This is a genomic window from Pirellulales bacterium (genome assembly GCA_019694435.1).
Taxonomy (GTDB): Bacteria; Planctomycetota; Planctomycetia; order Pirellulales; family JAEUIK01; genus JAIBBZ01.
Genome location: JAIBBZ010000036.1, coordinates 1 through 56,594, shown reverse-complemented (window position 1 = coordinate 56,594; position 56,594 = coordinate 1). Strand labels below are relative to the sequence as shown.

Here is a 56,594-nt window from a genome sequence, read left to right as displayed (position 1 = left end):
TCGGGGCGACAGGATTTGAACCTGCGACCTCTTGACCCCCAGTCAAGCGCGCTAGCCAGGCTGCGCCACGCCCCGATGTTCACGCGACGGCCACGCTAACAGGGGTGCTGCATGTGGCTCGTTGCGGTGAATCGGTTTGGTCGAGCGGGCCAGCCAGGTCCTGCACGCCGTCTCGCGACGTACGCGCGTGGCTGCTGGTGTTCGACTGCGACCAAGGAGGCAAATATCGCACAATAAGCGTCGCTTTGCAACGCGGGCGATCCGCCGGTAGGGGCGCATGATCGCGGCCCACCTGGACGGCGAACTTCGAGGCCGAAGGGAGTTTCACGGTGCCCCGGGTTGTTCGACAACCGGCGGACGCGCTTTTATGGACCCGACTCAGCCCACCGATTGGTGCTCGCGGCCTGCGTGCTCGCCCAGATCGTGCGAGCCGTTTCCGGCGCCTGCGGTCGCACCGTCTTTGACCCCGTTGCCGGCTAAGGCTGCGCCGTTCTCGGCCGCGGCTGCCTCGGCAGCACCTGGGGAATCTGCGGCCGCGCTACGCGACGGTTCGTGCTCGACTGAGAACCTCAGCCCGTGGCGATACGCGAAACGCACCAACCCGTCGAGCAGGTGATAGAACACGGGCGTGACGATCAATGCCAGCACCAGCGACAGGGACTGGCCGCCGATGATGACCTTGGCCATGCTTGCGCGGGCGCCGGCGCCCGGCCCCTGGCCGAGCGCGATGGGGATCATCGCCGCGACGAGCATCACGGTCGTCATCAAGATCGGCCGTAACCGGGTGTGATTGGCCTCGAGAATGGCCTCGAACAGATTGCGTCCCTGGGCGCGCAACTGGTTAGTGCAGTCGACCTGCAAGATGCCGTTCTTCTTGACGATGCCGATCAACATGAACAGCCCGAACATCGCGTAGATGTCCATCGGCGTGCGCGCCAGCACCAGCGACAGCAGCGCGAAAGGCAACGTCACGGGCAGGGCCATGAGGATGGCGACCGGCTGCGTCCAGCTTTCGAATTGGGCCGCGAGAATCAGGTACATGAAGACGATCGACATCAGCACGGCGATGCCGAGGAAATAAACGGTCTCGCCGAGCGTCTCGGCCTGCCCGCCGAAGCTGACCGAGTATTCTGGCGGCAGCTTCATGTCGGCCATGTATTTGCGCGCCCGCTCGACGCAATCGCCCAGTGCAATGCCCGATGGATTGCCCAACACGGTGACAATGCGCTGGCGATCCTTGCGCTCGATGACGCTTGGTCCGCGGCGCTCGACCACGTCGGCCAGATTCGAAACGGACACGGGCCCCACGGCGGGCGACGCCACTGTGAGACCGTACAGATCCTCGATCGACGAGCGGTCACGTGCCTGGGCGCGGAGCCAGATATCGTATTGCTGGCCCTGCTCACGGAAACTCGACACGATCATCCCGCCCACGAGCACGCGCAACGTGTCGGCCACCGCGCCGACCGAGATTCCCAAATCGCTGGCGGCCTCTCGATCGACGACCACCTGCAGCTCGGGATTGCGCAGCGACAGGGTCGTGTCGAGATCGCTGATGCCGCCGGCCTCGGCGAGCTTGCCCTTGAGCTCGGTGGCGTATTCGGCGAGCTTCTCCAGGTCGGGCCCGTTGAGCTCGACTTGAAAGACCTGGGCCCGGCCGCCGCCCTGGAATGGCGACACGTCGTTAACGCCCGCGCGCAGGTCGGGGTATTCGACCATCATGCGGCGCACTTCTTCCTGCACGACGAACTGCGAGTACTCACGGTCCTCGAGTTCCTTCATGCGCACGTACACGGTGCCAGTCGTCACGGCGCCTTGGCCCTTGCCGTTGCGGCCGAACGTACCGACCGAGCTGAACGTGTAAACGGTGCCGCGCACCTTGTGCAGCCGGTGCTCGAGTTCGGTCAGAATGGCCGCCGTGCGCTGCAGTGTGTAGCCTTCGGGCGTGGTGATGGCCACTTCGTATTCGCTTTGATCGTCGCGCGGAATCAGATTCAGGCCCATGATCCGGCCGATCGGCACCGTGCTAAAGAACGTGAGGATGGTCAAAGCGACAATCGCGAACCGATGGCGCAACGACCAGGCGAGCAAACGGCCGTACCATTTGTCGAGGTTGCGCCAGACGAAGCCCGACTTCGACTTCGCCTTGCCTGAGTGATCCGCTTCGAGCTTGAGGAACCGGCTGCAGAGCATCGGCGTGAGCGTGAACGACACGAACAGGCTCATCGTGATCGCGAAAGCCACGGTGAGGCCGAAGCTCGAGAAGAAGCGGCCGACGATCCCCCCCATGAAGGCGAGCGGCACGAAGATGATCACCAGCGATAGGCTGGTGGCCATAACCGGCAAGGCGATCTCGCGCGTGCCGCGCCGCGCGGCTTCCATGCCGTTGAGCCCGTCTTCTTCCATCAGCCGGAAGATGTTTTCATGCACGACTACCGCATCGTCGATCACGATGCCAATGGCCAAAATCAGGCCCAACATGGTGATATTGTTGAGCGTGAAGCCCATGTAGTACATGAAGGCGAACGTGGGCACGATCGACGTCGGGATGGCCAAGGTGGCGATCAGCGTCGTGCGCCAATCGCGGATGAAGAGCATGATCGTGGCCGACACCAGCACGCCGGCCAGCAACAGGTGAAACTGCACTTCCTCGATCGACTTGCGAACCCATCGCGATTGATCGCGGATGATTTCCATCTTGATGTCCGGCGGCAGCGCGCCCTTGACGCGATTGAGCCGCTTGTGGACCGCATCGGTCACGGTGACGACATTGGTGCCCGACTGCTTCTGCACGATCACGCTGACGGCGTCGCGGCCGTTGAGGCGCGATAGCGAGCGAGGCTCTTCCACGCCCTCGACCGCTTCCCCCACGTCGCGGACGCGCACCGGGTAACCGTCGCGATCGGTAATGATCAGATCGTTGAATTGCTCGGCCGTGTTCAATCGGCCCAGCGTCCGCACGACGAGTTCGCGGGCCCCTTCGTCGACCCGCCCGCCGGGCACCTCGAGATTCTGCCGCTGCAGCGCCAGCTTCACGTCTTCGATCGACAGGCCGTATGCAATCAAGCGGTCGGGATCGACCGTCACGTTGATGCTCCGTTGGCGGCCGCCGAGCAGCATGGCCGCGCCGACACCGCTGACCGTCTCGATCTGTTCCTTGACCTGGCGCCGTGCAATCTCGGTGATCTCGCGCAAGTCGCGATTTCCCGAGACGACCACGGTCATGATCGGCATCGCCTCGGTATCGAAGCGGTCGACCACCGGCGGATCGCTACCCTCGGGCAGCAGCGCGAGAATCGTGCCGATCTTGTCGCGCACCTCCTGCGCCCCGACGTCGCCGTTCTTGGTGAGAGCGAATTGCACGATCACCAGCGAGATGCCCTCGCCACTAGTCGACCGGATCGAATCGACGCCCGAAATCGTGTTCACCGCGTCTTCGATTACCTTGGTGACCGAGGTTTCCATCTCCTCGGCGCTGGCGCCGGGTAGGGTCGTGGTGACGACGCAGACCGGAAAGTCGACGTTCGGAAACAGATCGACGCCGAGGCGAAAATACGACAGAAGCCCTAGGACCACGGGCCACGACACCAGGACCCAGGCGAAGACCGGCCGGCGAATGCAGATTTCGGACAGATTCATGACAACTCTGCTCGCGGCTCAGGCATCGGGGGACGGTGCCGACTCGGCCGCCGCATCGTCCGCGACCTTCGACTGCGGATGCGGGGCGGTCGCCGTTTGCGCCGCGGCCGGCTGTTCGGGCGACGACGACGCACGCACGACGACTGCCGCGCCATCGGCCAACTGACTTTGGCCCGAGGTCACGACGACGTCGTCGGCATGCACCTCGCCCGCTACTTCCAGCCAGCCCTCGTGCAAGGGCCCGGTCGAAACCGGCACCTCGACCGCCTTTTGATCGCGAACCACGAACAGCTTGGTCACGCCGGCGAAGCGGACGACCGACTCGGCGGGCACAACCGTGCGCTCAGTGCGCTGCACCACGATGTCGAGCTTGGCAAAACTGCCCGGGCGCAGGGCGCGATCGGTGTTATGAATCAGCACCTCGACCACGAAGGTCCGCGACCGCTCGTCCACCGCTGGGTTCACCCACCGGATCGCGCCCTCGAAGACGCGGTCGGGATGCGAGGCCACGGTGAATTTCACGACTTGTCCGGCCGTCACATAGGGCGCATATCTCTCCGGCACATTGGCCCAAGCCCGGAGCGGATCTTCGATCACCAGATGCGCCACCGGATCGCCCGGCTGAATCATCTGCCCTTCGGTGGCGTTGCGCTTGGTAATGGCATAGACCAGCGGGCCACTGATTCCTTCGGGCACCAGCGAAGGCTCGGGCGCAGCGATGTCCATGTCACGACGAGCCTGGCTGGCAACCTGGACCTCGACATTGGCCGCCTGGGCCATCGCCAAAGTCGTGCGCGCGGCGAGCGTTGCCGTTTCGAGGGCTGCCTGAGCCTCGCGCATGCCGAATTCCGCGTCGAGAAAGACTTCGTCTGTGCTGACGTTTTGCTGTTTCAGTTTCTTTTGCCGATTCAGGCGGTCGACTGCCCGATCGTACGCCACCTGGGCCTGGATCACCTGGGGCACCGTCCGCACGTCGAAGTCTTCGCGCGGCGTTTCGTCGACGCCCAGCCGGGCCAACTCGGCCTGCAAGCGACGCTCGGCCTGCTGCAACATGAGGTCCGTGTCGACCGGGTCGAGCTGCACCAGTACCTCGGCGGGCTTGACCCGGTCGCCGACGTCGTGCGGCGTCTTCAGCACGTGCCCCGAGCGCTTGGCGCTGATCTCGACCTCTTCCCAGCCCTTGAGCGTGCCGACGACGCCGATCGACGTGTCGAGCATCCGGGCCTCGGCCTTGGCAACCGTGATGTTGACGGGCGGCTTCTCGGCGGTTTCCTCAAGCGAAGCCGCCTGGTGGCAGCCCGTAGCCGGCAGCAGCGATCCCGCGAGTGCGACAGCGAACAGGGAAGCAAATCGATGGCTCATGGCTTATGGGGACACTCCCGCGGAGCGATCGGGCACAAGCTCGACGCTTGCCGCGAATCCTCGAAACAGGTCGTCGACGATCTGGCCGGCGAGCTCGGGACCCAAGGGCCGATCACGGTAGAGGTGGTCCATCGTGGAAATCGCCACCGCTCCGCGTACCGCGGCGACGCAACGCTCGACACGGGCACCGTCGAGCGCCCCTTCGGCGACCGACTGCAAGACGGCGTGCTCGATGGCCTCGGCAATCTGCTGCCCGAACCCGGCCAGCTCTTGTGACATCTCGGTCCCCGCTGGACCGAAGAACAACGCATAGACAAAGCGAGCCCGATCCGGGTTCTCGCGGCAAAAGACAAACTGGGTCTCAACCATTCCGACGAGCTTGTCGCGTCCCGCTCGATCGTCCGCGAGAATCGTATGCAGGGCGTCGACCAATGCCGTCATGGGCACGGTGACGAGCGCTTGCGCGAGACCCTTCTTGCTCTTGAAGTAGTAGTACAGGGTCGGCTTGGTGACGTGACAGGCCTCGACGATGTCGCGCACCGAAGTGGCGTCATACCCCTTGGCGGCCATCAGTCGGGCGGCCGCCTGCGCAATCATTAGGGCGCTAGAGTTATTTGTGGTGCTTGTGGCCTCTGCCGACATGGCTACCTCAACCCAAACGTCCCAAACACCCAACAACAGGCACTTAGCGCAAACATTCACCCAAATGCATACCGACCGGTAGGTATCTTAGGTCGGCGATCTGAGCGGTTCAAGACACACTTTGTCGCAGCCACCGATATAGGGTGCGATGAACCGGTAGATTCCTGACGGCACAGATCGCCGTATCTATAATCCCAGATGGGAGTTGCGGCCTTACTCAGAGCCTCCGGCCCGCATCAGCTCGGCGATTGCGTCGGCACGGCCCAGCACAATCAGCCGGTCGTCGATTTGAATCTCGATTGAGCTGGGAGGCGGTAGCACCAAATTGCCGCTGCCCTGCCGGATGCCCACCACGATTACGCCCCGATTGCGCAGATCGGTTTCGGCGAGCCGCCGCCCGGCATAGACACTGTTCTGCGAGACGTGAATCTCGGCCAGGTCGAGTGCCGTTCCCTCGGTGCGGAAGATCTCGAAGAACTCCTCGACGTTGGGGTTGACGAGCAGATGTGCCATCCGTGCGGCACTCGTCTCGAACAGCGTCATCACGCGGTCGGCGCCCGCCTTCTTGAGCTTGGCGACACTCGAATCGTCCTCGGCCCGGGAAATGATCATCAGGTCTTTCGACAGCAGCCGCGCGGACAGCACGATGTACAGGTTGTCTGCATCGCTCGCCAGCACAGCCGCGAGTCCTCGCGCCCGTTCAATGCCCGCACTTTGCAAGACGTGATCGTCCGTGGCGTCGCCCGCCAAAGCCGGCCAGCCATCGGCGAGCGAGCTGCTCACAAGCGACTCGTCGCGGTCGATGACGACAAACGGCATGCGCTTGGCCGCCATTTGGCGGCACAACGCTTGTCCCATGCGGCCATAGCCGCAGACGATGAAATGCCCCTTGAGCGTGCGAATGGTCGAATCCATGCGGCGCTTCTCCAACCAGTGTGTCAATTCGATCCGGACGACCATCTCGCCCAGTTGCACAACGCCGAAAAAGAACACTCCCAACCCGACGATCAGGTAGGTCATCACAAAGATCCGCCCCGCCGTCGACAGCGGATGCACCTCCATGAAGCCGACCGTCGTGATCGTCGTGACGGACATGTACAGGCAGTCGAACCACGGCCAGCCCTCGATGATTCGAAAGCCGATCGTGCCGAACAGCGGCAACAACGCCAACAGCACCACGATGCGGGCAACACCGCCTAAGGGCATGTGCCAAGCCTCCTGGCCTCGTTGAGGGCAGCCACCCTCGACACAACCTGGCAAGCCGCACGACCGCTCGGCCGCCTCATTTCGTCCAGGAGGCGCCGGGCCGGTAGGTGCCGAAGTACCACTGATTGCCTTCCAGGTCGCCGCGCGAACCGTGGGCTTTGTTGCGTACGTCTTGCAGAATGGTCGCGCCGGCCGACCTGGCCTGGGAAAAGCGAGCGTCGGGATCGTCGATCGTCACCGACACCAGTTGACTCAAGGCCTGCAAATCGCGCGGGCTCACCCAGCCTCGGTCCGGCCTGGCGGAGCTCAGCATGATCACCGCAGGGCCCAGGCTTAGTTCGGTATGCGCCACCTGGCCGTCCGGGATCATTGTGGACATGTGTTTGGAAAAACCGAAGGCATTCACCAGCCATTCGATCGCCGCCGGCGCGTCGCTGTCGTCCAGACAAGGAAAGATGATTGGCACGGACATTTCGCTGGGTGCCCTGGCGAATTGCTCGGATCCGTTTCACTCACATCGGTCCCCTCGGGCTGCGGCTCGACACGATCTTACTCGCCTTTCTACAATGCCGCCACCAAACCTCCATCCCCAGTCGCAGAACACGATGTCGCCACTCACGCTCGCCATCGATCAGCTCATCGCAGCACGCGAATACACCAACATGACGATCGCCGACTTGCCGGACGAGCTGTGGTTTCGGCTGCCTGCCGCAGGCGTGACACACGTCGCCTGGCAAGCTGGGCACCTGGCCGTGGCCGAGTACGGGCTTGTCTTGAAACGCATCCGGGGTGAGCAGCCGGAAGATGAGGCATTGATCTCGACCGCATTTCGCCAGGCGTTCGGCCGCGGTTCACAACCTCAGGCCGACCCGCAGGCGAATCCCACGCCTGCGGAGATCCGCGCGGCGCTGCAGCGCGTGCACGTCGCCGCGCTCCGCTTACTGCCGACGCTCACCGACGCGGAACTGGACGAAAGTGCCGGCGATCCGCCGCACCCGTTGTTCATCACGAAGCTCGGCGCGATTCTCTGGTGTGCGCGCCACGAGATGGTGCACACTGGCCAGATCGCCCTCTTGCGGCGAATGTTCGGCAGCGCGCCGCGCTGGTAGCGGCGTGCCTCGACAAGCGCCGGCGGACAGGCGTCAGTCCTCTGCCTTGCTCCCGTCGTCGCTCATCTTGACGATTTTCGGCTGAAATTCGGCAACCACGTCGACCAGGTCGGACTGTTCGGCCATCACCTGGCGGATGTCCTTGTAGACGCCGGGAACCTCGTCGGCACCGGCCGACAAGACGCGAATCCCGCGGCGGGCCAGGTCGGCCTGTACAGCCTTGAAGCGATACTTATCGCGCGCGGCGGTGCGCGACATTCGCCGGCCAGCACCGTGCGAGGCCGACATCAAGCTCTCCGGATTGCCGCGCCCGCGAACGACGTAAGCCGGATCGGCCATGGAGCCGGGAATCACGCCCAGCTGACCCGGCGCGGCCGGCGTCGCGCCTTTGCGATGCACGATCAGCTCGCGGCCACCGTGGAGCTCTTTCCAGGCAAAGTTGTGGTGATTTTCGACCCCGGCCACGATCTGCGCGCCGAGCAGTTTGCTCACCTGCCGGTGGATCACGTCGTGATTCGCCGCTGCGTAGTCGCCCATCAGGTTCATCGCCGCCCAATAGGCCTGCCCCTCGTGCGTGTCGAGATCGAGCCAGGCCAACCGGCCGGCGTCTTCGTAGCGCTTGGGCAGCCGCACGCGCGCCAGGTTGCTGTACACCGAACACACCGCGGCGCCAGTCCCGCGGCTGCCGCTGTGGCTGAGCAGCGCGACGTACTCGCCGGCATCGAGGCGCAGCTCGGCGTCAGGCAGCTCGAGCTTGAGCACGCCGAACTCGACGAAGTGGTTCCCGGACCCCGAGGTGCCGAGCTGATGCCAGGCCTTGTCACGATTCTCGCGCGTGACTGGCGTGATGGACCAGTCGCGGTCCATGACTTCGTGATCGAACGGCTTGCGGTATTCGCCGCCCACGCCGAACCGGGTGCCGCCTTCGACCGCCTCTTTGTAAAGATTGAATTTGTCTTTGAGTGTCCAGACCGGCAGGTCGAGGACCGACAGCTTCATCCGGCAGGCGATATCAACGCCCACCGCATAGGGCGCCACGGCGTTCTCGAGCCCCAGCACACCGCCGATCGGCAATCCGTAACCGACGTGCGCATCCGGCATCAACGCTGCCGCGCGCGCCACGGGCAATTGACACGCCTGGCGCATCTGGGCATGCGACGCGTCGTCGATCTGCGTTCCCCAGGTGCGGTAAGCAATCGGCTCGGCAGGCGGCTGAGCAGGTCCGGCTTCGGCGAGCTCGCGCGCCAGCGGCCCGAACACCGCGTCCTCCGCATACTGCTGCGGCGCGGCGACGATGGCATGAATCGTCTCTTTCAGGTTCTTCCCGCGCAACTGGCCCGCGGCCGCGGCCTGCTGAATCGCGAGCAACGCGGTCTTGAACGCATAGCGTGGGACCCCGAGTTTTTCCAACTGTCGAGCGTTCATCGATCAATCATTCGCAAGCGTGCATTAGGCAACCCACAGACACGCAGCTGCGCAGCTTGGTTCGCCGGCACGAACGCCATAAATGCTACAGAAATAACTCGAGCCCGTAGCGAAGAGCGAGCGCTTGCAGCTTCTCGACTTCGGGCGGCCCGGTCGCGGGGAACTGAGATAGCTCGGCAAAGAAATGCTCGATCCCCGCCGGGCAGGCGATGACCAGCATCTTCCCGGGCGTGGCGGAATCGTTCTGAAATCGATGGGGCAGATCGCGTGGCGCATAGACGACAGCCCCCGGCCCAGCGCTGATCGTGCGGCCGGAAACCGAAAACTCGAATTGCCCTTCGACGACATAAAACGTTTCGTCTTCGCGGTGATGAACGTGCGGCGGCGGCCCTCCTTGCGGCGGTACGATCGTCTCGAACACGCTGAAAGCGCCACCCGTATCGCTGCCGACGAGCTTGCAATAGATGACATCGCCGCCGAGCACCCGGTAGAGCGCGCCTGCGCCTTTGTCGATATGCAACACGTCGCCTGGCATGTCGATCTCGTCCTTGCGTTGATGTTGATTCCGGCGAGCGCCGCCGATCAGCCGCGGATGCTGAGCCAAACAAACGACGCGATCAGCGATACGCCCACGACGGCCAGAATCATGCAGCCCAAGGTTTGCGTGCGCTGCTGCCGACGGACGACGTCCGACAAGCCGTGCTCGGCGGCCAGTCGTTCGACGGCTTCCTTGGCTTCCTTCAGACCAAGCCCGGTCTCGGCGCGGCAGGCCTTGATCGCATCGATCACGCGCCCCTGCTCGAACATCGTCAATGCGGTGGCCTGCCAGGCGGGCAGATCGGCCCGCGACGGCTTCGACGCCGGAACGTCCTCCTGAACATCGGGCTCCAACCGCGCGCCGCAGTGGCGACACATCGACGCGTCGGCCTTGTTCTCGCGATGACACTGGGGACAACGCATTGGCAATTGCGGCTGCGGCCTGGACTGGTGAAGAACGCCAAGCCATTCTCCGCAGGCAGACGCTACTCGACAATCTCAATTCGGTCGCCGCATCGAATGGTGCCGCCGCTGCAGCCAGGCGCCAGGCGCGTATTCACGGTCAGCCGGTAGAAATGGTCGAACCGATCGCGCGCCGCCCAGCCTGGCAAGGTGGCCTCGCGCTGCTCGGCAAAGCGGCGGGCAAAACCGCTTGTGATGATCCCCGTTTGGGGCTGCCGGCTCGGCACGACACAGCGCTGGCACGGATTCGTGCCTTCGAACTCGACCGCACCGATTCGAAACCGCACGGTCGCCACGCCTGGGCCGTACAGCCGGTCTTCCCAAAAGGGCTCATCGATCGCGAGCACCAGGTTGGGACGGAACCGCCGCGTCGCTTCCTCGGTCGCCCAACCCTCGAACCATTCGCCGACGCTTGCTAGCGTGCCCCGCGACACGATCGTCGGCCCCGAGGCTTCGGTATCGTCGGGCCAGCCTGTCGCAGCATTCTCGACGAGCCCGACTTCGCGGCCGAAGAACGCCGACAGCCAGGCCAGCGATTCCGGCGCATCAATCGTCCCTTGGAATTCCCGCCCGTCGCCCTGCAGACGAACCTTGCGGCAGTCGAGCTCGAACTGGGCGCGCAGGGCATGAATCCGCGCCGTTTGTTTCGCATTCACGAACGGCCGCGGTTCGGGCCCCGCGGCATCGACGAGCGCCCAGCGTCGGTCGTGGGCCAGTGCGCCGCTCGGCAAGACCGCGGCCGCGTCGACTCGCACACCGTCGAGCGACTTGATCGGATATATCCAAATCTGCTCGAGCACGCTCGGTGCCATGCGGGCCCTCGCGCCTAGCGGCCACTCCACGATTTCACAACGTCACGAAACACGCGGGCCCGATCGAAGGGCTGCGCCGGGTCTTCGTCGAAGATCAAGACGGCATAACGCAGAGAAAAAGCCTCACCGGAACGCACCACCACGCGGCTCGGTTCGCCGCCGGTAAACGCGGCCCGCCCAAAGGGGTTGGCGGCGATGAAGCCGTAATCGCGGGCATGGAACCACGAGCGCCGGAAATTGTTCGGATCAGGCATCAAGAGCACGCCGACGCGGCGCCCCTGGAACTCGCCGGAGTATTCACACCAATCGGCTTGCTTGCCCCACGCCTGCGCCTCGTTCTCCAGGCCGTCACTGTTGACGATCCGGCCACCTTGCTTGACGGCCAGCGGAGTTGCTAGTCGGACGCCGAGGCCGAGTTCCTCTTGATCGCCGAAAACGATTTCCGATCCGCGCGGCTTGAAGGTCGAATTCCACACGAGCAGCCAGCCCTCGGCCCGCACGCGAATCTCTCGGCGACATGCTTCCTCGGCGAGCACCTGGTCCCCGGCAGCGTTCCGATACTCCTGACGGACCTCAAACGCGCCGACGCCACTGTCTACCCGGGGCGGTTCGCTGATTTCAAGTTGGCGAATCGCGGCCTTGTTGCGCCACGAATCGGCGCCGCTCAAATCGCCGAACGCCAGCCAGATGCCCGGGTGAAACTTGTCGTGATCCGTGGGGTCCTGACCTGCTACCGGGGGGTGATTGCGCGTCACACGGAAACCGCCCGTGGTGTAGACATCACACAGGTATGGCCGCGAGATCTCCGGGTCCTGCCACCGATATTCGGCTACCTGTCGATCGCCAATTCGGATCGACAGGCGATCGTCGTGCTGATCAAACGACACGGCCGGCGACGTGGCGTCCGCGGCCCGCAAGGCGTTTGCGCCTGCCGCGAGCACGACGAGCGTCCATAACAGCACCCTGGCTTGCACCGTTCGTCGCATCGACCCGCCTTGTTCTATGCCCGACGCTGGACGCGAATCTGATCTTTGATGCTGTCCCCGGGATGCACGATCACGGTGTCGCCTTCGCGCAGGCCCTCGACCACCTCGGCCTGCAGGGCGTTGCGATGTCCAATTTTGACCACGCGAGTTTGCGCGCGTCCGTCTGCAACGCAAAAAACGGCCCATTCTTCGCCCTGGCGGAACAGCGCGCTGGTAGGCACCAGAAGCACCTGGGGCGACTCCCAGATGACGATGCGGGCTTCGACGCGAAACCCGTCCCCCAGGGCGCTGCGATCTTCCAGGGTGTCGTTCAGATCGCCCACGACGTACACGCGCTGTTCCTCGACTCCGAGCGCCGAGATCTTCGTGAAGGCCGAAGGTTCGATGCGTTTGACGGTGGCGTTCAGCGGATGGTCGCCGCCCCATTGTTCGAGGATGATCCGCGTGCCGACGCGCATCTTCACTGCATCGCTCGACAGCACGTCGATCTCGACCTCCAAGTCGGCCGGATCGCCCAACTCGACCAGCTCGGTGCCGGGCGTGACGATCCCAGCACTCTCCTGACGGACGCGCAGCACGCGACCGTTGATCGGCGAACGGATTTCAAAGTGATTGTCGCTGCCAGCCTCGGCTTCGGGTCGGGTGCGCAGCAGCGCCGCCTTGGCCTGCTCGAGTTCGAATTGCGCGATTTGCTGGCCCAGTTCGGCCGATCGCAATTCTTCGACGCGCGTACGGAGCAACAATTGCGTATTCTCGAAATCGACCAGCGGCGCCGTCTTCGTTTCGTACATCTGCTTGGCACGCTCGAACTCGTTGCGGGCAAAATCGAGCGCTGCCTTGGCACGCTCCAAGTTGGGCTGCGCCGCTTCGACACTGGCCTCGGCCGCTTTGACGCGGGCCTCGGCCTCGGCCCGCGCCCGAGGATCGAGCAGCGACGGGTCCGACGGCTCGATCACCGCCAGCAGCGTCTGTCCGGCGCCAACTTCGTCACCGGGGTCGAGCTCGATGCGCTGCATGCGGCCCATCAGCGGTGCCGAGACGATGTAGCGCTCGCGCACCCGGGTCTTGCCCTCTTCGTCGACCGTGACGACCAGCGGCCCGGTGACCACCTGTTCCATGTCGACCGGTTGCGCGCGGGGCAGCATGGCCACGACGATCGCCGCCACGACGGCCAGGCCCCCGGAAATCCCCGCGGTGCGGCGCAAGAGCTTGCCCCACTGACGCCGTTTTGTGCCGTCCGGGTTGCGCAACATGGTGCACTATTCGCGGGTTTTGAGGACGGCAATCAGGTCCAAATGATCGAGTCGCCGCCGGACGACCAGGCCCGAGAACAACGCTGCGATCAACACCACCAGCACGGCAAAGGCGTACGTCCCTCGCTGCACCACGACCGGCAGCGAGATGAATTCGCTGTTGGTCGAAGTCGTGGCGAACCAGCAGAGTATGTAGCCGATCGTCAACCCCACGGGCAGCGCGGCCAAGGTCAGCACGGCCAGTTCGCCTAGCAGGATATACGAGATTTCTCCACGCGTGAATCCGAGTACGCGCAAGCTCGCCAGCTCGCGCCCCCGCTCCGACAAGGCAATCCGAGCACTATTGTAAACCACGCCGAAAGCAATGATCGAGGCGAAACCAATGTTAAAGAGGCGCATCCGCAACAGGTTTTCGGCCACGGTATTGCGAAAACTCTCGACCACGGCCCCCTTGAGTGCCACGCTGGCCACCCCGGGGGTCTCTTTGAGTTGCTGGTAGAGATTGTCGTTGACCAGCGGATCGGTGAGCAGATAGGCGCCGGACACACTGGCCCCCTCGCGCATAAAGCGGTGCAAAGCGCCGATTTCCATGTAGGCGGCCGTACCGATGAACTGCGACGCGATCGCGCCCACGACGAGCGAACGAATCGGTCGTTCGCCCTCGAGGATCTCGACCGTGACGGGCTCGCCCACGTCGACACCCAATGCCTGCGCCAGGTTCGTCGACAATACGACGCCTTCGGGCGGCAACACCACGTTGCGCAAGTCGTCGTCGATCACCTGATTCAAACGGGGCCGTTGCGGCAGACCCACGATGCCGGAGAGCCGCGTGCGATGGCCCGCCCGGAACCGCACCGGCACTGCGCGGAACACTTCCGACTGGATGACGCCGGGCAGGTGTTCCGCCTCGAAGATGGCCCGCGCCGGGCGTGGTTCGACGAACGTCAAGCTGATGTCTTGGCGCTGCGCCAGGTCGAACTGCGCGGCAAAGATGTAATTGACCGCATCGAGACCGAAATTGCCCACGACGAGCACGGCCACGGCCATGGCGATCCCGAAGCTGGCCAAGGCAGCCTTGATCGGCTCGCGCTCCAGATGGCGCATGATCATCCGGGTCGGCTGGTCGAACAGCCGCTGCAGGCCCAGGCGCTCGAGCACGGTGGGCCGAAACTTCGCGGGCGGCTCGGGGCGCATCGCCTCGGCCGGCGGCAGGTTGATCGCCGCGCTGACCGCGCGCCAGGTGCCCAGCACCGCGGCCGCCACGGCGATCAGCCCGGAGAGCACGATGGTTTGCGCGCGCAACTGAAATTGCAGGTGCGGAAAGTGATAGAAGCGGGCGTACATCCGGCTGAGGTTCCAGCCCAGATAGGCCCCCATGGCCGTGCCCAGCAGCCCCCCGCAGAACACGATGAACAGCACGAGTTTGAGGTAATGCAGACCCACTTCCCAGTGCGTGTAGCCGAACGCCTTGATGGCGGCGATCTGCTCGCGCTGCGTACTGACCAGGCGCTTGAGCACGACGTTCAGCAGGAAAGCAGCCACGGAGAGAAAGATTGTCGGCACGACGATGGCCATCGACTGCAATTGATCGATTTCATTGCGGACGAACCGATACGACACTTGTTCCGAGCGATCGAACGCCCCCACGCCGCCGTAGGGCTCGGTCAACTGGTCGACGCGGCGCAGCACTTCCTTGACGCTCGCCCCGGGCATCAAGCTGATCGTCAGGTCGTTGAAGGCGCCGTCCATGTCGAAGACGGCCTCCATCGGACGCTGTCCCATCCAGATGACCCCAAACCGCTTGTCGTCGGGGAAGATGTCGCCGGGGCGGATCTGGTAGATGTACTCGGGCGAGAGGGCCACGCCGACGATCTCCAGTCGCTTGCGCCGGCCGTTGAGGATCGCCACCAGGCGATCGCCCGGATGCATTCGCTGCGCCAGCGCGAACGCCTCGCTGATGATCACTTCGTCGTCGCGTCCGGGCTCGATCCAGCGCCCCTCGCGCAGGTGCAGCGCGTTGAGGTGCGGCTGCCGCGTCTCGGGAATAGAAATCAACCGGCCGATGGCCGGCTCGGTCATCCCGGCGATATCGAGCGTGGCGTCGAAGGTGATCCGCGGTTCGGCGCGGGCCACACCAGGAATTGCACTCAATTGCTCGACCAGCGCCAGCGGCGCTCGCTTCATGTGCGCGAAGACGTGCCCCAGCCGGTACCGGTCGCAATAGGCCGAGAGCGTCATCTGGAGCGAGTCGAGCGCGGTCAGGGCCAGGATGAACATCGCCACGCCGCTGGCCAGCACCAGGCAGATCGCCAAGACCTGGCCCTTCATATGCCAGACGTCGCGAATCATCTTGCGATCGAGCGCAGCGAGCATCGCGTCACCACTCCAGCTCGCGCGGAGAGAGCTTCTGCTGGTTGTGCTCGACCGAATGCACCCGGCCGTCGGAGATCGAGATCACGCGATCGGCCATCCGGGCAATGCTCGCATTGTGCGTGATCACGGCCGTCGTGGTGCCCAGCTCGAGATTTACCCGTTGAATGGCTTCGAGCACGACAACGCCCGTGTGAAAGTCGAGTGCGCCGGTGGGCTCGTCGCACAACAACACGTCGGGGCGCTTGGCCACGGCTCGGGCGATCGCCACGCGCTGCTGTTCACCTCCGGAAAGCTGCGCGGGAAAGTGATCGATCCGGTGGCCCAATTGCACCAGCTCCAGCGCGTCTTGCGGCAACATCGGATCGCGAGCAATCTCCGTGACCAGCGCCACGTTCTCGCAGGCGGTCAGGCTGGGAATCAAGTTGTAGAACTGAAACACGAAGCCGACGTGGTCGCGCCGATAACGCGTCAACTGCCGGTCGTCGCTCGCCGTGAGATCCTGATCGCGGTAACGCACCTGGCCCGACGAGGGCACGTCGAGCCCCCCCAGGATATTCAGCAAGGTCGACTTGCCGCTGCCCGATGGCCCGAGCAAGACAACGAACTCGCCTTCGAACAGGTCAAGATCGACGCCGCGCAGCGCGTGCACGTCGACTTCGCCCATGTGATAGACCTTGGTGATCTCGCGCGCCGAAAACACGGCACGGCGCGAATCGGCCGAGGGCGGTTCGGAAGTCGCGGCGGAAGTCGACATCTGTGGCATTATACCCGCTGGCCCTGAACGCCCCGTCAGTGTTTGCAATCCGGTGGCTCAGACCATCGCCCCATCCGGCTGCGCGATCAAGATTTCGCCGCGGCCGAGGCCGAGGCGATCGCCGCTGAGAGAAACAAACCCCTGCGTAGACGGGGTGTCCTCGCAAGGAAAGCCCAGCGCCAACAACCGACGCCGCAGCAGGGCCCAAAATCCCGGCCAACTGGGGCCGTCTCGGCGAAAACTCGCGGGCACGCGTACGTCAGGCGCGAGGCAGACGATCGTGCCTCGTTGCATGCCCACACCGGGCAAGGGCGCCGCGCCCCCCAGCACGATCGTCCCTGCGCGCAGGTGATGGCCCGCGTAATCGTCGGCATCTCCCACCACGGCAATCAACCCGCGGCGTTGGCGCAGGCCCGCCTGTTTGCCTGTGTTGCCGGCGACGATGATCTCACCGCCTTGCATGCCGGACAGCGTGCCGGGCAGGGGGGCGCCAAGCTGGTCGCCGGCATTCCCCGCGATGCGCAAGATTCCGCCCTGCATGGTCGCCCCGGCCAGATCGCCGACGTCGCCCCGAACGGTCATCGTCCCGCCGCGCTGGCCGGCCGCTGCGAGCGTGCCTGCATGACCTTCGACGAACAGTTCGCCTGCCGTCATTCCGGCGGCCAGGCGGACGTAGCGCGGGCAACCTTCGAGTTCCAAGCGCGCGGTATCCGCGGTGGCGATGCGATCGATAACGAACAATTCGCCCAAGTCGTGCCATTCTCGGCCACACAAAATGCGTTGGCGCGCCATCTGGGTCGGGGAAAGTGTCGCCAGCCGATCGGGCCGCAGCAATGCCGCGTCGACGGGCCCCGGCGCCGGATTGCGCCATTGCATCCGGTAGCCGCTCATCGCAGCACCTCGTGCAGGCGGAAATGAAACTTGCCGAGATTGCCGCCGTAGTTCGCGGCACCGATCGTAATCACACCCGGCAGAGCCGCAGCGCGAATCGAAAGGGCCATCGCCTCGGCGATCGCGGCCTCGTCGATCCCGTCGATCACCAGCTCATACGCGCATACTGCGTCGGGATGCAGCAGCGTTTCCGCGCGGCTGCGCAGCGTCGGACAATAGGCCTCGTTCGTCGAGGCCACGACCCCGCGGTAGCGCGAGCCCACCTTGCTGCCGCTGCGAATCACGCCGCCGGGAAAGGGGGTGATCACGCCGGGCACGGGCGCCAGGATTCCGACCGACTTGCGCGCCGCATCGAGCGCGATCGCCGGATTGCGCGCCTGCAGGATCATGCTGCCGCCGCCGATGCCCTTGGCCGTGCCGGCGGTCGCTTCGACCAGGAACTCGCCATCGAAGACCGGCACGCGCCAGTAGCGCCGCCCTTCGATCACCTTGCTCTTCTGAAAGCCGTCGCCGAAAAACCGAATATGCTGTCCCAGCGGAATTCGGTTTTCCGCCGCCGGCAGCCCGTCGAACACGGCCGTCGTCGCACAGGTCATCAAGCACTGCCCGGCGCGGCGGGGCACGCTTTTGGCAAGCTTCTCGGCCGATACGCCAAACAGCAGCACCGCGGCCCCCGGTCGCGCGTCGGGCGTTTCGCTAGGCGAGAGATATTGCTCGATCCCCGCCTCAACGTCACAGCCGATCACCGAAGCCCCGTAGCCGGTGAACTCGGCCAGCGCCACGTTTAACCAGTAGTCGTCGGCCGCGGTGACGACGATCCGCGCGTAGTGCATCCGAAACGCTTCGGCATATGTGTCTTCAATCTGCGTTTCGCCGATGTTCATGTCGGTCCCTGCGCGAGCGTGGCCGTATGACCGCCGGCCAGGTCCTGAGGCAACGGCGACAATTGTTCGGCTGGCAGCGTCGAATGTTCGCACATCCAGGCATCGATCTGGGCAGTCGCGCCGCGGTCCACCTGGGGCGCGACGTGCCACGTCGAGCCCGCCGGTTGCGCGCAGAGCTCGCCGTCGCGGACGATGACTTCGCCGCCTTTGATCACCAGATACGGCCGGCGAAACATCTGCTCTCGATCGGCCGTGTCGTTGTAGATTGTCACGTCGGCGTCGGCGCCCACGCCGAGGTGCCCCTTGCTTTTCAGGCCCAACATGCGCGCCGGCGCTGCCCGGCTGACGATGCACAGGTCTTGGAGCGAGTACTCCCGGTCCAACTCCGCGAGCAGGGTGCGCTCCCGGGTCGTGGGTGCGGTCAGCTCCAAGGCGGCATCGCGCAGGCTGCGGTCGGCAAGCTGCGCCATCAGCGTCGGATAGGCCATGAACGACCCGCCGTTGGGATGATCGGTCGACAGCGCGATCTGCCAGGGGTCGTCGCATAGCAAGAACAGCTCGAGCCCGATGGCCCATTGCAGGCTGTGCAGCGCGCGGTCCCGGCGATACTCGAGCGGCACGATTCCGCAGCCCGTGGCCAGGTCGGTTTCCACGTCGACATACGGTCGCCCGGTGATCTGCCACAGGTAGTGCTCGAAATCCCGGTCGGCGCTGAGCGTGAGCGCCTCGCCGAACATGACTTGTCCCACGTCGAGCGTCATGCCGGGCGACTGCCGCAGGTGATCGATGAGCCGCGCCGAGCCCGACGCGAGCTGACCCTCGCCGTCGCGCCCGTAGGCATGAAACTGGGCGTGCGTCAGATGATGTCGGCGCCCGGCCAAGGCCCGCGAGGTGGCCAGCGTGACCTCGATGTTGCCCGGCACGCCGAGCTGATTCGCGTGTATATGCAGCGGGTGGGGCAATCGCCAGGCCTCGGCCGCGTCGCACAGGCCTGCGAGAATTGCCCGCGGCGTGAGCCGGGTGCCGGAAATTGCCTCGTCGAGTCGCCGCGGATCGGGCCCGGACGATTGCCAATGTGCCGTGCCGCCGGGATTCACGGCCTTGATGCCCCACGCGGCGCAGCGCGACAAGAGTGACCCGACCATTTCGACCGCCAACGCACGGTCGCGCGCACCCAGTGCCGCGAGCACCAGCGGGTTCTCAGCCAGCAGCAACAACAGCCCTCGGTCGACGACCGGCGTGTCGTGCAACTCGGCGTGTGCCTGACGCGCTCCGACCGGCGCCACCGCCGCCTCGATGGCCGTCGTATAGCCAAGCAGCGCATAGCGGTTGCCGGTTTGCCGGGTGCTCCCGGTCAACGGCCACGCCGGGGGCGAGTCGGCGGACGGATCGGGCACCAATTGGCGCGATTGGACGTCGCCGGCCAGTAACCGCCGGGCACGATTCACCGCGGGACCCGCGATGTGACAATGCATGTCGACGCCGCCCGGCATGATGATCCGCCCGCTGAGATCGATCGACGTGGCGGTCGCAGGCTCCGCCGGCTCAGCGACGATCTTGCCGCCTTCAATCCAGAGCGTACGAATCTCGCCGTTGATCTGATTGGCCGGGTCGTAAACGCGGCCGTTGCGCAGCGCGATCATGCAGCCCCCCCTGCGAATCGCGATTGCACGGCAAGACGTAGCTGCCGGAGCAGTTCGACCGCCGGATCGGGCTGTCCGTGTTCTGCGTTTCCGCACAACGTCAAGAATACCCCGTCGCCTCGAACAACCGTCGCGGCAAGCCTCGGATCAAGACCCGGGATGCGGATCGATATCTCGGCCGCGTCGTCGTGCTGATCGCCGATGACGATGCGCGGCGCTCCGATGGCTGCCGGCGCCGGCCCGGCGCCCGGAGCTGTGCGACCGATCTCCAGGCGCAGGTCTTCGTCGAGACCTGGGCCGCCTCGGCTCGACGGTAACCAAACTCGCGTCGCCGTCTCCGCCTCTGTGCTGCTCAGCAGCAACGAACTGCCGGGCGCACCCGTCAACCAGGTGAGCGCTTCGACGGCGCCGCGGGCATTGACTATCGCCTCGATCGTGGCAACCGACAGTTTCGGCGCCGGCCGCAGTCGGGCGGCACAGGCGCCTAGCACGTCGCGCAGTGCGTCGTCGCGGGCCGCTTCGCCCAGCAAGTAGACGTGCGCATGGCGCGCAGCCCGAATCGCACCGGCCACCTCCGCAACGTCGGTCGCTTCGCCCGCGGGGGGCTCTTTCCCCTCTTGCAGGGCGAGCGCCAGACGCAGGGCGAAATCCAGGTCCGCACGAGCAAGTCGAACAACGCGCCGGGCAAGGCCGTCGGGCATCCGATCTGCGGCGAACAATTCCCGGTGCCGCGGAAAGTGCTCGTCCGGGTCGGCGCCCCAGTAAATGACCAGATCGGCGGACGCCGCCGCGGCGCTCCAGGTGGCAGTGAGATCGGGCGCGTCGAGGCCCGCCCGGGCCCCTCCGCTCGAAGTGTCCAGGCGAATCGCGGCACCAATCCGCACGGCCAACAAGGCTGCCTCGCGCTGAGCCTCATTGGTCAAACCCACGAACCCACTCAGGACCGGAGCGGCACTGCCGTCGATGCGTCGAGCTGCTTCTTCGAGCGCCGCTTCGAGCGTCGATTGCCGGCCGGAACGCAGTGCTGTCACTTCGAGCGGCGGGAGGCCGCCAAGCCACTGGCGTCCCCAATCGCAAGCCTTTTGCCAGCCTGAATTTGCTCCTGAAGGCAGCTCGACGTCACAACAGCAGCACGAGCAGCGAGTGCAGACCATCGGCAAAGCCATGGGGTGGGCCACCGGTGCAGAAGCGGCCGAGGCTTGGGGGGCCTCAATCATGACAAGCCCGCGGCCGGCGTGCAAAGCGCGCCGCGCGAGGGGGGGCAACTGTGGCGCCCAACCCCTAGCCGCTGTAACCGTTCTCACGAGCACATTCGAACCTGGGCCGGCCGCCCCCCGGCGAGGCGGTTGGTTTATTCCGATGGCGTAATTGGCCCAAAATAGAAAAGACAAGAGAATGCAACAAACTTGCGACCTTATTCGTCGATGACTATAAAACGGACGTGCTAGCTCCGGCGGCTAGCCGCCCGCCCGAATCGCCGCGAAGCTCGACCGGTTGGCAGCCTTGCCGCCTGGTTCGCTTCGCCCCGCCCAACCTTCCGCCGGAGCCGCTCCCGCAGGTCCTCGACCGCACGGGAGCCGGAGCGAGCCGCCCGTGTGGAAGATCGCTCGACGCGACGCGTCCGATCGGAGTCTGCGTCCGTCACTGCGCGCCTCGAGCGGCGCCCGATCTGGCAAATTGCCGTTCTCGATCGGCGGTCGACTCGCAAGAATCTCTTACCGCCTAGAATCCCCTAGCAACCCGTCGGTCGCTGGAGAGAAACAGGCGTTGATTCGGCCGAAACCCGGTAACCGATGTGCAACGCATGGGCAGGCGCCGGTTGCGGGTGCAGGCGATTGTGCGGCAAGTGAGAAACTTGCGGACGAACCCAGCGCTTGCGGTTGTAGCAGCGCGGAACAGGGACCGGGCAATCAGTAAAAACCAGGGCGCGAAAATCGCGACCTTTTGGAAACGATGAACATCACCGAGAATTGGCCCGACGCCCAAAACGCGGCGTTTGTCGAAGAGCTCTTCCAGCAATACCTGGCCGACCCCCAAGCCGTGAGCGAGGCGTGGCGCGCCTACTTCGCGAACTGGCCGAAGGCGTCGGGAAATGGCAACGGGCACGCGGCTTCGTATGCCGCCACCACTGCCGTCCTGCCCGCTCCCTCCCGGACCGCCGAAACACCGGGGGCGAGCATTCCTGGCCCGTCTGCCAACGGCGATGCCAAGCTAGCGGCCGACTTGAGCATGGCCGTCCTGCAGGACCGCGTCGACCAGATGGTCCGCGCCTACCGCATTCGCGGGCACCTGAGCGCGAACATCGACCCCTTGGGTCTTGCCCGGGTCCCCCAATCGGAGCTCGACCCGGATTTCTACCAGTTCACCGAAGGTGATCTCGATCGGCAGTTTTCCACGCGGACCATCGAAGGGGCCAGCGTCCGCACGCTGCGTGGCATTGTCGAGCACCTGCGGCAGACCTATTGCCGTTCGATCGGCGTGCAGTTCATGCACATCGACGACTACCGGGTCCGGCACTGGCTGCAAATCCGCATGGAAGGCACCGCGAACCGCCTGCCGCTGTCGCGCGAAGATCAGCTCCGCGTGCTCAAGCGGCTGACGGATGCCGCCATCTTTGAAGAATTCATCCAGAAGAAGTACGTCGGTGCCAAGCGGTTCTCTCTCGAGGGCGCCGAGACGTTGATTCCCGCGCTCGACATGGCCATCGAGAGCGCCGGCGCCCAGGGGATCGAATCGGTCATCCTGGCGATGGCGCACCGCGGGCGCCTGAACGTGCTGGCGAACATCATGGGCAAGAGCCCCAACGCCATCTTCCGCGAATTCGACGACCCCGATCCCGAACTGCATCTTGGCCGGGGCGACGTCAAGTATCACCTCGGCTACAGCAACGACTGGGTGACGGCTTCCGGTCGGACGGTGCACCTGTCGCTGTGCTTCAACCCCAGCCACTTGGAATTCGTCAACCCGGTGGCCCTGGGCCGGATGCGGGCCAAGCAAGACCAGGTAGGCGATCCGAAATGTGAACGCGGCCTGACGATCCTGATCCACGGCGACGCCGCGTTCGCCGGCGAAGGGATCGTGGCCGAGACACTCAATCTCAGCCAGCTGCCCGGCTATTCGGCCGGCGGCGCGCTGCACATCATCCTGAACAACCAGATCGGGTTCACCACGACCCCGGCCGAAGCGCGGTCGAACACCTACTGCACCGACGTGGCAAAGATGCTGCAAATCCCCATCTTTCACGTCAACGGGGAAGACCCCGAAGCGGTGGCCCAGTGCGTGCAGTTGGCGCTCGACTTCCGCATGATGTTCCACCGCGACGTGGTCATCGACATGTACTGCTATCGCCGCTACGGCCACAACGAGGGCGACGAACCGGCCTTCACGCAGCCGATGCTCTACCGCGCGATCGAGAACCGCAAGTCGGTCCGCGAGGGGTATCTCGAGCACCTCCTGAGCCACGGCGAGGTCACGCGCGAAGAGGCCGACCAGATCGCCGAGCAGCAGCGATCGAACCTCGTGCGCGAGTTGTCCGTCGCCCGTAGCGAGAGTTACCTGCGCCGCCCGGAAATCCCCAGCGGCATCTGGAGCGAGTATCACGGCGGCCCGGATCATTTGTCCGAGGAAGTCACGACCGGCACCTCCCGACAACGGCTGGCCGGTCTGCTGCAGCGCCTGACCCAGCTGCCGGCCGATTTTCATCCGCATCCGAAGATCGTCCGCTGGCTCAAGGCCCGCGCCGACATGGCCGCCGATTTGCAGCCGCTCGATTGGTCGGCGGCCGAGGCCCTGGCCCTGGCGACGTTGCTGACCGAAGGGCATCGCGTGCGGCTCAGCGGGCAGGATTCGCAGCGCGGCACCTTCAGCCATCGGCACGCCGTGCTGCACGACGTGCAAGACGGGCACACGTACATGCCGCTGCGACACCTGGCTCCGGACCAGGCCCCCATTCAGATCTACAACAGCCCGTTGTCGGAAACCGCCGTGTTGGGCTTCGATTACGGCTACAGCCTGGATTGCCCTTCGGGGTTGGTGATGTGGGAGGCGCAGTTCGGCGACTTCTCCAACGTCGCCCAGGTGATCATCGACCAGTTCATCGCCAGTGCCGAGGACAAATGGCGCCGGCTAAGCGGGCTGGTGCTGTTGCTGCCGCACGGCTTCGAGGGGATGGGCCCCGAGCACTCGAGCGCCCGCATGGAGCGGTTCCTGGCGCTCGCTGCCGAGGACAACCTGCAGATTGTCAACTGCACGACGCCGGCCCAACTTTTCCACTGCCTGCGCCGGCAATTGCTCCGACCGTGGCGCAAGCCGCTGGTGCTGTTCACGCCCAAGAGCCTGTTGCGTCATCCGCAATGCATCTCGACGCTGGACGAGCTGGCCGCCGGCCACTTCCAGCGGATCATCCCAGACCTCACTGTTACGCCACAGAACGCGAGCCGCGTGCTGCTCTGCTCCGGCAAGGTGTTTTACGATCTACATGCGGCGCGCGATGCGCTGAAGCGCAACGACGATGTAGCGATCATCCGCGTCGAACAATTGTATCCGCTCCGGGAGGAGACCCTGTCCGAGGCGCTGCACGCCTACCCGGCCGGGACGCCCGTCTATTGGGTGCAGGAAGAGCCTGCCAACATGGGCGCGTGGCGGCACATGCGGGTACAATTCGGTGAAACGCTGATCGATCGCTTTCCCTTCGACGTCGTGGCCCGCAAGGCATCGGCCAGCCCGGCGACAGGCTCGGCGAACAGCCACAAGCTCGAACAGGAACAATTGCTGGCACGTGCGTTTGGCGTGAAGTCGCTGCGCAGCGACGCACCCGAACCGGTCACGGCCCGCGCGTAGTTTTGGCCCTTTCGTCCGCCACGCCATCCCTGCCCAAGTCCGGCCGTCACGGCCCTTGGGCTTTGAGCCCACAAGGAAGTCCCAGTCGTGCGCTTTGAACTCCAGGTTCCGACCGTCGGGGAATCGGTAACCGAGGCCATGATCGGCAAATGGCTCAAACAACCGGGCGAAGCAATTCGCCGCGATGAACCGCTGGTGGAAATCGAATCGGAGAAGGCGACAGTCGAAATCAACGCGCCGGCCGACGGCGTGCTCGCGGAGATCGTCAAGCAAACCGGCGAGATGGCCACGATCGGCGAGGTGGTCGGCTATATGGACGATGCCGCCGTGCCGCAGGCCGTGGCGTCGAGCGCCCCGGCCGCGGCCAGTACGGCTGGCAACGCCACGGCTGCTCCGCCGAAGCCGGCTGCGGCGGCGCCCGTCGCACCCGCGCCAACCGCAAGCGAGCCGCGCGTCATGCCGGCGGCCCGACGGGCCTTGGCCGAAAATCATCTCACGCCGGCCCAGGTCACGCCGACCGGGCCTGGCGGGCGGCTCTTGAAAGAAGACGTGCAGCGACAGGTGGCACAAGCGCCCGCAGCCCCGCCGGTCCCGGCCAAGGCGCCGCCCGCTCCCGTCGCCAAAGCGGCACCTGCCCCGGCGCCGGTCGTGAGCGACGGCGCCCAGCGCGGCGAGCGCGTCGTGCCGATGACGCCGATTCGCCGTTACATCGCCGGCCGGCTCGTCGAGGCGCAGCAGACGGCGGCGCTGCTGACCACCTTCAACGAAGTCGACATGACCGAGGTCATGGAGCTGCGGAAAAAATACCGCGACGGCTTCGAGCAGAAGCACGGCGTCAAGCTGGGCTTTATGTCGTTCTTCGTCAAGGCCGTGGTCGAGGCCTTGCGGGCCACGCCGCAGGTCAATGCCGAGGTGCGCGGCGACGCGATCGTGTACCACGACTATTACGACATCGGCATCGCCGTCGGCAGCGGCAAAGGGCTTGTCGTGCCGATCCTGCGCAGCGCCGAACACCTGGGGTTTGCCGAGATCGAAAAGAAGATCGCCGATTTCGGGGCCCGCGCCGCCAAGAACAAGATCGAGATGGAAGAGCTGCGCGGTGGCACGTTTACCATCAGCAACGGCGGCGTTTACGGGTCGCTGCTGTCGACGCCTATCGTCAATCCGCCGCAAAGCGGCATTCTCGGCTTGCACGCCATTCAAGAACGGCCCGTGGCCCGCGAGGGGCAGGTCGTGATTCGGCCGATGATGTACGTCGCGCTGACGTACGACCACCGGATCGTCGACGGCCGCGAGGCCGTGACGTTCCTCAAGCACATCAAGTCGCTGATGGAAGAGCCGTCGCGGCTGCTCTTGGAAATCTAATCGCGCGGCACGGCGCCGCCGTGCCCGCGCAACGTCAGCGAGACCCGGCATGGACGTGCGTGAATACGATTTGATCGTGATCGGCGGTGGGCCCGGCGGCTATACCGCGGCCATCCGCGGCGCGCAACTGGGGTTGCGCGTCGCGTGCATCGAGGCCGAGCGGTCGCTCGGCGGCACCTGCTTGCGCATCGGCTGCATCCCCAGCAAGGCGCTGCTCGAGTCGAGCGAGTTGTTCCGCGCGACGCGCGATGAATACGCCGCGCACGGCATCACCGCCGAGCACGTCCGGATCGACCTGGCCACGATGCTGGCCCGCAAGGACAAGACCGTTAAACAACTTGGTGGCGGGATCGACCACCTGTTCAAGAAGAACAAAGTCGATCGCCTGCTGGGGACGGGGCGGCTGGCCGGCGCCGGCCGCGTCAGCGTCGCCACGACCGAGGGCCCGATCGAGCTGGCCAGCTCGCGGATCCTGATCGCCACCGGCAGCGTACCCGCCACGCTCCCCGGCGTCGCCTTCGACGGCGATCGCATCGGCACGAGCACCGAGGCGCTGACCTATTCCGAGGTCCCGAAGCACCTCATCGTGATCGGCGCCGGCGCGATCGGCCTGGAATTGGGATCGGTCTGGCGGCGGTTGGGTGCCAAGGTCACGGTGCTCGAATACCTCGACCGCATCCTGCCGGAAATGGATGCCGAAATCGCCGCCGAGGCGCGCCGCATCTTTGCCCGCCAGGGGCTCGAATTCCAACTCGGCTGTCGCGTAACCGGTGCTCAAGTCGAGGGGCCAGAGGCCGTCGTCGCCGTCGAAGGCCGTGAACCCGTCCGCGGCGACCGGGTCCTCGTCGCCGTCGGTCGCAAGCCGTTCACCGGCGGGCTCGGGCTGGAGACCGTCGGCATCGCGCTCGATCCGCGTGGCCGAATCCCCGTCGACGAGCATTTTCAGACCACGGTCGCCGGCGTTTGGGCGATTGGTGACGTGATCCGCGGCCCGATGCTGGCCCACAAGGCAGAAGAAGAAGGGCTCGCCTGCGTCGAATCGATGGTCACGGGCTACGGGCACATCAATTACGACGCCATCCCGAGCATCGTCTACACCCAGCCCGAAGTGGCCGCCGTCGGGCGAAGTGAAGAGCAGCTCCAGAAAGACGGAGTCGCGTATAAGAAGGGGGCCTTTCCTTTCCTGGCCAATGGACGCGCGCTGGCGATCGGTCATGCCGAGGGGCGCGTCAAAGTGCTTGCCGACGCCCAAACCGATCGCATTCTCGGCGTGCACATCGTTGGCCCCCATGCCGGTGACCTGATCGCCGAAGCCGCCGTGGCGATCGAATTTGCCGCGACGAGCGAAGACCTGGCCCGCTCGACGCACGCCCATCCGACGCTCGCCGAATGCCTGAAAGAAGCGGCCGCGGCCGTCAGCGGCCGGGCCATTCATGCGTGAGGTCAGGCGGCCGCGATGAACACCGCAAACATCGCCAGCCAGACGACGTCGAGAAAGTGCCAGTACATCACGCAATGCTTAACGCCCAGGTGGGCCTCGTGATCGTACTGCCCCCGTAGCCCGCGCACGGTGACGACGGCCAACGGAATGATGCCCAGCATCACATGCGCCGCGTGAACCGCGATCAAAGCCCAGGCAATTCCATAAATGCCGTAGGTCTGTTTCAGCCCGGCCGCAGTGACGTGGCCTTCGAGCAGTTGCGGCAGGCTGATGGCCTGCGCGATCAGAAACCCCAGGGCGAGCACCCCGGTGGCGATCAAGGCTCCCTGGAAGCGCTGCTGGTTCTCGCGGCGGATGCTCCGCAGCGCGACGTGGAGCGTTCCGCTGCAGGCGAGCAGCAGGCCCGTGCTTACCCAGAGCCCCTTGGGAAAAGCAACGCTGCCGGGCGGTGGACTCGAGGGTCTCCCCCGGATGATCGCGTAGGCCACGATCGCTCCGAAGAAGAACATCGCCAGCGAAGCCAGCAGCAGCCACATGCCCATCGTTTGGGCCCGCGGCGGCAGCCATTGGCGTTGCTCGGGGTGTTCATAGCCGTAGCTGAGAAAGGCCATAGCAGACCGCAAATTCTTGAATTCGATCACCGGGAATGGAGCGGGTAAATCGTAGCCCAACGTGCTGCTGACGTTGAGGCCCCCGGCACCCCGGTCAAACTGTCGCGACACAATTCATGGTGCCCTGAATCCAGCGATCGTTAGGTGGCTATTCTTTCACGTCTTTCTCATTTGGCTACGACCATTTGAGGAAAGATTCAGCCTGCCCGATTGAACCAATTTGTGCCGAACGGCGTAAGATGCTTCGAAAGGTTTGTCGCCGGGGGGACACCTTTGCCGCGGCCGATTGCCAGGCGCTCTTGCCCGTGCTCGGTGCGGTTTCTCAACGTCGTGAGTAACTACGCTATGCGTCGTCCACGTCCGGAGGGCTACTTGCCCTCGCCTGAGGAAATTCGCGGAGCTTGCCGCCAAATTCGTGCATCGTGGAGCGAGAACGAGCGGCGTCGCCGCTCGGCGTGGAACGAACCCGCTGCTTGGCGGGTGCCCGTCGTGCATGTTCCATCGGCGCTGTCCACCGAGACGCGCGAGTCGTAACGGCTCGCGCTCGCTGCAATCACCCGTTCGCGCAGAGACGGCCGTGTCTAACATGTGCTGAGGCGGCTTGCGGATGCGTCTCGCCGGCCGCTCATGCCAGGGAATACCCGACACGGTATTCGGCTCGCAGCAACCGGTCGGCCTCGGGACAGTCTTTCACCTTTCCTGCCCCGGCGTCGTATTCGATGCCGCGGCCGAGGCGCAGGGCAACATTGCCCAGTAGCATGGCCTCGGTCAATCGGCCCGAGTAGCCGAAATGCGATTGGGTCGGCGGCCCGCCTTTGCAGGCCATCAACCACTCGAGGTGGTGCTCCTCGGTGCGTGGCAGCGTCGGCGCCGGCGGTTGATAGCCCTGAAATCGATCTTCGGGCAACAACTTCACTTCGACGCCGTAGGGATCGACCACCAACATCGTACCCAGCGAACCGATGATCAGCGTGCCGTTGTCGGCCAGCGAGGCTACGCCGGGCGCTAGTTCGACGGGCGGCTTTCTCTTGCCGTCGTACCAGGTAAACCGCACAGGCGGGGCGGGGCCCCTGGCCGGGAACTGGTAACGGATCACGCTCCATGACGGGGCCGTCTCGTCGTTCACCGGCGAACTCTCGGCCTCGACGGTCGTCGGCAGCTCCAGGTCGAGCGCCCAGTAGGCCATATCGAAGACGTGACAGGCCATGTCGCCCAGGGCCCCCGTGCCAAAGTCCCACCAGCCGCGCCAGCGGAACGGTGCGTAGCACTCGTGGTACGGCCGCGCGGGAGCAGGCCCCAGCCACAAGTCCCAGTTCAAATGAGCGGGCACGGGCTGCGACTCCGCCGGTCGGGCGATACCCTGCGGCCAGATGGGCCGATCCGTCCACGAATGCACTTCGGTCACGTCGCCCAAAACGCCCGAGCGAAGGATTTCGACCGATTGCCGGGCGCCGGACATGCCGTGCCCTTGGTTACCCATCTGGGTCGAGACTTTGGCAGCGGCCGCCTTCTGCTGGAGGTAGCGTGCCTCGTGAACGGTATGCGTTAGCGGCTTTTCGCAATAGACGTGCAGCCCTCGGTCGAGCGCCATCGCCGCGACGAGCGCATGCACGTGGTCGGGGGTGCTGATGACGACGCCGTCGAGCGATTTTTCCGCATCGAACAGCTTGCGGAAATCGGCATAGCGCGCTGCCTGAGGAAAACGTTCAAACGCAGCCGCGGCGCTCTTCGTATCGACGTCGCACAGGGCCACGATGTTCTCACTTTGCACGGCCTGCCAGTTCGAGGCCCCGCGCCCGCCGGCCCCCACGATGGCCAGGTTCAGCTTGTCGCTGGGCGATCGAGCCGCGGCGCGCTGGGCGCGACCGAGCGTCCACGCGGCCGTCCCGGCGGCCACCGATTGCGTCAGGAATTCGCGCCGGTCGAATCGCTTGCTCATCTTGCTTGGATTCCTTGTGGGACACTCGGCCGCAGCCCTTGCGCTGCCGCGCCATGATAACGACCCCTTGCGCCCGAAACTGCGCCCGCCTCTGCCGGCCGGCGCAGGCACCAACGGGACTGGTCGCTACGCCGCCCGTGGGGTACGGTGAGCGTTTCGTCGAGGACCGATTCACCCCAAGGGTTTCGTGGCCGCAATGAGCCGAATCCTGCTAGCCTTTCGAGCCTTTTTTGCCGTGCTGTTCGATGCCGGCGCGGCGCGGGCCGTGAGCGAAGCGCTCGCCCGTGGCGCCGTCTCAACGGCGGCGCCCCCCGCGGCCTCGCCCGAGCCGCCGCAGGCCCCGGCCGCCACGCGTCCTGCACCCAAGCCCGTTCGGAGTGACGCCTTGAGCCTGCTCGCTGCGCTGCAGCGCGAGGGCCGGCTGTTGGACTTCCTCAAGGAGCCCATCGCCGGGTACAGCGACGCCCAGATCGGCGCAGCGGTTCGCGAAGTGCACCGAGGCTGCGCCGGCGTCGTCGAGCGGTTTTTTGATCCGCGGCCGATCGTCGATCAGCCCGAGGGCGCGTCGATCAGCCTGCCTGCTCCACTCGATGCCGCGCGGTTTCATCTGGTGGGCAATGCCGCCGGACAGGCCAGCGGGGGCCTGCTGCGACATCACGGCTGGGAAGCCGCTCGCTGCGAGTTGCCCCAATGGACGGGCGCTGCCGACGCCGCCCGGCTGATTGCCCCGGCAGAAGTCGAATGCCGCTAGTCACGGACGATCTTACACGCTGAGCGCACGCGAACGATGACCGCCAAGTTTGTACTCGGCATCGACCTGGGCACCACGAACTCGGTGCTGGCCTACACGCCCCTGGACGAGGACAGCCCGGCTGCGCCACGGTTGTTTTCGGTCCCCCAATTGGTATCGGCCTCGACCGTCGAGTCGGCCACGTCGCTGGCGTCGTTCTTGTACCTGGCCACGGAAAGCGAAACAGCCGCCGGCGCATTCGACCTGCCTTGGGCGCGTGGCTGCCGGGAAGCAATCGGCGAAGTCGCCCGGCGCCAAGCTGCGGAGAATCCCACGCGCACGGTGGCCGCGGCGAAGAGCTGGCTGGCGCATGCCGCGGTCGATCGCCGCGCGGCGATCCTGCCTCCCGGCGCGCCGCCGGAAGTGACGAAGATCTCGCCGCTCGAGGCGTCGACGGCATACCTGGCCCATCTGGTCGCCGCCTGGAATCAGGCCCATCCCGATGCCCCCGCCGCCGATCAGCAGGTGGTGCTCACAGTGCCCGCCTCGTTCGACGCCAGCGCTCGCGAGCTGACTCGTGAAGCGGCGCTGGCCGCGGGTTTGCCGCAGGGCCTCGTGTTGCTCGAAGAACCGCAGGCCGCGGTTTACGCCTGGCTGGCCGCGCGCGGCGATGCCTGGCGCCGGCAGCTTCAGCCGGGCGATACGCTCCTGGTTTGCGACGTTGGCGGCGGCACGACCGACTTCACACTGATCGGCGCCAAAGATGTTGGCGGCGAGTTGCAGCTCGAGCGATTGGCCGTCGGCAACCATATCCTTGTCGGCGGCGACAACATGGACCTCACGCTCGCGCACCGGCTCGCCACCGCGTTTGGTGAGCGCGGCGTGCAGCTCGATCCCTGGCAATCGGTCGCGCTCTGGCATGCCTGCCGCACGGCCAAGGAGTCGCTCTTGGCTCCGGGCGGACCCGAGCAGCACCCGGTCAGCATCCTGGGACGGGGTAGCCGGCTGATCGGTGGGACGATCTCCGTCGACCTCCGACGTGAAGACGCTCTGGCCACTTTGCTCGATGGTTTCTTTCCTTCGTGTGCCGCCAGCGCGAAGCCCGCGCGGCGCGGCGCCTCGGGCTTTCGAGAGTTGGGGCTGCCCTATGAGGCCGACGTCGCCGTCACGCGCCATCTGGCCGCGTTCCTCGGCGCGCAAGGTTCGCCGGAACGCCCGCTCCAGCCGACCCACGTCCTATTCAACGGCGGCGTGTTCCGGGCCGAGGTCTTTCGGCAGCGGCTGCTCGATGTGTTGGGCGGCTGGTTCGGCGGTCAGCAGCCCGACGTGCTGGAAGGCAACGACGATTTCGATCATGCCGTAGCGCTCGGCGCCGCCTACTACGGTCTGGCCAAGCAAGGTCGCGGCGTGCGCATTCGTGGCGGCGCGCCGCGCTCGTATTACCTGGGCATGGAGTCCGCCGGATTGGCGATCCCCGGCGTGGCTCGTCCGCTGCGCGCCTTGTGCGTGGTGCCGTTCGGCATGGAAGAGGGGACCGAAGTCGATGTGCCCAGCGACGACATTGGCCTGGTCGTTGGCGAACCGGCCCATTTTCGGTTTTTCGCCTCGGCAACGCGCAAACACGATCGCCCCGGCGATGTCTTGGCGCGTTGGACCGAAGACGAGCTGCAAGAAACGGCCCCGCTCGAAACCAGCCTGGCTGCCACGCCCGCTGCGCCTCAAGGTTACGTGCCCGTGCGGTTTCAAGCGCGCCTGACCGAGTTGGGGGTGCTGGAGCTGTGGTGCGTGAGCACCACTTCGAGCGATCGCTGGAAGCTCGAATTCAGCGTCCGCGAGGATGGCGGAGCCGGCTGAGATGAGCGCCTCGACTGTAGCCCAGCCGGCCAGCCGTTATGTCGTCGGCATCGATCTGGGCACGACCAATTCGGCGGTCGGGTTCGTCGACACGCACGATTCGCCGTGGCGCGTGCAAACCTTGGCCGTCGAGCAACTGACGGCCTTCGGGCAGGTCGAGGCGCGCGAAACGCTCCCTTCGTTTCACTACGAAGCGACCGAGGCCGAATCGGCGGCCGACGCCTTTCGGTTGCCTTGGTCGGGTCCAGGGCGACGGTTCTCCGTCGGCACTCTGGCACGCGACCATGGCGCGAGCGCGCCCGGCCGCACGATTGCCTCGGCCAAGAGCTGGCTTTGCCACGGCGGAGTCGACCGCACCGCCGCGCTGTTGCCCTGGCATGCCGATCCCGACGTCCAGCGTCTGTCACCGCTCGAGGCCAGCAGCCGCTACCTGGGACATTTGCGCGACGCGTGGAACCATCGCCATCCTGATGATCCGCTCGAAGCGCAAGACGTCGTCGTCACGCTGCCGGCCTCGTTCGACGAAATCGCGCGCGAACTGACGGTCCGCGCCGCAAGGCAAGCCGGCTTGCCCCGGATCGTGCTGATCGAGGAGCCTCAGGCAGCGTTCTACGCCTGGATCGACACCCACGGCGCGACCTGGGACCATGTCGTCGCTCCCGGCCAGAAGATTTTGGTCTGCGACATCGGCGGCGGCACGACCGACTTCACGTTGATCCGCGTCCGCGCGGGCGACGAAGGCCGCGTCCGATTTCATCGCGTTGCCGTCGGCGAACATCTGCTCTTGGGCGGCGACAATTGCGACCTGGCCCTGGCGCACGCGATCGAGCCGCGCTTGACCGGCGGCGGACGACTCGAACCCCGGCATTGGGACGTCCTCGTGCGGACGTGCCGACACGTCAAAGAGACGCTCTTGACGGCCAATGCCCCCGAGTCGATGGGCGTACACCTGGCCGGCGGCGGCGCGCGCCTGATCGGCGGTGGGCTCCAGACCGAGATTCAACGCGCCGAGGTCGAAGAACTGCTCGTCCAGGGGTTCTTGCCGAATGTCGCATTGGATGATCGGCCGGTTCCGCGCCGCTCGGGCTTCCAGGAGCTAGGCCTGCCGTTTGCCGCCGATGCGGCCATCACTCGCTATCTGGCGGCCTTTCTGTCGACGCATCGTCACGCCGGCGACCTGCCGGACGATGCTCAGGCGGCGCACGACCCGGCCCGTCCCGATGCCGTGCTATTCAACGGCGGATTCTTCAACTCGCCGTTGCTCGCCGCACGTCTGCTCGCGGTGGTCGAGAGTTGGTTCAACTCGCCTGGCTCGGCCACATGGAAACCGCTGGTGCTGCGCAACGAGCGTCTCGATCTGGCCGTGGCGCACGGCGCGGCATATTACGGCATGGTCCGCCGCGGGGAAGGGGTGCGCGTCACCGCCGGATTGGCGCGGACCTATTACGTCGGCGTCGCCGTGCCCGACGGCGATACCGCGAAGGCCGTATGCCTGCTTCCAGCCGGGACGGAAGAGGGGCACGACGTGCATCTCGCCGGCCAGCGATTCCAGCTTGCGCTCCGCCAGCCGGTCGAGTTCCCGCTGTTCGTTTCGAGCACCCGGCTCACCGACCCCAGCGGGCAGTTGATCGCCGTCGATCCCGAGCAGATGTTTGCCTTGCCGCCCATCCGTACGGTATTACACGCCGCGCGCCGGACGGGAGAGGCCGAACAGGTGGCCGTCGAATTGCACGCCAGGCTCAGCGAAATCGGCACGCTCGAGCTGGGCTGTCGACAGGTCGATTCGCCGCAATCTTGGCGGCTGGAATTCGACGTCCGCGCCGCAACGCAGACCGACAGGGAAGGGCATCAAGGCGCAGCCGAGGCTGCCGGCATCGTCGACGAGACGGTCGTTGCCGCGGGCCGTGAGGTGATCCGGGTGACGTTTGCCCCCACGGCGCACCAATCCGGCCCCAAGCCCGATGGGCTGGTGAAATCGCTCGAGGCAGCGACGGGCCTGTCGCGCCGCGATTGGCCGCCGTCGTTGCTGCGCAGTTTTTGGGACACCCTCATGCAGGTCGAAGCCGGGCGCCGCCAGAGTGCGGTCCACGAGGCACGTTGGCTGAACCTGCTGGGTTTCAGCCTGCGCCCCGGCTACGGCCTGGCGGTCGACGATTGGCGCGTCGCCCAGACCTGGAAGCTGTTTCAAGGCAAAAAGCTCTGGCACCCCGTAGCGTCCTGCCAGGTCGAGTGGTTAGTGCTCTGGCGGCGGCTCGCTGGTGGGCTCTCGGCCGGACAACAACTCGCGCTTGCCGAACCGCTGCTCGCCACGGTGCGTGCGGCGCCCAAGAACAGCGGTTCGACGAAGCGCTACGATCGGCGCGCTGCAGTGGCGGACGATTTGGAATTGTGGCGGCTGCTGGGGTCGCTCGAGTTGCTGGCCGTGCCGCTCAAAATCGATTTGGGCCGGCTGGCCGTCGCGCGCTTGACTACAAATCCTGCCACCGCGCAGCGCGATGCCCTGGCCTGGGTGCTCGGCCGGCTCGGTTCGCGCGTGCCGGTTTATGGCCCGCTGAATACGGTTGTGCCCGTCGAGACGACGCGCGCGTGGATCGACAAGCTCTTGGCACAAGACACCAGCGCCAGGCCTGTCCAATTGGCGCTCGTCTTGCTTGCTCGCCGGACGGGCGATCGCTATCGCGACGTCGACGACGCGCTGCGGAAATCGGTGCTCAAGGCCTTGCAGGCCGCCGCAGCCAATGAACACTTTCTGACCCTGGTGCGCGAAGGAGGCGACCTTCAGGGCGAAGAACATGGGCTCGTCTTCGGCGAGAGCCTACCGGCCGGTCTGCGCATCGGCTGAAGTCGCTGCGCGGTGCGACTATGCTATGCTCGTTGTCCCGCCCTGAGATCGCCCACCTTCGGTTCAAACGGCCTCCCATGAAATTCGCCCTCGCCTGGTTTGCAATTGCCCTCTCCGTTTCGCTGGCACCGGCCGCGCCGGCCGACACCTACCTCGCATGGACGGTGGAACCGACCACGGCCAAGGCACCCGAGGGACAGGGCACCCGGCTCGCAGCCAGCGACTGGCAACCTTTGGCCGCAGCCGAACCGCTGGCACCCTATGCCGAAATGACGTCCGGCGTTCGTGCGGCCGACGGCAGCCTGTGGATCGGGACCCCGCGGGGGTTGATGTACCTGGCCGCGGGAGCGCCCCGCTGGCGGCTGTTCCATTCGCGCTGCTGGCTGCCGGACGATCGCATCGAGCGCGTGTCGGTCGTCGCGGGCTCGGCGACGATGCCCTGGGACCTCTACGTTCAGACGGCGCAGGGTGCCGTGCGCTTGGCGCAACGGCCGACTTCGCTGGCCGACAAGATGGCGCGGTATCTCGAACAGTTGCGCAAGCATCACGTGCGCGAAGGCTTGATCACCGAGATCGTGCTCAGCGAACCGGGCAATCTAGCCAGCAGCGCCGTGCAGCCCGACAACGACAACGACGGGCTCTGGACGAGTCTGTACGTCGCGGCCGAATCATATCGGTTTGCCACGACGGGCGATCCCGACGCACGCCGCAACGCGCAACAATCCCTCGCGGCGCTGATGCGGCTCGAATCGATCACCGGCATTCCAGGCTTTGCTGCCCGCAGCTTCGTGCCGATCTCGATCGACAAATCGCACGGCCCCGGCGAGTGGCATCGCTCGGCCGACGGGCACTATTGGTGGAAGGGCGACACGTCGAGCGACGAGCTGGACGGTCACTATTATGCCTATGCGATCTACCACGACCTCGTGGCCGACGCGCAGGAACGGCAGCAGATTGCCGGCGTCGTCGGACGCATCACCGATCACATCCTCGATCACGGCTACTACTACGTCGGCCCGCCCGGCAAGCCGACCACTTGGGGCGTCTGGGCGCCCGAGAAGTTGAACCGCGATCTGGAGTGGATCGGCGACCGCGGGCTCAATTCGCTGGAGATCCTGTCGCACTTGAAGGTGGCCGAGCACGTCACCGGCAAGGCACGCTACACTGACGCCGCGCGCGAGCTCGCCGAAAAACACGCCTACGACATCAACACGGTCGAGCAGAAGGTCATCTGGCCGCCGGAAGCCGTCAATCACAGCGACGACGAGCTGGCCTTTATCTCGTATCACCCGTTGCTGATGTACGAGCGCGACGAGCGGCTGCGGCACATCTATATGACCAGCCTCCGCCGCTCGTGGCAGATCGAGCGGCCCGAGGAAAGCCCGTTGTTCAACTACATCTATGCAGCGGCTCGACAAGCCAACCGCTGGACCGATCCGCTGAAGCGCCCGGACAAGGCCATCCTCGAACCGGCCGCCTACGACGGCGAAGCGTGCTTGCGCTGGTTCCAGGAGATTCCCGAAAACCTGTTCAACTGGTCGGTCGAGAACAGCCAGCGGCGCGACCTGGGCAACGTGGCCAGGAATCGATTCGACGAGCCGCGCAGCTTGCAGGTCTTGCCGATCAGCGAGCGGCGATTAATGCGTTGGAACGGCGATCCCTACAGCCTCGACAGCGGCGGCGACGGCCGCGTCCGCGAAGACGGCACCTTCATCCTCTTGCCCTACTGGATGGGGCGCTACCATCGATTCCTTGAGTAGCGTGTCCGAAACCCAGGTTCGCCAGGTCGATCCGATTGCTCCCGAGCCGGGGGAAATTGCGCAGGCGGCGGCGATCGTCGAACGTGGTGGACTCGTCGCATTTCCCACGGAAACGGTCTATGGACTGGGGGCCGACGCCACCGCGGCCGATGCCGTCGCGCGGATCTTTGCCGCCAAGGGACGTCCAGATGCGAACCCGTTGATCGTGCACGTGCTCGATGCGTCGGGCGCACGGCAGCTCGTCGCCGAATGGCCCTCGCGCGCCGAGCGATTGGCGCAGGCTTTCTGGCCGGGGCCGCTAACCCTGGTGCTGCCGAAGAACGATCGCATTCCCGCCGTGGTCACGGCCGGCGGTTCGACCGTCGGTCTTCGCTGCCCGACGCACCCGGTGGCTCGGGCACTGCTCGCGGCGGCGCGGTGCCCGATCGCCGCGCCGAGTGCGAATCTGTCGAATCGCTTGTCGGCCACGCGCGCCGAGCACGTACTCAACCAATTGGCCGGTCGCGTCGACCTGATTCTCGACGGCGGCGCTACGCCCGGCGGTCTCGAATCGACGGTCGTCGATCTGACCACCACGCCACCGCGCGTATTAAGGCCCGGATCGATCCTGGCCGAGGAGATTGCCGCGGTCTTGGGCGAACCGGTCGCAGCCGCCGGCGCGGCGCCAAACGTCTCCCAGCCACTGCGTTCGCCTGGGCAATTGGCGCGGCACTACGCGCCGCGCACTCCCCTGGTCTGCATCGCAGGGAGCGGCCAGTCGGCGGTGCATGCCGACAGCGCCGCCGGCCGACGCGTGGGTTGGCTCCCCTGGCAGGCCACGCCAGTCGAAGCGCCAGAGCATTGCGTTGTGCGCTCGTTGCCCACCGACCCGCGCGGCTATGCCGCGGGGCTCTATGCCGCGCTGCATGAGTTGGACGACGCCGAGGTATCGACCATTTACGTCGAGCTTCCGCCCGACGAGCCGGCGTGGGCCGCGGTCCGCGACCGATTGACGCGGGCCGCCGCCAAGCCCTAGCCATCTCGCCTGGGGCCGCGGTTCATGCCCCCCGATCGTCGAAGCCCTTTGGATGCGTGCGGTGCCAGTTCCAGGCCGTCGCGCAGATCGCCTCGAGATCGGTGTATTCCGGCTGCCAACCCAGCACGCACTGTGCGCGGCGAATATCCGCGTACAGCACCGGCGGATCGCCCTCGCGGCGCGGGCCGATTTCCTCGGCGATGGCTCGGCCGGTCGCGCGGCGGCACGCTTCGATCACTTCGCGCACGCTGTGGCCGCACCCCGACCCGAGATTGCACGCCTGGAAGTCCCCGGGCCGCAGCCGATCGAGGGCCGCGGCATGCGCCCGGGCCAGGTCGTCGACATGCACATAATCGCGCACGCAGGTCCCGTCGGGCGTGGGATAGTCGTCGCCAAATACCGTGATCCGCGGACGTTGGCCGAGGGCCACTTGCAAGACCAGCGGAATCAAATGCGTTTCCGGGTCGTGATCTTCGCCCAAGTCGCCGGCCGGCGTGGCGCCCGCGGCATTGAAATAGCGCAGCGCAAAGGCCGCCCAACCGTCGCGACGGCACCGCTCTTCGAGCAACCGTTCGACGGCCAGTTTCGTCGCGCCGTAAGGATTGATCGGCCGCTGCGGAGTGTCTTCGGAAATCGGCATCTGCTCCGGCGCGCCATAGGTGGCCGTGGTGCTCGAAAAGACGATCTGCCGCACACCGACCGACTCCATGGCCTCGAACATCACGGCCGAGGCATGCAGATTCTTGCGCTCGTAAAAATCGGGGCGCGCCATCGATTCGCCGACTAGCGCCACGCCGGCAAAATGCAGCACCGCGTCGATGCGGCGCTCGCGCAAAACGCGCTCGATCGACGCGCGGTCGCCGACCTCACCCTCGATCAGGCGTCCCCGCGGCACGGCCGCACGATGGCCGCGCAGGCAATCGTCGTAGATCCAGATCTCGTGTCCCCCGCGCGCGAGCAGGCGTACCGCATGGCTGCCAATGTATCCGCTGCCCCCGGTGACGAGAAGATTCACAACATCGCTCCCGGCTGGCGGCGCGAACAGGGCAGGGGCCTCAGTCGCACCCTGCAAAGGGCCGATTGGTCTGCAGGCACTCGCAGAGCTCACCATACACTGCTTGGAGCCGCGCGCGCGAAGGATTCGAACCGGTGGCAGCGAGGATGCGCCGCGCCAGGGGGCCTTGCTCGAGCAGGACCGACAAAGGCACATCCCAGGCCGCGTTCCAGCCGGGCTGCCGCCGCAACTGCTCGACGATTTTCCGCCAGGCATCGCCGGCCGTCATACCGCCGGCAGCGTGAATGCCCAGCGTTTCCAGGTAGTCGCCTTCGTCGATGATCGCTGCGTCGGCCTGTATGATCGTTGCGCCGAGCAACGCGGCGAGCGGCTCGTGCGACCAGGCCTGCTGGCGGGCCAAAGGGCTGTTCACCTCCTCGACCAGCAGCCGTACCAGCCCGGCCGCGGCCCCGACGATCGCCAGATCCATGCACGGCGCCTCCTGCGCGTCGATCACGCGAATCTCGATCGTGTTGCGCTCGAACCGGGCGATCGCGCCGCGGCTGTTGAGCCATTCGTGCTGCAGAGTGCCTGCCGCGTCGTGCGGGGCAATCTCGCGGTACATCGGCGCGAAGATCTCCGCTTCGTAATCGGCCTGGCTGAACACGGCCTCGGGCACGATCGCGCCGGCGATCGAGGGGATCTTGCGGGCGTTGCCGCGATAGACCTCGAGCCGCTCGTCCAGGCGACCGGTCGCCTGACCGGCGACCAGCGGACTCGACGCCGCCAGGGCCGGCAGCAGCGGCAGCACCAGCCGCACAGCCGCGTGCAGCCGCGCGAACTCCGCGTCGTCGGCGAATGGCAAGTTCAAATGCACGCTCTGTAGGTTGGCCCAGCCGTGCCCACGGCAGTCGAAGATCCGGTCAAATGCGGCGAAGACCTCGTTGTATTCGTGCGGCCAGAGCCGCATTTCGCGCCACGGATCCATCCACGGATGCATCGCCGTGGGCATCAAGCGCCCGCCGAGCGTGGCCAGATGCGCGTTGATGCGCCGGACATGCTCGTGAAAGACCTGATCGAGACCGACGAGCGACCGGGACGGTTCGCTCGTCTTGAGCTCGATTACGTGCAGCGCCAGCTCGTTCGACCAGGCCAGCGCTCCAGCGTCATGTTCGGAGGTAATCTCCCCGGCCTCGGCAGCGATGACCCGATCGGTCGCCGGCAACACGTCGAGCGTGCGCGCATCGACCAGCATGTATTCGATTTCGACGCCGTAGGCCTCGAACAAGCCCAGCGTGCGCGTGGTCATGATTGTTTCCCTGCTTTGCGTTGTTCGATCCGCTGCAGAAACACGCGCATGATCCGCTCGTACAGCTCCTGGCCCAGGATGCGGTCTTCGACGCCCGCGTCGATGTTTGGATTGTCGTTGACCTCGATGACGCAGGCGCGGCGGCCAAGTTGCTTGACGTCGACGCCGTAGAGGCCGCTGCCGATCAGGTTGGCGGCGCGTTGCGCTGCCCGCAGCACCTGCGGCGGTACCTCGTCGAGCGGAAGTGTCTCACACTTGCCATAGCGCCGCCGCGCGCCGTCCTGCTGGGTGATCTGCCAGTGCTTCGGCACCATGTGGTATTTGCAGGCGTAGAGCAGTTGCCGGTCGAACACACCGATGCGCCAATCGAACGTCGTCGGCAGGAATTCCTGTGCGATGATCAGCTCGGACCGGGCCAACAACCCTTCGACTTCCGCGGCGAATTCGTCGGCGTTTTCGACCTTGAGCACTCCCTGCGAAAACGCCGAGTCGGGCTGTTTGAGCACACAGGGGAACCCCAGCTCTCGTCCGACCGCCTCGAGGTTTTCTTTGTGCAGCAGCACGGTGCGCGGAATCGGCACCTTGTGCCGCGACAGCAGCTCGGCGAGGTAGACCTTGTTCGTACACTTGAGGATCGACTCCGGGTCGTCGACGACGACGAGCCCTTCGATCGCGGCGCGGCGGGCGAAGCGGTACGTGTGATGATTGACAGCCGTGGTCTCGCGAATAAACAGCGCGTCGAACTCGGCGATCCGGGCATAGTCGTCTTGCGTCACCCGCTCCGGGTTCAGGCCGAGCGTCTCGGCCGCCTTGGCGAACCGCGCGAGCGCCCGCTCGTTCGAGGGCGCCAGTTCCTCCTCGGGATTCGCCAAGATGGCCAGCTCGTATTTCACAGGCACCCGCTTGCGCGACGCGGTGCGGCGCCCGGCAAAATAGGCCGCGGCCGACTCCTCGACAAAGTCTCGATGCTGCGGCGGAATATCGCCCACCGGGATCGGCCCGATCTGGCGCAACTGCCACTTGCCGTTGCGCACGAATTGCGCCCGGAGCAACGGCGCCTGGAACAGGTTGAACAGCTCCAGGCTCAGGCGGTTATAGCGCCGAGCGACGTTGCGGCCAAAGTACACGCTCAGAGTGAACTGTTCCGAGTGGACCGGCGCAAGGGCCTGCTGGATCAGCGATTCCAGATCTTCGGACACGAATCGCACGACGGTCTGCGATTTCATGTCCTGGATCGTGGTGATGTTCGGAACCGGCTTATGTCCCCGGGCCGTGGCCAGCAGCGTCACGTAATAGCCGATGCTCTGGTAGCGGTACGAACGGCAAAGGTTGAACAGCTTCACGCCCTTCAACTCGCCGAAATCGGCCCGCGCCAGATAGCTCCGGGCATCGATCACGTCGACGCCGGGCATCTGCAGGGTCCACTCCTTGGGATTATTGACGACGATCAGCGGCGGCATGCTCGACCCCGGCCGCGGATCGGCGAGGCTCAATGATCAGGAAATTCGCGTCGTAGGTCACGATGCCCAGCAGAATGGCACCGATGACGCGCTCGATGCTGACATGATAAAGATGGGAATCGGAATGCGGTGTCAGTTGCAACGGGTCCGCCACGAGCACTTCCCGGGCGTCCTTGTCGTAGCCACACAGCACGACGAAGTGCCCCGTCGGCTCGCCGCGCACGTCGTCGGGAATGCCTTCGGGTCCGAACTCGCGCGGGCTGCGGTGCAGGAACGTCGCGCTCAGGCCCGTCAGGATCGGGATCGAACGCACGAGGTATTTGCGTAGCAGGGCCGGCGTCAGGTCCTCGAATTTCAGCCGCCCACCCCGGTCGATAAACTCCAAATAGGCGTCGGTCGCCATGTGGAATTTCTGACTCTGCTTGACTTCCTTTTGGGCCCGCAACCGCTGCGGCAGAGAAACCGGGCCCGCCTGAAACCATGTCGGGTCGAAGACCTGCAGGTCGTAGGTGTAGAGCGTGGCGCTATAGCCCCGAGCCAAGGCGTGACACCCCAGCAGCACGGCCAACGTCCCGCCCCCTTCGACGACCTGCACCTCGCCGATCACCTGCTGCAACTCGATCGATTCGCCGAAATAGCGATAGATCGCGTGCAAGCAGGTAGGCCCGCACGTGTAGTCATCGGGCTGTGGAAGAATTTCAACCGAGAGTCGCGTCTGCACGCTCAATCCGTTGTCGCAAGGCCCAGCAGAATCTCGCCGCGCTGGTGGCCACAGACACTCCGTGTCGCGCCGCCGGCGCCGTGCGCCCCCGCCGGCACACGGCCAGGGGAGGGGGCGCAGAACGTGACCAGATTATACCGCACGTCCCCAATCACGACGAGACGAGTTGCCCTGCCACGCAGAACCGCGCTGTTTACCTGCCTTCCAGCGGTTAGCTCACGGATCGGCGTCCGTTTCTTCTTCGCCGACCTGGTGGTCGCTGACCAGGTCCTGGAAGAAGGTGTAGAAGAACCAGTCCGAATCGGCCCCGCCGATCAGGCGATCGACGGCGCCGTCGCTGATGATGGTCTCGGTCGGCAACAGCGTGTCGAACAACAGCGATGCGATCCGGTCGTTGTACGCGCTGCCGTCGGTCCAGACGCCTTGCGTGCCGCCGACGTACCCGTAAAGGTCGTCGCCGAAGTTGTAATTGTCGGCGATCAGCAAGTCTTCGCCGCTGCCGCCGTCGAGCGTGTCGGCACCCTTGTAGCCGAACAGCACGTCGTGGCCGTCCTCGCCGAAGAGCCGGTCGCCCAGGTCGGTGCCCTGCGTGCCGCCGACCAAGAGGTCGTTGCCCTGGCCGCCGTAAAGCCAGTCGCCGCGATTGCCGCCATAGAGGGCGTCGTCGCCGTTGCCGCCGTATAGCTCCACCACTCGAATGCCAATGAACTCGGCGCTGATCACGTCGAGGCTGTCGTGGCCGTAGGCCTTGATCCGCCCTGTGATTCCCGGAATCACGGCGGTCGCATAGGCTAACACCGAGTTCTCGAATTGCGTCAAGATTGTGATCGAGCTGCCAGAACCGAAGAAGAACACAGCGTCGAAGCCCGGCGTGCCGCCCCAGAGAAGATCGGTGTTCGTTCCGTTGAATCGCGCGACATATTTCGAGACGTTAATGCCCGGGAGCGTGGCAGCGGCTCCCGTGCCGCCGTCGTCGTCGGTCGCCCGTACGGCAACCGTCCGCGCGCCCGTCGTGGGATAGCTGTGCGTAACCAGCGTGCCGCTGGGTCCAGAGACGCTCTGATCCCAGGTGCCGTTGTTGTCCCAGTCGATGTCCCAGGTGAAGCTGCCGGCCTGATCGGCGGCCGACGGATCGGCTGCCGTGAGCGTGTAGCTGACCGTTTCGCCGCGAAATTGAGCCAATACGGCCGCGCTGATCGCCGCCGTCGGGGAAAGGTTTTGAATCGTCAGCGTCGTCGGCGCCGAGGTCGTCATGCCGCCGTCGCCGTCGTCGACCCGCACGCGGACGTTGTACACCGCGCCCGGATTTCCGTCGGTGATGCCCAAAGCGACCAGCTGGCCCCAGGTCAGCGTCGGATTCACCCCGGTTGCGTCGCCATAGACCAGATCGCCGTTGACGTCCCAACTGTAGGTCAGCGTATCGGCCGCGCCGGCCGGATCGCTGGCCGATGCCAAGAGCGCCACACCGCTGCCTTCATTGGTCGCATACGGCCCGCCCGCCGAGGCGGTCGGCGGCGTGTTGACGATCGTCAGGATCGCCGCGACGCTTGTCGAAACATGGCCCAGCCCGTCATCGACGCGCAGCCGGATCGCATAGTCTCCCGGTCCGTCGGCAACACCCAGCGCGAGCAATTGTGCCCAGGCCACCGTCGGCGTCGCGCCCGTGGCATCGGTGAAGACATCGTCGCCGTTGATGTCCCAGGAGTAGGTCAAGGTCCCCGCACCCTGGGCCGAACCAGCCAGGTTCAGCACTGCGCCTTCGCCGATCGTGTAGGTCTCGCCCGGCTGCAGGTCGTAGGGCCCCAAAGCATAGATGACCTCGAGTGCCGGACGATCGGCCACGGTCGCGGCGTTGCTTGAATTGATCCGCCAGCCGTCAGTGCCCAGCGCCGGATAGATCACCCAGCCGCGCGTGCTGAGGCTATTGTCGTCGGACCAGACCTGCACGTCCGGGGTCACGTCGATCACGTTGGTCGCGCCCAGGCTGTTCGGACCCACGATAAAATTGGTCGGCGACGAGACGGCCTCGACGTCATCGATGGAGACGCCGCTGGTCAGGCTGTTCCAGGTCGACGCCTCGGTCCAGGTGGCGATCATCCGATGGAACGTGAACGTCGAGGCGCTGTTGTCATTGGCCGCCGATCCGGTCTTGAGGATCAGGCTCGCGTTGGCGATGTTCGCGCCGTCCGGAATCGGCCCGCCGCCGCGCGACACGCCGCCAGGCGTATCGAACGTGTTGTCGAAGCGAATCAACCCCATCACGCGCTGCGGCGGCGTCTCGGCCGTGCCGAGATCGTCGTCACCGTCCGACACGATCTTGGCGTTGCTCCCCTGGTTGGTGGCAGGGTCGTCCTCGTGCACGTACGTGTCTTTGGCGCCCGCATAGCTGTTTTCGCCTTGGCGGAACGTCACCTGGCTCGGCACCGTCGGATCGATCAACACCGACAGCGTCGTGAGCGCCATCACGTTGTTGTTCAGATCCTTGATTTGGCCGCTGGCATTCAGCTTGACCTGGTAGTTGCCCGTGCCAAAGCTGCCGCCGGTCGGCGTGAGCGTGATCGTGTTGTTGGCAGCGTTGTAACTGAAGGTGTAGTCGGTGGGCGAAACCAGGTTGGTCACATCGCGGCGAATCGTCAGTGCCGCCGCACTGACCGTGGCATCGTCGACGCCGGTCCCGACGTCGCTCAAGACGATTTGGAAGGTGCTCTGCGAAGCCTGCACGCGCACTTTGCCGTCGGCCGGGTCATAGTCGCTGGCGCCGTTGTCGAGAGGCACCGCGACCGTCGCCGATGGCGGTGTCACGTCGGGACCGCCGGTGATCGTAAACGTATCCAGCACCTGGCCCAGGGTGTTGATATAGCGATAGGTGAGTTGGTTGGGCGTGACGTCGATCTTCCCGAATCCGTACTGCAGCGGATTGGTCGTGTTGCTGTCGAGCGCCTTCGCCAGATGCGATCCCGCGAACGTCGCATCGTTGGCGCCGTATCCCAAGTCGACGCCGCCGGTGCCTTGTACGACCAGCGGCAGGCCGGCGCCCTTCGCATAGTCGTTGTCGCCATCCAAAACGTAGGTCGCCGCCGCGCCCACGTGGCCCGTCAGCGGGTAGCTGCGCTGATAGTTGTGCGAGTGCCCGAACAGCAGGAGATCGACCCCCACGCCGCTGGCCCCCAGGCGCGAGACCACCTGGTCGTAGTAATAGTCGTCGGGCGTGTGTTCCGTGTGACCGCCGAGCGAGACGATCGGATGGTGGCCGAAAACAATGATCCAGCGCGGCGGTACGGCCCGAGCCTTCGCCTCGGTGATGTCGTCGACGGCCCAATCGAGCTGCTTGTTGAGCGCCGTCGTATTGGTCCAGTTGTTCGTGTCGAACGTCAGAAAATGCACGTTGCCGTAGTCAAAGGAGTAGTTCTCCTCGGCTTCGACGTTGGCATCGAAGGTCAGCCCCGCGGGGCTGGTGACCCCTTCGACCGGGATCGGCATCGAGTAGTTCTCACGGGCTGCTTGACCACTGTTGTAACCGACGTCGTGATTGCCGAACCCGAAATAGTCGACGTGATTCTTGTTGTACGTGGTCAGCGCGGCGTTCTTCGAAGGGTCGAGCCGCAGGTCGTATTCGGCATGTGTACCCGAGCTGTAGACATTGTCGCCCAGGAGCAACGAGAACGACGGATCGATCTGGTTGATCCGGTTCTGGACGGCAATGAAGTTCGTCGGCGGGTCGCCCGACGCGGAATCGCCGTAGGTCACGAACGTGAAGTTGTCGTCCGTGTTGGTGTTCAACCGGGTATGGAACGTACTGGCGTAGACGGCAATCGGGCTGCCGTCGCGCAGATGCGTAATCTGATAGTCGTAGTCGCTGTCGAAACTCAGACCCGTGAACGTGGCCGAATGCACGATGCGCCCGCCCACGCCCGTGACGATCTGGGTGTTCAGCGCCGCGCCGTTCCAGGGCAGGGTGCCCGTGGCGCGATACTCGGCCGTAAAGGCGTCGGTGTCCTGCGTGCCGGTGGTCTGCCACAGGATCTCGGCTTGATCGAGCCCGGCGTTATAGCCCTCCAGAGGGGCATTGCCGAGCTGGATATAGGGCGTGTGATTGACCGTAAACGCCAACAGACGACGGTCTTCCAGCGGTTCCTGCAGCAGTCTTCGAGAGTAGCCCGCCGTCTGGTTTCCTCGCTGGGAACGCAACCGCACCGCTCGAGCTTTGCGCATCGCCAAACATCCGCCTGCGAGACATGCAGCACGCGATGCGCAGGCTGACGCATCGCGCAGCAACAGAACTGTCACTCCCCCGAGATGGTGCTAACGTAGGGCTAACTCCGCCCTAACGCCAGAGAATTTTCCACCAGCCGCCTGGGCCTTGCGAAGGGTCAGCCCCCGTCGCCGGCCTGCCCCCCACTTTTGGGCCGACTCGCGACCGGCATCTGCGGTTTGGGAGACAGCGAGCGCAGCCAGCCCTTCCGATAGAAGAAGTACATCATCGCCCCCGTCACGCCGAACATCAGCAACAGCGAGAAGGGGTAGCCGAGGTACCAGTTCAACTCGGGCATGTTCCAGGGAGAGGCCTGCGTGTTGAAGTTCATGCCGTAGATGCCGGCGACAAACGTGAGCGGCATGAACACCGTGGCGATGATCGTCAGCACGCGCATCACTTCGTTCATGCGATTGCTGACGGTCGAGAGGTACACGTCCATCAGGTCCGAGGCGAGTTCCCGCCCGGTGTCGATCAGGTCGAGGATCTGAAACGTGTGATCGTGCAGGTCGCGTAGATAGGGGTGCGTGTCCGCAGCAAAAAACTCGCTATGGTCGCGGAGCAGGCAATTGACCGCTTCGCGCAAGGGCCAAATCGCGCGCCGCATCCCCAGCAACTCGCTTTTGATCGAATGGATGCTCGTAATTGCCGATTCCCAGGCGTGCGACAGCAAGTCGGTCTCGATCGCATCGAGCCGTTCGCCGCAGCGCTCCAGCAAGGGAAAATAGGCGTCGACCACCGCGTCGAGCAACGCGTGGGCGAATTGTCCCGGGCTGCTGGTGCTCAGACGGCCATGATTGCGCCGCAGACGTTCGCGAACCGGGTCGAACGGATCGCCCGGCCGCTCCTCTTGCAAGGTCAGCACGAACCGCTCGCCGAGAAACATGCTCAACTGCTCGGTCTCGAAAGGCTCGGACTGCGCGACCATCCGCGCCACGATGAACAGATGGTCGCCGTAGACCTCGACCTTGGCCCGCTGGTGCACGTTGACGACGTCTTCCAGGGCCAGGTGGTGCAGGTTCAGCAATTCGCCGAGGCGGAGGATCAAGTCAGCGTCGCCCAGGCCCTCGACGTCGATCCAGACGACCGGCCACTCGTTGAGCAGCGGCCGAATTTCGTCGATCTTGTTGATCCGCAGTTCGCGGCAGCCCGCCGGGCCAAAGGCCATCACCTGGACCAGTGGCGCCTGCGACTCGGGATTCACCACTACGCTGCCCGGCGCGGCCCCGGGGCGCGTGCGGCGGGCAAAACCAAACTTGCGACGCGTGCGGCGATGATGCGAGCGATGTGCCATCTGCGGATCCGTCCGAAGCAGGCGCTGCGCCGCGGGAGACGAAATTCAGGACTCAATCAACGGACCGAGTCGCCGCGAACATCGTAACAAAGCAGCGTGTCTTGATCACGCAAATACAGCCGCCCGCCGGCGACAACCGGATGCGGCCAGGCGGGTTGGGGGCTGCGCTCGGGCTGCTCGAAACGGCCGTGCAGCTCAAAGCCTGCCGGGGTCGCCTGGACCAGGCTCACCAGCCCCTCTTCGCTGCGCGTGATCAACAGGCCGTCGACACACACGAGCGAGCACTTGCCGCAGGAGCGATCGGACCAGGCCTCGTCGCCGGTGGCCCAATCGAGGCAGGTCAACACGCCGGGATCGTTCGAGCCGTACAGGTGCTTGCCGAGCAGAATCATGCCACCGTGGTGGTTCTTCATCTTCTTGGTGAAGTACACCTCGTCGGCCTTCCACTCGCCCTGCTGCGTGATCCGGGCCTGTCCGCCGCCGGTGCCGTAGCCGCTTGCGGCGAACACGTCATTATCGCGCACCAGCGGCGTCGAGATATTCGCGGTGCCGTTGGCCGGAGCGTTATAGCGCCAGAGAAATCTCCCGTCCTTGGCCGCCACGCCGACGACGCCCTGCGCGGTGAACTGCACGTACTGATCGAGCCCGTCGATCTTCGCTTTGACGATCGAAGCGTACCCGGCGCCGTCACCGATAGGCGACTGCCACACCGGAGTGCCGGTGGTCTTTTCGAGGGCCGCGAGCGTGGCTTGCTTGCCGCCGGGCGTGCAGATCACCCATGGTCCGTCGATCAGCACCGATTCGGTATAGCCCCAGTTCGGTATCGCGCCGCCAAAATCAGACACCAGGTTGCGCTGCCAGACGATTTGCCCGTCGCGCGTTGCGAGGCACACCAGGTCGCCGTTCAGGCCGAGCGCGAACAGCCGATCGCCGTCGACGGTGGGCGTCGACCGTGGGCCAGGATAGCCGGCGCCGTTGTGGCGCACCTCGCCGATCGCCGTCGCCCAGATCACCTGCCCTTCGCGCGCCGGGTCGAGAGCCAGGATCCATTCCTTGCCGTCCTTGTTGCCCATCACATACAGGGCCTCGCGCGTCACCGACGGCGTGCTATACCCTTCTCCGACACCGGTGATCTTCCACAGCAGCTTGGGGCCACCTTCGGGCCAGTCCTGCAGCAGCGGCTGCTCCGCCGAGATTCCGGTGCGCTGTGGCCCGCGCCAGCCTGGCCAATCGACCGTGCCCCGTGAAGCGGGAGCGGCACATAAGCACAACAACGGCAACAACCAGGCAAGGCGGCGGAACATAGCTTGAAGGAACCCTTCAACGGGGTTGGATTGCGAGGCAGGCGAGCCAGCAAGGCAGGCGACCAGCGGGGATTCCAGCGGTAGACGCGAGTTTATCGACTCGCACGGCGCATCACAAATCGGCCACGCGGACTTTGCGCGTCGGCAGCCTCACGCTACGCTCGCAAACGGTGGCGGCGCTGGCCAGCCAGGACCCCCTACGCATACCGGAAACCGATTCAAAGTGGACGCGAACCCCGATTTTCTTGCCTTGGGCGTCGCGTGGTACGCAATCTTCGTGGTGTCGACTTCGCTGCACGAAGCCGCGCATGCCGTGGCGGCGCTGCGATTGGGCGATCCGACGGCCTACTACGCCGGGCAAGTCACGCCGAACCCCGCGCCACACATGGCGCGCGAGCCGTTCGGAATGATCGTCATGCCCATCGCTTCGTATCTGTTGAGCGGTTGGATGATCGGCTGGGCCAGTGCCCCCTACGACCCGCATTGGGCCCTGCGCTATCCGCGACGTGCCGCGCTGATGGCGCTGGCGGGGCCCTTGGCCAATCTGAGCCTCGTGCTGCTGGCCGCGGGTTGTATCCGCCTGGGCCTGGCGCTCGACTATTTCCTGCCGCCCGAGCGCGTGGGATTCACCTCGTTCGTCGCCGCCGCCGATGAAGGCGTGCCCACGGCCATTGCGACGCTGCTGAGTATCATGCTCGTGCTCAATCTGCTGCTGTTCGTGTTCAACCTGCTGCCAGTTCCTCCGCTGGACGGTGCAGGCGTATTGGCGCTGGTACTTCCGGCCCGCACGGTGACCATGTACCAGGATGCCTTGCGCCAACCGGCCTTTGGCATGATTGGATTGATCGTCGCCTGGAAATTGATCGACCAAGTGTTCTGGCCGGCGCTACGCATCGCGTTGAAGGTCGTCTACGCCGGCGTGGCGAGTTACTGAGCAACACCGGCTCAGGTCAACAACCAGTCGGGGCGGTCGGTGATGAGGCAATCGACGCCCCATGCCCGGCAGGCGTCGTGATCGGCCCGACTCTCGGCCGAATAGACCCAAGTGGCCAGGCCCAGTTGTCGCGCCTCGTTCACGCACGACGCGTCGAGCCGGTCGAAGCTCCACACGAGCGTGGCAATTCCGGCCTGCGGGCGAAAATCAGCCGGATCGATCCGCCGCGGCCGATGCGCGATGAGCAGCCCTCCGGCGACGCCGGTCGCTTCGCAGACTTCGTAGACCGCCGCGTGCCAAAAGCTGCTGATCAGAAATCGCCGCCGCTCGCGATGGCGCCGCACGGCCTCGATGGTCGCCGCGACGGCATCCGGCGCCTTGATCTCGAGATTCCAAGTCACCGCGCAGGTCGCCAGAGCTGCCTCGAGCGTCGGCACTTCGCACCCGATCAGCGCGCTCAGCTCGGCGCGCGACAAGTGAGCGACGGGCCGCAGATCGGGCGCGAGCCGATCGTGATACAGGAACGCCTCGCCGTGCCGATCGAGCTGCACGTCGGTTTCGATACCGGCCACGCCCAGCGCCACGGCGGCCTCGAACGCCGCGAGCGTGTTCTCGGGCAGCGTGACGTGAAAACCCCGGTGACTAAAGACCTGCATCGTTGCGTCCCGCGGCTTGGCGCCGGGCCTTGCGACGGGCGGTGGGCTGGGCGCGGTTGTCCGAGCGCTTCCATTTCGGCTCGACGAGTTCCGCGTTCCATGCCTCCCAGGCCGTTTGCAATTCCTTGACGGTCTCCACGCGTTCGCCGGACAGGTCGTGCTCCTCGGCAATGTCGTTGGCCAGGTCAAACAATTGCTGCTTGCCGCCGAGCGAACGCAGGAGCTTCCAATTGCCCTGACGGATCGCTGACTGTTGACCAAACCGCCAATACAGCCGTTCGTGCGGCGCGGCGGAGTTTTCACCCTGCAAATGCGGCAGCAGGTTTACGCCGTCCAAGGGATCGGCGGTCGATTGTCCCGTCGCCGCCAAGACCGTGGGCACGACGTCCAGCGCGATGACCGGCTGCGAGTAGGTCGTTCCGGCCGGCAGGTGTCCTTTCCACTGCATCATGAACGGCACGCGGATGCCGCCTTCCATGACGGTGCCCTTGAAGCCGGACAGCGGTGCATTGCTCGAGGTGGTCTGCGGCGTGGGCCCGCCGTTGTCGCTGATAAAGACCACCAGCGTGTTTTCTTCGAGCCCCGCCGCGCGCAACTTGCCCATGAGCTTACCGACCGCGTCGTCCATGGCCGACAACATCGCGGCGAATGTCCGGCGATTGGGCCGCTTCAGCTCAGCGAAACGCGCTTCGTATGGCGTGGTCGCTTGCAGGGGCCCATGCACGGCGTTGAAAGGCAAATACAGAAAAAACGGCTCGCTGCGATGGCGATCGACAAAGGCCACGGCCTCGTCGGCAAACGCGTCGGTCAAATACTCCGGAGCCTCGACCGGCTCGCGACCGCGCAGAATCGGCGTATCACCTTGCCTGCGCTGCCCGGGCAGATACGCATGAGCGCCGGCGAGAAAACCGTAGAACTCGTCGAAACCACGCGACAAGGGATGAAACTTCGGTTGATAGCCCAGGTGCCATTTGCCCACCATGCCCGTCTTGTAACCGGCCCGCTGCAGGCGATCGGCCAGCGTCGTTTGATCGAGCGGCAACCCGAAGTCGGGCGAGGCCTCGGTTTCGGGCCCCGGGTTGAACTCGTGCCCGAACCGCTGCTGATAGCGCCCCGTGAGCAGCCCCGCGCGCGTCGGGCTGCAAACCGGGCACGACACGTAACCGTCGGTCATCCGCACTCCGCCGGTGGCGAGTGCATCGAGATGCGGGGTCGGAATCTGCCGGCCGCCGTAGCAACCGAGTTCGCCGTAGCCCAGATCGTCGGCGACGATGACGACGATGTTCGGTCGCGCCGCATCGGCGGCTTTCGCAGGCCAGGCCCCCCACAGCACGACGAGCAGCCCCAGCGTTATCCGCGCCTTCATTGCCATACCCTCCGATCAATTCCCCCGAAACACGGCATCGCAGCCCCCTGAATACTTCAGCGGACGGTTAGCCTATCGAACCCCGCCAGCGGCTGGAGGTATCGCGACGATTCTACGCCGGCGGCAGCTCCACGCGATAAAGCACTTTGCCTTCCACGTCGCGCAGCGACACGGTCAAGGCCGACGTGGCCGGTTCGAATTCGACCAGCCCAAAATACTGCCGTCCTTCGCTGGGTGGCCGGCCTTGCGGCATGCCCTCCGGCACCGCGTTGAATTTCACCTGGGGTCCGAAGGTCGGGTCGAGCGTGCCTGGACCAAAAGTTCCCGCATTGATCGGCCCGGCGACGAACTCCCAGAACGGATCGAAGTCGGTCGACGTCGCCGCGGCGGGATCGTAGTAGTGAGCTGCCGCATAGTGCACGTCGGCCGTCAGCCAGATCACGTTGCGCACCTGTCGCCGTTTGAGGTGCGCCAAGAGGTCGGCAATCTCCAGCTCGCGACCGAGGGCCGGACCGGGGCCATTGGCGGCGTTCTCAAACTGGTTCGGTCCGTCCCCGACGATCAACCCCAGCGGCATGTCGCTGCAGACGATCTTCCAGGTGGCTGTCGAAGCGGCCATCCGCTCTTTCAGCCATGACAACTGCTCGGCGCCGAGTAGTGCCGCGTCGGGCCTGGGTTCTGTCTGCCGGTTCGGTCCATTCGCGCCCCGGTACGTCCGCATGTCGAGCAAGAACAACTCGACGTGCGGCCCTTGGACGAACGAGCGATAGATTCGCGAGCGTTCGCGCTCCGGAGTCCAGATCGGCTGGTACTCGAGAAAGGCCTGCCTGGCTCGCGTGGCGAGCACGTTGCAGTCGCGCTCGTGGTACCGCGTGTCGTTGAGAACCTCGCCCGGGTACCAGTTGTTGGTCGTCTCGTGATCGTCCCATTGGGTGTACTGCGCGGTGGCCGCCTGAAACGCTCGCAGATGCTCGTCCAGCAGGTTGTAGCGATAGTTTCCCCGAAACTCGTCGAGCGTTTCGGCGACCTTCGATTTTTCCGGCGTCGTCAGGTTGCGCCAGACCTGGCCATTGTCGAGCTGGATTTCGGCAGGGATCGGGGCATCGGCATAGATCGTGTCGCCCGAATGAACAAACGCGTCGGGCTCCGTGGCGGCGATCGTGCGGTACATGCGCAGGCCTCCCCAATCGGGGTTGATGCCGAAGCCCTGTCCGCAGGTGTCGCCCGACCACGCCAAGCGCCATCGTCGCGCCTGATGGCCAGGCGTTCGCAGCCGGCCGACCACGGGCTCGCTCTTGCTGCGTGGGTCGGCCGGGTCGACAAACGTCACCCGGTAGTGCACCAACTCGCCAGGGGGCAATCCGGTCAGCATCACCTTGCCGGTCAGATCGGTCTCGGGCGAGACCAACGGGCCCGGCACTGCGCGCGCGTCGTCGAAATGGTCGGTCGTGTCATACTCGACGAGCATTTGTGCAGGCCGATTGGCTCGGCTCCAGACGACGGCCGACTCGGCCGTGACATCGCCGCTGGCCACGCCGCACTCGGCCTGCAGGCGCAGCGCCTCGCGCGTCACCGCAGCGGGGGGCTGCCGGTGCCGAAACATTTCGGCCCAAACGCGTGGTGCACCCAAAGTCGCCATGCCCGCTGCGCCCGCGTGGGCCAGCCATGCGCGGCGCGACCACCGGCGCTGCGGATTTCGACGTCGTTTCCCCATCGCGGCTGCTCTCGAGTTCGTTGACTGCATCCCGCCAGCAGCGCGGCCGGCGGGTGGGCCTGATTCTAACGACCAGGCAAGCCTTGCGGCACGCCGTGCAACCCGCCAATCACGCGGATCGAACCCGCGCGACGGATGTAAAGCCTGACGGCTGGGTCAAATCGAACGCTCGCGAAAGCCGCAACCGGCAGGTTCAATCGCTACCGCCGGCAGGGTTTATGGCCGTGTTCGTCGCAGCCCGCAGAAGCCCTGCCACGCGTCCTGTTCCGCGTGAGCGCCACGCGCGAAACGGCCCGAAGAAACCTTGCAGCCGGAACGTCAGGCACCGCCAGAAAAGACTGCCAGCACCGCATGACTCGACAGCACGGCGCCGTACCGCAGTTCGCCGGCCTGCTGGGAGGACTCTTGATCCTCGCAGCGGGTTGCGCCCACGACCGCGCCGCCGGACCGGCCACGGCCGCGAACACGCGCCAGGCTCACTGGCTCACGCACGTGCTGCCGGTGGTCCCGCGCGGCGAGATCAAGCCCGATCTGACGCTGGTTGCGCACCACGTGCCGCCGCCGACGACCGCGATTCCCGACGGGACGATCTACCACGAACTTGCGGCGAACGAGGCGCAATGCCTGGCGGTGCGCAATTCGACCGTCGGCAATCTGCTGGCGAACGAGCGCCGCGCGGCAGGCGTCAGCTCGGGCTGCGCCTGTCGCGGCTCGGAGCGTGCCGATTCGCTTCGGCTGCACCTGCTGTCGTTCGCCGAGATGGAGGCCCGCAACGATTCAGCCCTCGCGGCGCTCGAGCTCTACTACCGGCTCGCGCTGAGCGAGAACCAGGTCGACGCGGCCACGCAGAGCCTGAACGAAGTTCATCAAACCAGGAAGGCCACGGCCGACTTGATTCAGCGCGGCATTCGCCCCCCGGCCGAAACTGGCGTGCTCGACCGCCAGACGCTCGAACTGGCGCAGCAGCGGCTCGACGCCACGATCGGCCGGTCGCAGGCCAACTGGGCGCTGCGGAGCCTGATCGGGGTCGAGACTTGCGAGCCCGATTGGCGCATCTGGCCCAACACCTCCCTGACGGTCGATCCGTCTCCGCTCGACGTGCAAGCCGCGGTGCTCGTCGCACTCAATGAGCGTCCCGAGTTGGGCTTGCTGCGGCTGCTCGAGTGCGAACTCGACGTCGAGACCTTGCCGGTCGCGCGCGGCGTGCTGTCTCGGGCCAACGGACTGATCGGCTTTCAAGCTCCGCCGGGCTGCTGCTTCGTGTTGGCGTCGCTGAAATGCTATCTCGACAAGTTCCAGAACGACCCTTGCGAGGCCGAGTTGCGACGCCGGCAGTTGAATCAGTACCGCGCGCGGCGCGAAGCCGAGATCGCGTCCGAGGTGCAACAGCACGCCGCGACCGCCGAGCAGCGCCTGCAACAGGTGCTTTATGCCCGCGACCGTGCCGCCAGCAGTGCCTCCCACGTCGGGCAACTGGTCGAGCAACAAAAGACCGGCGGTGCGACGTATGCCGAGGTGGCCGAGGCCCGGCTCCAGGCGATCAAGGCCCGGAACGAACTCGTCTCGCGCGTCGTCGATTGGCACCTGGCCATGGTCCGGTTCCGGCATAGCCAGGGCACGCTTTCGGCCGAATGCGGCTATCACGCCACGATGCGATGCTGGGTCGTCCCGCCGAACGAACTGTTGCCAACGGCCCCGGCCAATGTGCCGCAGCCGACTCCGGCTACTGCCGCTGGAACAACACCCGGCGCAGTTCCTCGGCCAACGTAGCGCTCGATTCCATCACCGCGCGGAACTCATCTTTGCCGAGCGTGTAGACCTCCAACGGCGTGACCGCCCGGACCGTGGCGTTGCGCGGCTCGCCGGTAATCAGCGCGGCCTCGCCGAAAAAGTCGCCTTCGCGCAGCCGTGCCACGACGCGCGGCGTGCCGGCCGATGTGCTGATGACGTCGACCTCGCCAGTGCGGATCAGGTAGAATTTCTCGCCCGGGTCGCCCTGACGCACGATGTCGGTGCCCTGGGTATGACGCTCGAGCCGCGTTTTGTCGGCCACTTCGGAGAGCGTCTTGGGCGTCAGCCCCTGAAAGACCCCGGCCTTTTGCAGGAACTCGCAAATGGCTGCCGACTCGCGCACGACCACGTCGGAGATGATCCGCCCGTCGACCATGTTCACGATGCGATCGGCCGCGTCGAGAATGCGATTGTCGTGCGTCACC

Annotated in this window: 41 protein-coding genes and 1 tRNA gene; 11 read left to right on the top strand and 31 right to left on the bottom strand. The window is 65.4% G+C overall.

The genetic code is table 11. The features are described 5' to 3' along the window. The 6 genes from K1X74_20070 to K1X74_20045 all read right to left on the bottom strand — a co-directional run bounded on the left by K1X74_20070 (nucleotide 1) and on the right by K1X74_20045 (nucleotide 7,321). Nucleotides 1–75: transfer RNA gene (locus K1X74_20070), tRNA-Pro, on the bottom strand. A gap of 303 nt (nucleotides 76–378) precedes the next feature. After that, entirely contained in the window at nucleotides 379–3,639 is a 3,261-nt protein-coding gene (locus K1X74_20065) for an efflux RND transporter permease subunit (protein ID MBX7168643.1), read from the bottom strand. A gap of 18 nt (nucleotides 3,640–3,657) precedes the next feature. Beyond that, a complete protein-coding gene (locus K1X74_20060) occupies nucleotides 3,658–5,001 on the bottom strand; it encodes an efflux RND transporter periplasmic adaptor subunit (GenBank protein MBX7168642.1) in 1,344 nt (447 codons plus the stop codon). 3 nt (nucleotides 5,002–5,004) lie between these two features. Continuing rightward, nucleotides 5,005–5,571 (bottom strand): TetR/AcrR family transcriptional regulator, encoded by a 567-nt coding sequence (locus K1X74_20055; protein MBX7168641.1) that lies wholly within the window; start codon nucleotides 5,569–5,571, stop codon nucleotides 5,005–5,007. A gap of 285 nt (nucleotides 5,572–5,856) precedes the next feature. Continuing rightward, nucleotides 5,857–6,849, bottom strand: a complete 993-nt coding sequence (locus K1X74_20050; protein MBX7168640.1) for a potassium channel protein — start codon at nucleotides 6,847–6,849, stop codon at nucleotides 5,857–5,859. 76 nt (nucleotides 6,850–6,925) lie between these two features. Continuing rightward, nucleotides 6,926–7,321 carry a hypothetical protein gene (locus K1X74_20045; protein MBX7168639.1) on the bottom strand — a complete coding sequence of 132 codons (396 nt, stop codon included), beginning with the start codon at nucleotides 7,319–7,321 and terminating at the stop codon, nucleotides 6,926–6,928. A gap of 133 nt (nucleotides 7,322–7,454) precedes the next feature. On the opposite strand from K1X74_20045, the gene K1X74_20040 reads away from it, so the two are divergent. Further along, nucleotides 7,455–7,958, top strand: a complete 504-nt coding sequence (locus K1X74_20040) for a DinB family protein (GenBank protein ID MBX7168638.1) — start codon at nucleotides 7,455–7,457, stop codon at nucleotides 7,956–7,958. A gap of 33 nt (nucleotides 7,959–7,991) precedes the next feature. Here K1X74_20040 and K1X74_20035 read toward each other — a convergent pair whose 3' ends face one another. From K1X74_20035 to K1X74_19980, 12 genes are all read right to left on the bottom strand, one after another. Further along, a complete protein-coding gene (locus tag K1X74_20035) occupies nucleotides 7,992–9,383 on the bottom strand; it encodes an RtcB family protein (protein MBX7168637.1) in 1,392 nt (463 codons plus the stop codon). An 85-nt stretch (nucleotides 9,384–9,468) separates the two neighbouring features. After that, nucleotides 9,469–9,918, bottom strand: coding sequence for a cupin domain-containing protein (locus K1X74_20030; GenBank protein MBX7168636.1), 450 nt, complete (start codon nucleotides 9,916–9,918; stop codon nucleotides 9,469–9,471). A gap of 47 nt (nucleotides 9,919–9,965) precedes the next feature. Next, nucleotides 9,966–10,343 (bottom strand): ribosomal protein L7/L12, encoded by a 378-nt coding sequence (locus tag K1X74_20025; GenBank protein MBX7168635.1) that lies wholly within the window; start codon nucleotides 10,341–10,343, stop codon nucleotides 9,966–9,968. Nucleotides 10,344–10,405: 62 nt separating this feature from the next. Next, complete coding sequence (locus K1X74_20020; GenBank protein MBX7168634.1) at nucleotides 10,406–11,194, bottom strand: MOSC N-terminal beta barrel domain-containing protein; 789 nt, start codon at nucleotides 11,192–11,194, stop codon at nucleotides 10,406–10,408. A 14-nt stretch (nucleotides 11,195–11,208) separates the two neighbouring features. Continuing rightward, a complete protein-coding gene (locus tag K1X74_20015; protein ID MBX7168633.1) occupies nucleotides 11,209–12,180 on the bottom strand; it encodes a PmoA family protein in 972 nt (323 codons plus the stop codon). Nucleotides 12,181–12,194: 14 nt separating this feature from the next. Continuing rightward, nucleotides 12,195–13,433, bottom strand: coding sequence for an HlyD family efflux transporter periplasmic adaptor subunit (locus K1X74_20010; protein ID MBX7168632.1), 1,239 nt, complete (start codon nucleotides 13,431–13,433; stop codon nucleotides 12,195–12,197). A gap of 6 nt (nucleotides 13,434–13,439) precedes the next feature. Further along, the gene (locus K1X74_20005; GenBank protein MBX7168631.1) at nucleotides 13,440–15,806 is read right to left on the bottom strand and encodes an ABC transporter permease; all 2,367 of its coding nucleotides are present in this window, start codon (nucleotides 15,804–15,806) and stop codon (nucleotides 13,440–13,442) included. 4 nt (nucleotides 15,807–15,810) lie between these two features. Further along, nucleotides 15,811–16,560 carry an ABC transporter ATP-binding protein gene (locus K1X74_20000; protein MBX7168630.1) on the bottom strand — a complete coding sequence of 250 codons (750 nt, stop codon included), beginning with the start codon at nucleotides 16,558–16,560 and terminating at the stop codon, nucleotides 15,811–15,813. A gap of 57 nt (nucleotides 16,561–16,617) precedes the next feature. Beyond that, the gene (locus K1X74_19995) at nucleotides 16,618–17,451 is read right to left on the bottom strand and encodes a formylmethanofuran dehydrogenase subunit C (protein MBX7168629.1); all 834 of its coding nucleotides are present in this window, start codon (nucleotides 17,449–17,451) and stop codon (nucleotides 16,618–16,620) included. Then, entirely contained in the window at nucleotides 17,448–18,335 is an 888-nt protein-coding gene (fhcD, locus tag K1X74_19990) for a formylmethanofuran--tetrahydromethanopterin N-formyltransferase (protein ID MBX7168628.1), read from the bottom strand. The genes K1X74_19995 and fhcD overlap by 4 nt, the downstream gene beginning before the upstream one ends. Then, a complete protein-coding gene (locus tag K1X74_19985) occupies nucleotides 18,332–19,978 on the bottom strand; it encodes a formylmethanofuran dehydrogenase subunit A (GenBank protein ID MBX7168627.1) in 1,647 nt (548 codons plus the stop codon). Before K1X74_19985 ends, fhcD begins: the two co-directional genes overlap by 4 nt. Further along, nucleotides 19,975–21,009 carry a hypothetical protein gene (locus tag K1X74_19980; protein MBX7168626.1) on the bottom strand — a complete coding sequence of 345 codons (1,035 nt, stop codon included), beginning with the start codon at nucleotides 21,007–21,009 and terminating at the stop codon, nucleotides 19,975–19,977. Before K1X74_19980 ends, K1X74_19985 begins: the two co-directional genes overlap by 4 nt. Before the next feature lie 922 nt (nucleotides 21,010–21,931). Here K1X74_19980 and K1X74_19975 point away from each other — a divergent pair. The 3 genes from K1X74_19975 to lpdA all read left to right on the top strand — a co-directional run bounded on the left by K1X74_19975 (nucleotide 21,932) and on the right by lpdA (nucleotide 27,623). Beyond that, nucleotides 21,932–24,817 carry a 2-oxoglutarate dehydrogenase E1 component gene (locus K1X74_19975; protein MBX7168625.1) on the top strand — a complete coding sequence of 962 codons (2,886 nt, stop codon included), beginning with the start codon at nucleotides 21,932–21,934 and terminating at the stop codon, nucleotides 24,815–24,817. Nucleotides 24,818–24,904: 87 nt separating this feature from the next. After that, nucleotides 24,905–26,182 (top strand): 2-oxoglutarate dehydrogenase complex dihydrolipoyllysine-residue succinyltransferase, encoded by a 1,278-nt coding sequence (odhB, locus tag K1X74_19970; protein MBX7168624.1) that lies wholly within the window; start codon nucleotides 24,905–24,907, stop codon nucleotides 26,180–26,182. Nucleotides 26,183–26,231: 49 nt separating this feature from the next. Then, complete coding sequence (lpdA, locus tag K1X74_19965; GenBank protein MBX7168623.1) at nucleotides 26,232–27,623, top strand: dihydrolipoyl dehydrogenase; 1,392 nt, start codon at nucleotides 26,232–26,234, stop codon at nucleotides 27,621–27,623. A 2-nt stretch (nucleotides 27,624–27,625) separates the two neighbouring features. Here lpdA and K1X74_19960 read toward each other — a convergent pair whose 3' ends face one another. Together K1X74_19960 and K1X74_19955 are read right to left on the bottom strand one after the other, a co-directional pair. Next, complete coding sequence (locus K1X74_19960) at nucleotides 27,626–28,345, bottom strand: cytochrome c oxidase subunit 3 (GenBank protein ID MBX7168622.1); 720 nt, start codon at nucleotides 28,343–28,345, stop codon at nucleotides 27,626–27,628. Nucleotides 28,346–28,859: 514 nt separating this feature from the next. Next, nucleotides 28,860–30,173: a Gfo/Idh/MocA family oxidoreductase gene (locus K1X74_19955; protein ID MBX7168621.1), complete on the bottom strand. Its 1,314-nt coding sequence runs from the start codon at nucleotides 30,171–30,173 to the stop codon at nucleotides 28,860–28,862. Between the two features lie 196 nt (nucleotides 30,174–30,369). Here K1X74_19955 and K1X74_19950 point away from each other — a divergent pair, with 196 nt between their 5' ends. The 5 genes from K1X74_19950 to K1X74_19930 all read left to right on the top strand — a co-directional run bounded on the left by K1X74_19950 (nucleotide 30,370) and on the right by K1X74_19930 (nucleotide 38,374). Next, a complete protein-coding gene (locus K1X74_19950; protein ID MBX7168620.1) occupies nucleotides 30,370–30,924 on the top strand; it encodes a DUF2760 domain-containing protein in 555 nt (184 codons plus the stop codon). A gap of 36 nt (nucleotides 30,925–30,960) precedes the next feature. Then, entirely contained in the window at nucleotides 30,961–32,757 is a 1,797-nt protein-coding gene (locus tag K1X74_19945; protein ID MBX7168619.1) for an Hsp70 family protein, read from the top strand. Beyond that, the gene (locus K1X74_19940) at nucleotides 32,741–35,599 is read left to right on the top strand and encodes a hsp70 family protein (protein ID MBX7168618.1); all 2,859 of its coding nucleotides are present in this window, start codon (nucleotides 32,741–32,743) and stop codon (nucleotides 35,597–35,599) included. Before K1X74_19945 ends, K1X74_19940 begins: the two co-directional genes overlap by 17 nt. Before the next feature lie 77 nt (nucleotides 35,600–35,676). Then, the gene (locus tag K1X74_19935) at nucleotides 35,677–37,359 is read left to right on the top strand and encodes a hypothetical protein (GenBank protein MBX7168617.1); all 1,683 of its coding nucleotides are present in this window, start codon (nucleotides 35,677–35,679) and stop codon (nucleotides 37,357–37,359) included. Nucleotide 37,360: 1 nt separating this feature from the next. Continuing rightward, nucleotides 37,361–38,374: a threonylcarbamoyl-AMP synthase gene (locus tag K1X74_19930; protein ID MBX7168616.1), complete on the top strand. Its 1,014-nt coding sequence runs from the start codon at nucleotides 37,361–37,363 to the stop codon at nucleotides 38,372–38,374. Between the two features lie 22 nt (nucleotides 38,375–38,396). On the opposite strand, the gene galE is transcribed toward K1X74_19930, so the two are convergent. The 7 genes from galE to K1X74_19895 all read right to left on the bottom strand — a co-directional run bounded on the left by galE (nucleotide 38,397) and on the right by K1X74_19895 (nucleotide 49,708). Next, nucleotides 38,397–39,389 carry a UDP-glucose 4-epimerase GalE gene (gene galE / locus K1X74_19925; protein MBX7168615.1) on the bottom strand — a complete coding sequence of 331 codons (993 nt, stop codon included), beginning with the start codon at nucleotides 39,387–39,389 and terminating at the stop codon, nucleotides 38,397–38,399. Between the two features lie 40 nt (nucleotides 39,390–39,429). Then, the gene (locus tag K1X74_19920) at nucleotides 39,430–40,677 is read right to left on the bottom strand and encodes a glutamate--cysteine ligase (GenBank protein MBX7168614.1); all 1,248 of its coding nucleotides are present in this window, start codon (nucleotides 40,675–40,677) and stop codon (nucleotides 39,430–39,432) included. Then, nucleotides 40,674–42,137 carry a RimK family protein gene (locus tag K1X74_19915; GenBank protein ID MBX7168613.1) on the bottom strand — a complete coding sequence of 488 codons (1,464 nt, stop codon included), beginning with the start codon at nucleotides 42,135–42,137 and terminating at the stop codon, nucleotides 40,674–40,676. The genes K1X74_19920 and K1X74_19915 overlap by 4 nt, the downstream gene beginning before the upstream one ends. Next, nucleotides 42,112–42,858: a C39 family peptidase gene (locus K1X74_19910; GenBank protein ID MBX7168612.1), complete on the bottom strand. Its 747-nt coding sequence runs from the start codon at nucleotides 42,856–42,858 to the stop codon at nucleotides 42,112–42,114. The genes K1X74_19915 and K1X74_19910 overlap by 26 nt, the downstream gene beginning before the upstream one ends. Before the next feature lie 216 nt (nucleotides 42,859–43,074). After that, nucleotides 43,075–47,070, bottom strand: a complete 3,996-nt coding sequence (locus K1X74_19905) for a metallophosphoesterase (GenBank protein ID MBX7168611.1) — start codon at nucleotides 47,068–47,070, stop codon at nucleotides 43,075–43,077. Between the two features lie 158 nt (nucleotides 47,071–47,228). Continuing rightward, entirely contained in the window at nucleotides 47,229–48,404 is a 1,176-nt protein-coding gene (corA, locus tag K1X74_19900; GenBank protein MBX7168610.1) for a magnesium/cobalt transporter CorA, read from the bottom strand. 56 nt (nucleotides 48,405–48,460) lie between these two features. Continuing rightward, nucleotides 48,461–49,708, bottom strand: coding sequence for a PQQ-like beta-propeller repeat protein (locus K1X74_19895; GenBank protein ID MBX7168609.1), 1,248 nt, complete (start codon nucleotides 49,706–49,708; stop codon nucleotides 48,461–48,463). Nucleotides 49,709–49,931: 223 nt separating this feature from the next. Here K1X74_19895 and K1X74_19890 point away from each other — a divergent pair, with 223 nt between their 5' ends. After that, nucleotides 49,932–50,642, top strand: coding sequence for a site-2 protease family protein (locus tag K1X74_19890; GenBank protein MBX7168608.1), 711 nt, complete (start codon nucleotides 49,932–49,934; stop codon nucleotides 50,640–50,642). Between the two features lie 11 nt (nucleotides 50,643–50,653). Here K1X74_19890 and K1X74_19885 read toward each other — a convergent pair whose 3' ends face one another. From K1X74_19885 to K1X74_19875, 3 genes are all read right to left on the bottom strand, one after another. Beyond that, nucleotides 50,654–51,298: a glycerophosphodiester phosphodiesterase gene (locus tag K1X74_19885; protein ID MBX7168607.1), complete on the bottom strand. Its 645-nt coding sequence runs from the start codon at nucleotides 51,296–51,298 to the stop codon at nucleotides 50,654–50,656. Continuing rightward, the gene (locus K1X74_19880) at nucleotides 51,285–52,670 is read right to left on the bottom strand and encodes a sulfatase (protein MBX7168606.1); all 1,386 of its coding nucleotides are present in this window, start codon (nucleotides 52,668–52,670) and stop codon (nucleotides 51,285–51,287) included. Before K1X74_19880 ends, K1X74_19885 begins: the two co-directional genes overlap by 14 nt. 106 nt (nucleotides 52,671–52,776) lie before the next feature. Then, nucleotides 52,777–54,303, bottom strand: coding sequence for an alkaline phosphatase D family protein (locus tag K1X74_19875; GenBank protein MBX7168605.1), 1,527 nt, complete (start codon nucleotides 54,301–54,303; stop codon nucleotides 52,777–52,779). Between the two features lie 426 nt (nucleotides 54,304–54,729). On the opposite strand from K1X74_19875, the gene K1X74_19870 reads away from it, so the two are divergent. Beyond that, the gene (locus K1X74_19870; GenBank protein ID MBX7168604.1) at nucleotides 54,730–56,148 is read left to right on the top strand and encodes a hypothetical protein; all 1,419 of its coding nucleotides are present in this window, start codon (nucleotides 54,730–54,732) and stop codon (nucleotides 56,146–56,148) included. On the opposite strand, the gene K1X74_19865 is transcribed toward K1X74_19870, so the two are convergent. Then, nucleotides 56,102–56,594, bottom strand: a 493-nt coding sequence (locus K1X74_19865; protein MBX7168603.1) for a cyclic nucleotide-binding domain-containing protein, incomplete at its 5' end; no start/stop codon positions are given. The genes K1X74_19870 and K1X74_19865 overlap by 47 nt on opposite strands.

Bases quoted from the DNA above. Each gene is read 5' to 3' on its own strand.
- K1X74_20045 (MBX7168639.1), bottom strand. From the start codon at position 7,321: ATGTCCGTGCCAATCATCTTTCCTTGTCTGGACGACAGCGACGCGCCG.
- K1X74_19950 (MBX7168620.1), top strand. From the start codon at position 30,370: ATGAGCCGAATCCTGCTAGCCTTTCGAGCCTTTTTTGCCGTGCTGTTC.
- K1X74_20020 (MBX7168634.1), bottom strand. From the start codon at position 11,194: ATGGCACCGAGCGTGCTCGAGCAGATTTGGATATATCCGATCAAGTCG.
- K1X74_19870 (MBX7168604.1), top strand. From the start codon at position 54,730: ATGACTCGACAGCACGGCGCCGTACCGCAGTTCGCCGGCCTGCTGGGA.
- K1X74_19885 (MBX7168607.1), bottom strand. From the start codon at position 51,298: ATGCAGGTCTTTAGTCACCGGGGTTTTCACGTCACGCTGCCCGAGAAC.
- K1X74_19895 (MBX7168609.1), bottom strand. From the start codon at position 49,708: ATGTTCCGCCGCCTTGCCTGGTTGTTGCCGTTGTTGTGCTTATGTGCC.
- K1X74_19920 (MBX7168614.1), bottom strand. From the start codon at position 40,677: ATGACCACGCGCACGCTGGGCTTGTTCGAGGCCTACGGCGTCGAAATC.
- K1X74_20010 (MBX7168632.1), bottom strand. From the start codon at position 13,433: ATGTTGCGCAACCCGGACGGCACAAAACGGCGTCAGTGGGGCAAGCTC.
- K1X74_19940 (MBX7168618.1), top strand. From the start codon at position 32,741: ATGGCGGAGCCGGCTGAGATGAGCGCCTCGACTGTAGCCCAGCCGGCC.
- K1X74_19945 (MBX7168619.1), top strand. From the start codon at position 30,961: ATGACCGCCAAGTTTGTACTCGGCATCGACCTGGGCACCACGAACTCG.
- K1X74_20005 (MBX7168631.1), bottom strand. From the start codon at position 15,806: ATGCTCGCTGCGCTCGATCGCAAGATGATTCGCGACGTCTGGCATATG.
- K1X74_19875 (MBX7168605.1), bottom strand. From the start codon at position 54,303: ATGGCGACTTTGGGTGCACCACGCGTTTGGGCCGAAATGTTTCGGCAC.
- K1X74_19905 (MBX7168611.1), bottom strand. From the start codon at position 47,070: ATGCGCAAAGCTCGAGCGGTGCGGTTGCGTTCCCAGCGAGGAAACCAG.
- corA (MBX7168610.1), bottom strand. From the start codon at position 48,404: ATGGCACATCGCTCGCATCATCGCCGCACGCGTCGCAAGTTTGGTTTT.
- K1X74_20065 (MBX7168643.1), bottom strand. From the start codon at position 3,639: ATGAATCTGTCCGAAATCTGCATTCGCCGGCCGGTCTTCGCCTGGGTC.
- K1X74_19985 (MBX7168627.1), bottom strand. From the start codon at position 19,978: ATGATCGCGCTGCGCAACGGCCGCGTTTACGACCCGGCCAATCAGATC.
- lpdA (MBX7168623.1), top strand. From the start codon at position 26,232: ATGGACGTGCGTGAATACGATTTGATCGTGATCGGCGGTGGGCCCGGC.
- K1X74_20030 (MBX7168636.1), bottom strand. From the start codon at position 9,918: ATGCCAGGCGACGTGTTGCATATCGACAAAGGCGCAGGCGCGCTCTAC.
- K1X74_20050 (MBX7168640.1), bottom strand. From the start codon at position 6,849: ATGCCCTTAGGCGGTGTTGCCCGCATCGTGGTGCTGTTGGCGTTGTTG.
- K1X74_20000 (MBX7168630.1), bottom strand. From the start codon at position 16,560: ATGTCGACTTCCGCCGCGACTTCCGAACCGCCCTCGGCCGATTCGCGC.
- K1X74_19975 (MBX7168625.1), top strand. From the start codon at position 21,932: ATGAACATCACCGAGAATTGGCCCGACGCCCAAAACGCGGCGTTTGTC.
- K1X74_19955 (MBX7168621.1), bottom strand. From the start codon at position 30,173: ATGAGCAAGCGATTCGACCGGCGCGAATTCCTGACGCAATCGGTGGCC.
- K1X74_19935 (MBX7168617.1), top strand. From the start codon at position 35,677: ATGAAATTCGCCCTCGCCTGGTTTGCAATTGCCCTCTCCGTTTCGCTG.
- K1X74_20055 (MBX7168641.1), bottom strand. From the start codon at position 5,571: ATGGCCGCCAAGGGGTATGACGCCACTTCGGTGCGCGACATCGTCGAG.
- fhcD (MBX7168628.1), bottom strand. From the start codon at position 18,335: ATGAACATCGGCGAAACGCAGATTGAAGACACATATGCCGAAGCGTTT.
- K1X74_20060 (MBX7168642.1), bottom strand. From the start codon at position 5,001: ATGAGCCATCGATTTGCTTCCCTGTTCGCTGTCGCACTCGCGGGATCG.
- K1X74_20015 (MBX7168633.1), bottom strand. From the start codon at position 12,180: ATGCGACGAACGGTGCAAGCCAGGGTGCTGTTATGGACGCTCGTCGTG.
- K1X74_20040 (MBX7168638.1), top strand. From the start codon at position 7,455: ATGTCGCCACTCACGCTCGCCATCGATCAGCTCATCGCAGCACGCGAA.
- K1X74_19915 (MBX7168613.1), bottom strand. From the start codon at position 42,137: ATGCCGCCGCTGATCGTCGTCAATAATCCCAAGGAGTGGACCCTGCAG.
- K1X74_19995 (MBX7168629.1), bottom strand. From the start codon at position 17,451: ATGAGCGGCTACCGGATGCAATGGCGCAATCCGGCGCCGGGGCCCGTC.
- K1X74_20025 (MBX7168635.1), bottom strand. From the start codon at position 10,343: ATGCGTTGTCCCCAGTGTCATCGCGAGAACAAGGCCGACGCGTCGATG.
- K1X74_20035 (MBX7168637.1), bottom strand. From the start codon at position 9,383: ATGAACGCTCGACAGTTGGAAAAACTCGGGGTCCCACGCTATGCGTTC.
- K1X74_19880 (MBX7168606.1), bottom strand. From the start codon at position 52,670: ATGGCAATGAAGGCGCGGATAACGCTGGGGCTGCTCGTCGTGCTGTGG.